The 57,671-nt window shown below is 34.1% G+C and carries 54 protein-coding genes (1 of these 54 running past the window's edge); 30 read left to right on the plus strand and 24 right to left on the minus strand.

The annotated features are described in order from the left end of the window. The first annotated feature begins 42 nt into the window (after positions 1 to 42). The 9 genes from MK119_RS08485 (at position 43) to MK119_RS08525 (ending at position 9,200) form a co-directional block, all read left to right on the plus strand. On the plus strand, positions 43 to 612 hold the full coding sequence (locus tag MK119_RS08485; protein WP_290676963.1) for a 2OG-Fe(II) oxygenase: 570 nt from the start codon (positions 43 to 45) through the stop codon (positions 610 to 612). After that, positions 600 to 1,439, plus strand: coding sequence for a Sir2 family NAD-dependent protein deacetylase (locus MK119_RS08490; protein WP_290676966.1), 840 nt, complete (start codon positions 600 to 602; stop codon positions 1,437 to 1,439). The genes MK119_RS08485 and MK119_RS08490 overlap by 13 nt, the downstream gene beginning before the upstream one ends. Next, a complete protein-coding gene (locus MK119_RS08495; protein WP_290676969.1) occupies positions 1,436 to 2,341 on the plus strand; it encodes an ADP-ribosylglycohydrolase family protein in 906 nt (301 codons plus the stop codon). Before MK119_RS08490 ends, MK119_RS08495 begins: the two co-directional genes overlap by 4 nt. A 65-nt stretch (positions 2,342 to 2,406) precedes the next feature. Further along, a complete protein-coding gene (locus tag MK119_RS08500; RefSeq protein ID WP_290676972.1) occupies positions 2,407 to 3,006 on the plus strand; it encodes a macro domain-containing protein in 600 nt (199 codons plus the stop codon). A 5-nt stretch (positions 3,007 to 3,011) separates the two neighbouring features. After that, entirely contained in the window at positions 3,012 to 3,758 is a 747-nt protein-coding gene (locus MK119_RS08505) for a metallophosphoesterase (RefSeq protein WP_290676975.1), read from the plus strand. After that, positions 3,755 to 4,390, plus strand: coding sequence for a transglutaminase family protein (locus MK119_RS08510; RefSeq protein ID WP_290676978.1), 636 nt, complete (start codon positions 3,755 to 3,757; stop codon positions 4,388 to 4,390). The genes MK119_RS08505 and MK119_RS08510 overlap by 4 nt, the downstream gene beginning before the upstream one ends. A 676-nt stretch (positions 4,391 to 5,066) precedes the next feature. Beyond that, positions 5,067 to 6,560 (plus strand): nicotinate phosphoribosyltransferase, encoded by a 1,494-nt coding sequence (locus tag MK119_RS08515; RefSeq protein WP_290676981.1) that lies wholly within the window; start codon positions 5,067 to 5,069, stop codon positions 6,558 to 6,560. A 33-nt stretch (positions 6,561 to 6,593) separates the two neighbouring features. Further along, positions 6,594 to 7,583 (plus strand): acyl-ACP desaturase, encoded by a 990-nt coding sequence (locus MK119_RS08520; RefSeq protein WP_290676984.1) that lies wholly within the window; start codon positions 6,594 to 6,596, stop codon positions 7,581 to 7,583. 846 nt (positions 7,584 to 8,429) lie between these two features. After that, complete coding sequence (locus MK119_RS08525) at positions 8,430 to 9,200, plus strand: WG repeat-containing protein (RefSeq protein ID WP_290676987.1); 771 nt, start codon at positions 8,430 to 8,432, stop codon at positions 9,198 to 9,200. Between the two features lie 169 nt (positions 9,201 to 9,369). On the opposite strand, the gene MK119_RS08530 is transcribed toward MK119_RS08525, so the two are convergent. The 3 genes from MK119_RS08530 to MK119_RS08540 form a co-directional block, all read right to left on the minus strand. Beyond that, positions 9,370 to 10,923, minus strand: coding sequence for an aldehyde dehydrogenase family protein (locus tag MK119_RS08530; RefSeq protein ID WP_290676990.1), 1,554 nt, complete (start codon positions 10,921 to 10,923; stop codon positions 9,370 to 9,372). An 88-nt stretch (positions 10,924 to 11,011) separates the two neighbouring features. Continuing rightward, positions 11,012 to 11,713 carry a hypothetical protein gene (locus MK119_RS08535; protein ID WP_290676993.1) on the minus strand — a complete coding sequence of 234 codons (702 nt, stop codon included), beginning with the start codon at positions 11,711 to 11,713 and terminating at the stop codon, positions 11,012 to 11,014. Positions 11,714 to 11,729: 16 nt separating this feature from the next. After that, on the minus strand, positions 11,730 to 12,272 hold the full coding sequence (locus MK119_RS08540; RefSeq protein WP_290676996.1) for a 3-hydroxyanthranilate 3,4-dioxygenase: 543 nt from the start codon (positions 12,270 to 12,272) through the stop codon (positions 11,730 to 11,732). Between the two features lie 171 nt (positions 12,273 to 12,443). Here MK119_RS08540 and MK119_RS08545 point away from each other — a divergent pair, with 171 nt between their 5' ends. From MK119_RS08545 to pbpC, 9 genes are all read left to right on the plus strand, one after another. Beyond that, complete coding sequence (locus MK119_RS08545) at positions 12,444 to 12,698, plus strand: hypothetical protein (RefSeq protein WP_290676999.1); 255 nt, start codon at positions 12,444 to 12,446, stop codon at positions 12,696 to 12,698. Between the two features lie 18 nt (positions 12,699 to 12,716). Beyond that, complete coding sequence (locus tag MK119_RS08550; protein WP_290677002.1) at positions 12,717 to 13,004, plus strand: class I lanthipeptide; 288 nt, start codon at positions 12,717 to 12,719, stop codon at positions 13,002 to 13,004. Between the two features lie 18 nt (positions 13,005 to 13,022). After that, entirely contained in the window at positions 13,023 to 13,310 is a 288-nt protein-coding gene (locus tag MK119_RS08555) for a hypothetical protein (RefSeq protein ID WP_290677005.1), read from the plus strand. A 442-nt stretch (positions 13,311 to 13,752) separates the two neighbouring features. After that, complete coding sequence (locus tag MK119_RS08560; RefSeq protein WP_290677008.1) at positions 13,753 to 14,793, plus strand: isoaspartyl peptidase/L-asparaginase family protein; 1,041 nt, start codon at positions 13,753 to 13,755, stop codon at positions 14,791 to 14,793. A gap of 146 nt (positions 14,794 to 14,939) precedes the next feature. Further along, positions 14,940 to 16,508: an Ig-like domain-containing protein gene (locus MK119_RS08565; protein WP_290677011.1), complete on the plus strand. Its 1,569-nt coding sequence runs from the start codon at positions 14,940 to 14,942 to the stop codon at positions 16,506 to 16,508. A 32-nt stretch (positions 16,509 to 16,540) separates the two neighbouring features. Continuing rightward, positions 16,541 to 20,512 (plus strand): MG2 domain-containing protein, encoded by a 3,972-nt coding sequence (locus tag MK119_RS08570; protein ID WP_290677288.1) that lies wholly within the window; start codon positions 16,541 to 16,543, stop codon positions 20,510 to 20,512. Positions 20,513 to 20,629: 117 nt separating this feature from the next. Beyond that, entirely contained in the window at positions 20,630 to 23,914 is a 3,285-nt protein-coding gene (locus tag MK119_RS08575; RefSeq protein ID WP_290677014.1) for a T9SS type B sorting domain-containing protein, read from the plus strand. Between the two features lies 1 nt (position 23,915). Beyond that, entirely contained in the window at positions 23,916 to 24,233 is a 318-nt protein-coding gene (locus MK119_RS08580) for an antibiotic biosynthesis monooxygenase (protein ID WP_290677017.1), read from the plus strand. Between the two features lie 222 nt (positions 24,234 to 24,455). Further along, complete coding sequence (pbpC, locus tag MK119_RS08585) at positions 24,456 to 26,753, plus strand: penicillin-binding protein 1C (protein WP_290677020.1); 2,298 nt, start codon at positions 24,456 to 24,458, stop codon at positions 26,751 to 26,753. Between the two features lie 1,111 nt (positions 26,754 to 27,864). Here pbpC and MK119_RS08590 read toward each other — a convergent pair. The 6 genes from MK119_RS08590 to MK119_RS08615 all read right to left on the minus strand — a co-directional run bounded on the left by MK119_RS08590 (position 27,865) and on the right by MK119_RS08615 (position 33,494). Next, a complete protein-coding gene (locus MK119_RS08590; protein ID WP_290677023.1) occupies positions 27,865 to 28,818 on the minus strand; it encodes a C45 family autoproteolytic acyltransferase/hydolase in 954 nt (317 codons plus the stop codon). 4 nt (positions 28,819 to 28,822) lie between these two features. Continuing rightward, the gene (locus tag MK119_RS08595; RefSeq protein ID WP_290677026.1) at positions 28,823 to 29,371 is read right to left on the minus strand and encodes a hypothetical protein; all 549 of its coding nucleotides are present in this window, start codon (positions 29,369 to 29,371) and stop codon (positions 28,823 to 28,825) included. A gap of 8 nt (positions 29,372 to 29,379) precedes the next feature. Beyond that, the gene (gene prfH / locus MK119_RS08600) at positions 29,380 to 29,976 is read right to left on the minus strand and encodes a peptide chain release factor H (RefSeq protein ID WP_290677028.1); all 597 of its coding nucleotides are present in this window, start codon (positions 29,974 to 29,976) and stop codon (positions 29,380 to 29,382) included. A 13-nt stretch (positions 29,977 to 29,989) separates the two neighbouring features. Next, positions 29,990 to 30,547, minus strand: coding sequence for a hypothetical protein (locus tag MK119_RS08605; RefSeq protein WP_290677031.1), 558 nt, complete (start codon positions 30,545 to 30,547; stop codon positions 29,990 to 29,992). Between the two features lie 231 nt (positions 30,548 to 30,778). Continuing rightward, the gene (locus MK119_RS08610; protein ID WP_290677034.1) at positions 30,779 to 32,176 is read right to left on the minus strand and encodes an RtcB family protein; all 1,398 of its coding nucleotides are present in this window, start codon (positions 32,174 to 32,176) and stop codon (positions 30,779 to 30,781) included. Between the two features lie 10 nt (positions 32,177 to 32,186). Then, positions 32,187 to 33,494 (minus strand): PcfJ domain-containing protein, encoded by a 1,308-nt coding sequence (locus tag MK119_RS08615; protein WP_290677037.1) that lies wholly within the window; start codon positions 33,492 to 33,494, stop codon positions 32,187 to 32,189. 1,402 nt (positions 33,495 to 34,896) lie between these two features. On the opposite strand from MK119_RS08615, the gene MK119_RS08620 reads away from it, so the two are divergent. The 4 genes from MK119_RS08620 to MK119_RS08635 all read left to right on the plus strand — a co-directional run bounded on the left by MK119_RS08620 (position 34,897) and on the right by MK119_RS08635 (position 36,774). After that, positions 34,897 to 35,508, plus strand: a complete 612-nt coding sequence (locus MK119_RS08620) for a hypothetical protein (RefSeq protein WP_290677040.1) — start codon at positions 34,897 to 34,899, stop codon at positions 35,506 to 35,508. A gap of 101 nt (positions 35,509 to 35,609) precedes the next feature. Beyond that, positions 35,610 to 36,056: a histidine kinase dimerization/phospho-acceptor domain-containing protein gene (locus tag MK119_RS08625; protein WP_290677043.1), complete on the plus strand. Its 447-nt coding sequence runs from the start codon at positions 35,610 to 35,612 to the stop codon at positions 36,054 to 36,056. Then, a complete protein-coding gene (locus MK119_RS08630; RefSeq protein ID WP_290677046.1) occupies positions 36,037 to 36,204 on the plus strand; it encodes a hypothetical protein in 168 nt (55 codons plus the stop codon). The genes MK119_RS08625 and MK119_RS08630 overlap by 20 nt, the downstream gene beginning before the upstream one ends. A gap of 141 nt (positions 36,205 to 36,345) precedes the next feature. Next, entirely contained in the window at positions 36,346 to 36,774 is a 429-nt protein-coding gene (locus tag MK119_RS08635; protein WP_290677049.1) for a response regulator, read from the plus strand. Between the two features lie 13 nt (positions 36,775 to 36,787). Here the strand turns inward: MK119_RS08635 and MK119_RS08640 are convergent, their stop codons facing one another. The 5 genes from MK119_RS08640 to MK119_RS08660 form a co-directional block, all read right to left on the minus strand. Then, entirely contained in the window at positions 36,788 to 37,654 is an 867-nt protein-coding gene (locus MK119_RS08640) for an endonuclease/exonuclease/phosphatase family protein (RefSeq protein ID WP_290677051.1), read from the minus strand. A gap of 2 nt (positions 37,655 to 37,656) precedes the next feature. Then, positions 37,657 to 38,346 carry a hypothetical protein gene (locus MK119_RS08645; RefSeq protein WP_290677053.1) on the minus strand — a complete coding sequence of 230 codons (690 nt, stop codon included), beginning with the start codon at positions 38,344 to 38,346 and terminating at the stop codon, positions 37,657 to 37,659. A 219-nt stretch (positions 38,347 to 38,565) separates the two neighbouring features. Beyond that, positions 38,566 to 39,063, minus strand: a complete 498-nt coding sequence (locus tag MK119_RS08650) for a hypothetical protein (RefSeq protein WP_290677055.1) — start codon at positions 39,061 to 39,063, stop codon at positions 38,566 to 38,568. Further along, positions 39,056 to 39,532, minus strand: a complete 477-nt coding sequence (locus MK119_RS08655; protein ID WP_290677058.1) for a CYTH domain-containing protein — start codon at positions 39,530 to 39,532, stop codon at positions 39,056 to 39,058. Before MK119_RS08655 ends, MK119_RS08650 begins: the two co-directional genes overlap by 8 nt. Further along, positions 39,501 to 40,679: a TlpA disulfide reductase family protein gene (locus MK119_RS08660; RefSeq protein WP_290677061.1), complete on the minus strand. Its 1,179-nt coding sequence runs from the start codon at positions 40,677 to 40,679 to the stop codon at positions 39,501 to 39,503. Before MK119_RS08660 ends, MK119_RS08655 begins: the two co-directional genes overlap by 32 nt. Positions 40,680 to 40,734: 55 nt before the next feature. Between MK119_RS08660 and dinB the strand changes: the two genes are divergently transcribed. Beyond that, a complete protein-coding gene (dinB, locus tag MK119_RS08665) occupies positions 40,735 to 41,847 on the plus strand; it encodes a DNA polymerase IV (RefSeq protein ID WP_290677064.1) in 1,113 nt (370 codons plus the stop codon). Between the two features lie 209 nt (positions 41,848 to 42,056). Here dinB and MK119_RS08670 read toward each other — a convergent pair whose 3' ends face one another. The 8 genes from MK119_RS08670 to MK119_RS08705 all read right to left on the minus strand — a co-directional run bounded on the left by MK119_RS08670 (position 42,057) and on the right by MK119_RS08705 (position 47,842). Next, positions 42,057 to 42,680, minus strand: coding sequence for a hypothetical protein (locus MK119_RS08670; protein WP_290677067.1), 624 nt, complete (start codon positions 42,678 to 42,680; stop codon positions 42,057 to 42,059). A gap of 23 nt (positions 42,681 to 42,703) precedes the next feature. Continuing rightward, complete coding sequence (locus tag MK119_RS08675; RefSeq protein WP_290677069.1) at positions 42,704 to 42,940, minus strand: hypothetical protein; 237 nt, start codon at positions 42,938 to 42,940, stop codon at positions 42,704 to 42,706. Between the two features lie 35 nt (positions 42,941 to 42,975). Further along, positions 42,976 to 43,209 (minus strand): hypothetical protein, encoded by a 234-nt coding sequence (locus tag MK119_RS08680; RefSeq protein WP_290677072.1) that lies wholly within the window; start codon positions 43,207 to 43,209, stop codon positions 42,976 to 42,978. A 200-nt stretch (positions 43,210 to 43,409) separates the two neighbouring features. Further along, the gene (pyk, locus tag MK119_RS08685; RefSeq protein ID WP_290677075.1) at positions 43,410 to 44,840 is read right to left on the minus strand and encodes a pyruvate kinase; all 1,431 of its coding nucleotides are present in this window, start codon (positions 44,838 to 44,840) and stop codon (positions 43,410 to 43,412) included. After that, a complete protein-coding gene (locus MK119_RS08690; protein ID WP_290677078.1) occupies positions 44,840 to 45,325 on the minus strand; it encodes an IPExxxVDY family protein in 486 nt (161 codons plus the stop codon). The genes pyk and MK119_RS08690 overlap by 1 nt, the downstream gene beginning before the upstream one ends. 184 nt (positions 45,326 to 45,509) lie before the next feature. Then, the gene (gene rnc / locus MK119_RS08695) at positions 45,510 to 46,244 is read right to left on the minus strand and encodes a ribonuclease III (protein WP_290677081.1); all 735 of its coding nucleotides are present in this window, start codon (positions 46,242 to 46,244) and stop codon (positions 45,510 to 45,512) included. Positions 46,245 to 46,247: 3 nt separating this feature from the next. Continuing rightward, positions 46,248 to 47,498: a beta-ketoacyl-ACP synthase II gene (gene fabF / locus MK119_RS08700; protein WP_290677084.1), complete on the minus strand. Its 1,251-nt coding sequence runs from the start codon at positions 47,496 to 47,498 to the stop codon at positions 46,248 to 46,250. A gap of 107 nt (positions 47,499 to 47,605) precedes the next feature. Further along, positions 47,606 to 47,842 carry an acyl carrier protein gene (locus MK119_RS08705; protein WP_114901751.1) on the minus strand — a complete coding sequence of 79 codons (237 nt, stop codon included), beginning with the start codon at positions 47,840 to 47,842 and terminating at the stop codon, positions 47,606 to 47,608. 188 nt (positions 47,843 to 48,030) lie between these two features. On the opposite strand from MK119_RS08705, the gene purN reads away from it, so the two are divergent. From purN to MK119_RS08730, 5 genes are all read left to right on the plus strand, one after another. Then, positions 48,031 to 48,600 carry a phosphoribosylglycinamide formyltransferase gene (gene purN / locus MK119_RS08710; RefSeq protein WP_290677090.1) on the plus strand — a complete coding sequence of 190 codons (570 nt, stop codon included), beginning with the start codon at positions 48,031 to 48,033 and terminating at the stop codon, positions 48,598 to 48,600. Between the two features lie 2 nt (positions 48,601 to 48,602). Continuing rightward, on the plus strand, positions 48,603 to 49,079 hold the full coding sequence (rnhA, locus tag MK119_RS08715; protein ID WP_290677093.1) for a ribonuclease HI: 477 nt from the start codon (positions 48,603 to 48,605) through the stop codon (positions 49,077 to 49,079). Between the two features lie 58 nt (positions 49,080 to 49,137). Then, positions 49,138 to 49,731 carry an START domain-containing protein gene (locus MK119_RS08720; RefSeq protein WP_290677096.1) on the plus strand — a complete coding sequence of 198 codons (594 nt, stop codon included), beginning with the start codon at positions 49,138 to 49,140 and terminating at the stop codon, positions 49,729 to 49,731. Positions 49,732 to 49,841: 110 nt separating this feature from the next. Further along, positions 49,842 to 50,768, plus strand: coding sequence for a PfkB family carbohydrate kinase (locus MK119_RS08725; RefSeq protein WP_290677099.1), 927 nt, complete (start codon positions 49,842 to 49,844; stop codon positions 50,766 to 50,768). A 68-nt stretch (positions 50,769 to 50,836) separates the two neighbouring features. After that, positions 50,837 to 52,735: a class II glutamine amidotransferase gene (locus MK119_RS08730; protein WP_290677101.1), complete on the plus strand. Its 1,899-nt coding sequence runs from the start codon at positions 50,837 to 50,839 to the stop codon at positions 52,733 to 52,735. 302 nt (positions 52,736 to 53,037) lie between these two features. Here the strand turns inward: MK119_RS08730 and MK119_RS08735 are convergent, their stop codons facing one another. Next, positions 53,038 to 53,646 carry a superoxide dismutase gene (locus MK119_RS08735; RefSeq protein WP_290677103.1) on the minus strand — a complete coding sequence of 203 codons (609 nt, stop codon included), beginning with the start codon at positions 53,644 to 53,646 and terminating at the stop codon, positions 53,038 to 53,040. Between the two features lie 334 nt (positions 53,647 to 53,980). On the opposite strand from MK119_RS08735, the gene MK119_RS08740 reads away from it, so the two are divergent. Further along, a complete protein-coding gene (locus MK119_RS08740) occupies positions 53,981 to 54,310 on the plus strand; it encodes a hypothetical protein (protein ID WP_290677105.1) in 330 nt (109 codons plus the stop codon). Between the two features lie 280 nt (positions 54,311 to 54,590). On the opposite strand, the gene MK119_RS08745 is transcribed toward MK119_RS08740, so the two are convergent. Further along, positions 54,591 to 54,821, minus strand: a complete 231-nt coding sequence (locus MK119_RS08745) for a hypothetical protein (RefSeq protein ID WP_290677107.1) — start codon at positions 54,819 to 54,821, stop codon at positions 54,591 to 54,593. Between the two features lie 104 nt (positions 54,822 to 54,925). Between MK119_RS08745 and MK119_RS08750 the strand changes: the two genes are divergently transcribed. After that, positions 54,926 to 57,671 carry the 5' portion of a UvrD-helicase domain-containing protein gene (locus tag MK119_RS08750; protein WP_290677109.1) on the plus strand. It continues 401 nt past the right edge of the window, so 2,746 of the gene's 3,147 nt are visible here — the first part of the coding sequence; the start codon lies at positions 54,926 to 54,928; its stop codon lies beyond the right edge, outside the window.

A 57,671-nucleotide genomic window follows, 5' to 3' on the forward strand; every position in this document is an offset into this window, starting at 1 on the left:
TAGATAGTTCTGAGACAGGAATTTTTAGAAAGAAATAAAATCATGCAAAAACTAGAAGATCACATATACGCAATTGACAACTTTCTATCTCATGAGGAATGCGATAGAATGATTGCCAAAAGTGAGAAAAGAGGATATAAAGCAGCGAAAGTAAATCTGCATGGAAAACAAGTCTTGATGACCAATGTTCGAAACAATTTGCGTGTGATGTATAAAGATGAAGCCTATGCAGAAGTGTTGTGGGAAAAGATCAAAGCGTATGTTCCTGCACAAATTGGATATAGTCATGCCTTTGGTTTAAATGAAATGCTGCGCTTCTATAAATATGAAATAGGACATCGGTTCAAAATGCACAGAGATGGAAGCTATCGACGCAACGAAACAGAAGCAAGTCAATATAGCTTTCTCATATATTTGAACGATGATTTCACAGGTGGAGAAACCGTATTTCGATCTGGAACTACGATTCGCCCTAAAAAAGGAAGTGCGTTACTATTTCTTCACGGCTTACGTCATGAAGGAGCTTTGTTAAAAAGCGGAACAAAATACGTACATCGAACAGATATTATGTACAAATACATTCCTAAAATTGAGGAATCATGGAGAAATTAAGAGAAATATTAAAAGAGAATTTTCAAAAAGATAAAAGAAATAAAATCACATTTTTAACAGGAGCAGGATTGTCTGCTGCTAGCGGAATTCCAACCTACAGAAGTACGGACGGAATTTGGGTAAAAGGCACCAAATTTCATAGGCCTGAAGAGTTTGGAACGTTTAGATATTTTAGTAAAAATCAAGAAGAAGTTTGGCAATTCAACCTGTTTAGAAAAGGAATGTTTGAAAAAGCACAACCCAACAATTCACATAAATTATTGGTTGATATTGAGCAGTTAATTCCAGAAGACTTTTCTATCATCACGCAAAATATTGACGGATTGCATCATCGTGCAGGAAATTCAGGAACAAAAATCTTTGAAATTCATGGAAACATGCGATTGGTTCGCTGTTCCTTAGAATGTTCAAAAGCCGTGTATTTATATCCAAAAGATATTACCTTAGATCGCATTTATGAAGAAATTCCAGAGGAAACTTGGGAAAAATTAGAATGCCCAAAATGCGGTGGATTGTTACGTCCTAATATTTTATGGTTTGACGAATACTATAATGAGCGTTTGTACAAAGTAGACACAACAATGAAGATTGCCAAAAACACTGGAATTCTAATCGTAATTGGAACTTCAGGCGCCACAACATTACCATTGCGATTGATTGAGCAAACGCTTCAGTACGGCGGTTATATCTTAGATGTTAACTTGGAAGACAATAATATTACGCGTCTTACAAAAGATAAAAAACGAGCGCTCTCATACCGAATGACTAGTGATGAATTTTTGAGTGAGTTTCATAAAGCTCTAGAAGCATGTAATGTGAGTTTATGATTAAAAAAACTAGGATAAGTCGCTTTCAAGGAAGTATCATGTTAGGTGCCATTGGTGATGCTTGGGGAAGTGCGTATGAAAATCAACCACTTCCTGATGAAAAAGCTTTTTATCTTTTCAAAGAACCCGAGAAGCCTAAAATATGGCAATTTACTGATGATACACAACTGACTTTAGCAACCTGCGAAGCTTTAATTGAAGATGCAACAGCAGCTCCGGAAACAATGGTCAAATACGTTTTGAGATATTATAATGAAAAAGGTATTTACGGAATCGGAGCTGCTACTTTGAAAGCTTTACAAGAACTAAACTTAGGCATGCATTGGAGTCAAACAGGAAGAAAAGGAGAATTTGCCGCTGGAAATGGCAGTGCGATGCGAATAGCTCCATTGGCTTTTTTAAAAGATATTTCTAGAGATCGTATTCGAGAAATAAGCTATATCACACATCAAAATGAAGAAGCGTATGTAGGTGCTTTGGCTGTTGTTTTAAGCATTCGAGAAATTTTAAAAAACACTTGGAAAGGTAATTCTCTGTTAGATTGTATAATTCCACAATTACCAGACACTAATGTGAAAGATCGATTGATTGCCTTGTGTGAATTAGAACACAAATCAATCTCAGAAATTGGAAAACTAGGAAACAATGGCTATGTCGTAAATTCAGTTCCGTTAGCAATTTTTGCTGCTCAAAAAATAAAGTCACAATCCATAACTAGTATTTTTGAGGAACTCATTGCTGTTGGTGGCGATACCGATACCAATTGTTCCATTGCTGGACAAATCATGGGAGTTTATGTCGGTATTGAAAATATTCCAGTCATATTAGAAGACAAAATAAAACCACTTAATGGCTATAAAAATTTAAAAGAGGTTATCAATAAGTTATCAAACACAAATTGAAGCATTTTAGTAATTTTTTACAGTATTTTAGATAAAAATTAAACACAAATAGCAAATTTTCAAAAATGAAAATAAAGCTCGTTTATATAGAGGAAGAATTAGAGAAAGCTTGGGAACATCATTTTTCAAACCATACAAATGTGGAATTGATCAAAGGTGATATTACTCAAATTTCTTCTGATGCCATTGTAAGTCCTGCAAATTCGTTTGGATTTATGGATGGCGGATTGGACTATGCTTTATCGGAACGATTTGGTTGGCATTTGCAAGATATTTTACAAAAGCAAATTTACAATTCCCCAGAAGGAGAATTGCTAATAGGTAAATCAATTACGCTAGAAACTGGAGATGAAAAAATTCCTTTCTTAATTGTAGCTCCAACAATGAGAGTTCCTATGAGTTTTAATATTGATACTTCTGTCAATGCCTATTTAGCCATGAAAGCCATTATGATTGCTTGCAAAAATAACGCCCAAATACAATCTGTAAGCATTCCGGGTTTGTGTACAGGCTGCGGAAAAATGCCTTTTGATATTGCCGCTAAACAAATGTATTTAGCTTATGAGGAAATCATTCTAAATAAAAAGAGAAAATTTAAAAACTTCGGAGAAGCACAAAAATTTCAAAACACATTAAATAAAAAAGGTCTCATTTGGGACTATTAAAAAATATGAGAACACTCGCAATAGGAGATATACACGGAGGATTTAGAGCGTTAACGCAGGTATTAGAACGCGCTAAAGTGACCACTGATGATACCCTAATTTTTTTAGGTGATTATGTAGATGGATGGAGTGAAACTGCTGAATTAGTAGAGTTTTTAATCGAACTTAATACAAAACAGGAATGTATTTTCATTCGTGGAAATCACGATGTTTGGTGTCATGAATGGTTGCTTGAAGATCGTATTAGTGATATTTGGTATATGCAAGGCGGAAAAGAAACAATGGAGAGTTATGAACGTGTTGACTGTATTAAAGAAGAGCACCTTTCTTTTTACACCAACTTACAGAATTATTATGTAGATGAAAAAAACCGACTCTTTATTCATGCAGGTTTTTCATCCATGCATGGTCCAGAAAGAGAAGTCTATCAAACCAATTATTCTTGGGACAGAACCTTGTGGGAAATGGCATTGGTCATGGATAAACGAATTCAAAAACATTCGTATTTATATCCAAATCGTTTAAAATTGTTTCATGAAATCTATATTGGACATACGCCAACGCTTCGCTATGAAAAGGATATTCCTATGAATGGAATTAATGTTTGGAATGTTGACACAGGAGCAGCTTTTACAGGAAAACTTTCTATCTTAGACATTGATACCAAAGAATTTTGGCAAAGTGATCCGCTTCCAGATTTGTATCCTGACGAAAAAGGAAGAAATAAAATGCGTGTAATTCGTAGAAAATGAACTATCTAACACCAACATACTATTTTGATTTTGAAGATGAAATTATTCAAACACAAATAGCATCTTACAAAAATAATAACATCTCAGATAAGGAAAAAGCAATTGGATTGTATAACAAAGTACGTGACGATTGGAAATACGATCCGTACAGCATTAGCTTTTCCAAAGAAAACTATCGTGCAAGTACTATTGATCAAAAACCTAGTCGAAATTGTGTAGAAAAATCTATCATATTGATTGCTTGTTTACGAGCCGTTGGAATTCCTGCTAGATTGCATTTAGGAAAGGTCAAAAATCATATCGCTACAGAACGATTGACGGAAAAATTTGGTTCCAACGAACTCACACCACACGGAATGGTCAATGCATATTTGAATGATACATGGTTAAAAATGTCGCCAGCATTCAATGCTTCTTTATGTGAACGATTTCAAGTAGCTCCTTTAGAATTTGATGGCGAAAACAATTCCTTCTTACAACAATACAACAACGAAGGCAGTTTATTTATGCAATATACAGATGATTACGGTCATTTTGAAGATGTTCCATTAGATTTCATGCGAAAAAATATCAAAGAACATTATCCACATATCTTTGACACCGATGAAAACATTACGGAGTTTAAGCTTTAATAATTTCAATGTGAAAAAAAGGCAACTAGATATCTTCCTACTCCTCATTTTTATAGTAGTATTATTTTTCCCCTTATGGGAGATGAGTTATAGATATCTTTGGGATTTGAATTTTGGAAATAAAGTTCATGGCAGCATAGAAGACTCAGGAATATTTAAAAATGCCTGGCCAGAACTGACCAATGATTATGACTATCTTCAAGTGTTCGGTTATACGATCAAATTTCCCGTTATTTATGCTGCTATTCTAACTCAATTAATACTTACATTCAAAAGAAAATGGATCAATAAAGCCGTCTGGTTATACATTATAAATGCAATCTTTTATGGAGTTTGTATGTATCTTTTCTTGGAAAGTTTTAAAAGGCATAAAACTGATTTGAATATGTAATTTGGAAGCTTTCTATATTTTGGAGCTTTGGTTTTTGGCATATTGAAAGAAGAGCGAATCTCAAAATAAGCTCCTTGTTAACATGTCGTTGATGTCATTCCTGCGTAGGCAGGAATCCATGATTTATAATAGTAAAATCAGCAACTAGTCCAGAATAAAAAAATCAATTTCAAGTTTATTTTAAACATTCATTTACTGTAATTTCATCAAATAAATCACCAAATTATTTTGCAATTTCAAAAAATGTTTTAAATTTGCGTATATATAACGCAAAATAATATTCCTATGAATCCTTTATTGCTTACAGACGGTTACAAACTCGGACACAAAGAACAATATCCACAAGGAACTACGAAAGTATATTCAAATTGGACACCGCGTAAAAGTAGAATTGAAGGCATTGACAGCGTTGTCTTTTTTGGACTACAATACTTCATAAAAGAATACCTTATCAAACAATTCAATACTGAATTTTTCAACCAACCAAAAGAACAGGTGATTACTGAATACAAAAAATATGTCGATCATTATTTAGGTGTCGATTACGATATTTCACACATAGAAGCATTACACGATTTAGGTTATTTGCCTATTGAAATTAAAGCCCTACCTGAAGGAACCGAAGTTCCAATTCGTGTACCCATGTTCACCGTAGTGAATACACTTCCTGAATTTTTCTGGATCACTAATTATCTAGAAACACTCCTTTCCAACATTATTTGGCAGCCATGTACTTCGGCTACCATTGCAAAACAATACAAAATAATTTTAACGAAATATGCTCAAGAAACTGATGAAGAAAATATAGACTTCATCAACTGGCAAGGACACGATTTTTCGATGCGTGGAATGTCAGGAATTGAATCTTCTATTTTGAGCGGAATGGGACATGCCTTATCGTTTACAGGAAGTGATACGCTGCCTGTAACTATGAATTTAGAAAAATATTACAATACCGACGTCACTAAAGAACTAGTGATTGGAAGCGTGAATGCTACCGAACACAGCGTAATGTGTGCTGGAAGTAAAGACGACGAAATTCAAACGTTTAGACGGTTACTGCACACCTATCCAACAGGAATTCTTTCAGTAGTTTCAGATACTTGGGATTTATGGAAAGTATTAACTGAATATTTACCAGAACTCAAAGAGGAAATTTTAGAACGCGACGGCAAATTGGTGATTCGTCCCGATTCTGGAAATCCAGTAGATATTATTTGTGGATGTACTCATGAAAATCCAGTCATTCAAAAAGGTGTTATTGAGTTGTTATGGGATGAGTTTGGCGGAACAATCAATTCACAAGGATACAAAGTATTAAACCCTAAAATTGGTGCTATATATGGTGATAGTATTACCATGAAAAGAGCTACACAAATTTGTGAACGCTTAAAAGAAAAAGGATTTGCTTCTACCAATGTGGTTTTGGGAATTGGAAGTTTTACCTATCAATACAATACACGTGATACCTTTGGATTTGCAATGAAAGCTACTTATGTAGAAATTAATGGTGAAGGTCGTGCTATTTTTAAAGATCCAATTACGGATGATGGTACAAAAAAATCAGCAAAAGGTTTGATTCAATTGTATACTGAAAATGAGAATTTAAGCTATAAAGATGAATGTTCTATTGAAGAAGAAAAAGAAGGTTTGTTAACCACAGTTTTCAAAAATGGGGAATTACTTAAACAACAATCTTTACGAGAAATTAGGAGAGTTATTTCAAAATCAATGCAAAATGTTAATTATGTAAATACTGATACTTTTTTAGATATTTAGTAGTAAATTCGTTGTCCACTCAAACTACCATCAATGTCTATAAAAAATATCCGCTTAGAAGTCTTGCAAACTATTGAAAAAGAAATCGATAGTTTCATGGAAAAATACTTAATGCCTGTAGAAAAAATTTGGCAACCCACAGATTTTTTGCCAAACTCTCAAGAAGATACATTCTTTGAAGAGGTCTATCAAATTCGAGAAGAAGCCAAAGAATTAGGTTACGATTTTTGGGTAGTTTTAGTGGGAGATACTATTACTGAAGAAGCCCTACCAACTTATGAATCTTGGTTAATGGACATGCAAGGTGTAAATCAACATGGAAAAGATGGCTGGTCGCGCTGGATTCGTCATTGGACAGGAGAAGAAAACCGTCACGGAGATGTGTTAAACAAATACTTATACTTATCGGGTCGTGTAGACATGAGAGAAGTAGAAATGACAACGCAACATATGATCAACGACGGATTTGATATTGGCACGGCAAACGATCCGTACCGAAATTTTATATATACGAGTTTTCAAGAATTAGCAACAAATATATCTCACAAACGCGTAGGACAATTAGCAAAGAAAAAAGGAAATACACTTTTAGGAAAAATGTGTAATATGATTGCAGGAGATGAAATGCGACACCATTTAGCCTACAGAGAATTTGTAAAAACAATCCTCAAATATGATCCAAGCGAAATGATGCTTGCCTTTGAAGATATGATGCGTAAAAAAATTGTCATGCCAGCTCAATTTGTACGCGAATCAGGAGAAGCTATAGGCTCTGCTTTTGAAAACTTCTCAAATGCTGCTCAACGTTTAGGTGTATATACAACTCATGATTATATTAATATTATGCGAAAATTAATTTCATATTGGGAGATTGATCAACTAAACGGATTGAATACTGCGGCAGAAAAAGCGCGCGACTATATCATGAAGTTACCTGATCGTATGACACGTATTGCAGAACGCGTAGCCATTCCACAAGATATTACAAAATTCAAATGGGTAGAAGCTAATGGAATGCTTTAATCCATGAATGAAAATTTTAAGTACTTTGTTTTTTTAAAATAACGCACCAAAATATTAAAAATCCTATCAAAAAAGCCCTAAAAGTTTTTTTGGCCTTACTTTATTATTTTACAAGCGTTTGTTTTGTCAACTATCAAAGGGATATACTTTTATAGATTACCCTTATTCGTGAATGATTATCACTATAATAGCGTAGGTAAACTGAAAATGATAGAACATGAATATATATTCAAATAGAGGGAAACACTTGACCATCACTAACTTCATGATTTTTTCAAACAACTTTAACTTGGAACACATATCATAAAGTTTTTGACAAAAATAATGCGTATTTTACCCTAATGATGTTACTTTCTTTAGTAGATTAAAATACTTTAGTACACAGGAATTGCATAAATCCAAGAGATAGAACAAAATAAGTGATCACAAAAAAGAAGGCGATTAAAACTGAAATTATGAAAAAAATGATCGGTTTGTAACTGTTGTATTAAATACTAATAAAGCTTCTCATATATTCCTGTATAAAAGATTTCTGAAAAAGAGATTCATGGTCAAAACCTTAGTATGAATAAAAAGGGATTTTCAAAACATGATAAAGGTTGATACGACTATTTATAGGGTATTAGAGTTGCATTCATATTTGAATTGCAAAATACAAGAATCAACAAAAAAAGGCAGTATCCGAGCAAAAATTATAACGAACTGATTTATTTAAAATTAATAAATACTCTAGCTTCATGTAATGTAAGTAAATATATCTAAAACCGTTTTAAGTATGCATTTCATCGACATATAATGCATTTAATGGATTTTTTTATTAGATTTGAGAAACCAAATCACAAAATTATGACAAGAAATTTACTTATGTTATTAGCCGCATTTTTAATGATAAATACACTATCGAGCCAAGAGATGTTTATTGTTCAAAGCAACAATTTATATGGACTTATAAATAAGGACGGAATAGAAATTGTAAAACCTAAATATCATTTTATTGATGATTTTGACTATACCAGAGACGGTTGGGCAAAAGTCGGATATGATGGAAAGTTTGGATTTATTGATAAGACAGGAAAAGAAGTTGTAGAACTAAAATTCGAAAGTATTGGCTCTTATGATGAATATTATAAGGATTGGGCATTAGTAAGACACAAAGGAAAGTATGGTTTTATCAATAAAGATGGCTACAGTATTGTTGAGCCATCGTATGATGAGATTCAGAAATTCGGAACGATCCACTCTGACTGGGCATTGGTCAATAAAAATTCATATTATGGATTTATAAATAGAACAGGGAAACTAGTTGTAGACTGTAAATACGATGAAATAAAACCATTCAATTTGATTCGTAAAGGATGGTCTATAATTGTATCAAACGGTAATTATGGTATTATTGATAATTCTGGAAAAATTGTTTTAGAACCATTATATTCGGAAATTGGTGATTTTGATATCTATAAAAGAGGTTGGGCAAAAATCAGTCTCAATAACGAGAAATTTGGGTTTATAAATAAGAAAGGTGAAATCGTAGTCGCTCCAATTTATGACAATGTAGAGCCATTTCGAAAAGGCAAGAAAAAAGTTAAGCAAGATCGTACTAGTTTAGCCACAAATTAATTAATAAACCACCGTTTTCATTAACTATTACAATATAAAATAGCTAATGTGGTAAAGGATAAATTTGAGGTTAATATGTATTAATTAATTTGATCCTACTAATTTTAAAAAACAACAAAAAAACCGCTTCTTAAGAAGCGGTTTTTATATGGTATAAACTGAATAATGATTACAGATCGAATTTGATTCCTTGTGCTAAAGGCAACTCTGTAGTGTAATTAATAGTATTTGTTTGTCTGCGCATATATACTTTCCAAGCATCTGATCCAGACTCACGTCCGCCACCAGTTTCTTTTTCTCCACCGAAAGCACCACCAATCTCAGCTCCTGACGTTCCTATATTTACATTTGCAATTCCACAGTCAGAACCTCCGTGACTTAAGAAACGTTCTGCTTCACGTAAGTTGTTTGTCATAATTGCTGATGACAATCCTTGTGCAACTCCATTTTGTACTTCAATTGCATTGGTTACATCACCACTGTATTTTAATAAGTATAGTACTGGTGCAAATGTTTCGTGTTGTACAATTTCAAAAGAATTGTCAGCTTCTGCAATTGCAGGTTTTACATAGCATCCACTTTCATATCCTTCTCCTTCTAAAACAGCACCTTCAACTACAATATTTCCTCCTTCTGCTACTACTTTTTCCAAAGCAACTTCATACATTTTTACAGCATCCTTATCGATTAGCGGTCCAACGTGATTGTTTTCATCCAGTGGATTTCCAATTCGTAATTGCTTGTAAGCATCTGCAACTGCATCTTTTACTTTATCATAAATAGAATCGTGGATAATTAATCTACGAGTAGAAGTACAACGTTGTCCTGCTGTTCCAACTGCTCCAAATACAGCTCCAATTACGGTCATCTTAATATCAGCATCAGGTGTAACAATGATTGCATTGTTTCCTCCTAATTCTAATAAAGACTTTCCTAAACGTCCTGCAACTTCCTTCGCTACAATTTTACCCATACGAGTTGATCCTGTGGCAGATACTAATGGAATGCGTGTGTCTTTAGAAATGTACTCTCCAACTTTATAATCTCCATTTACCAAGCAAGAAATTCCTTCTGGCAAGTTATTTTCAGCAAAAACCTCAGCGGCAATATTTTGACAGGCTACCCCACACATTGGTGTTTTTTCAGATGGTTTCCACACACATACATCACCACAAATCCATGCCAACGCTGTATTCCAAGACCAAACGGCTACTGGGAAGTTAAATGCAGAAATAATTCCTACAACTCCAAGTGGATGGTATTGTTCGTACATTCTATGCCCAGGACGCTCAGAGTGCATTGTTAATCCGTGTAACTGACGTGATAATCCAACTGCAAAATCACAGATGTCAATCATTTCCTGAACTTCTCCTAAACCTTCTTGGTATGATTTCCCCATTTCATACGAAACCAATTTTCCAAGTGCTTCTTTTTTCTCTCTTAATTTTTCTCCAAACTGACGCACAATTTCTCCACGTTGTGGTGCTGGCATCGTTCTCCAAGTTTTAAAAGCTGAAGTGGCAGCTTCCATCACTTTTTCATAATCTTCTTTTGTTGAAGATTTTACTTTTCCAATCAATTCTCCGTCTACTGGAGAATACGATGCAATCAATTCTCCATTTGAGAAATTGTTTGAACCTGTTGAAGTTCCTTCATTGATATCTTTTAAGCCCAGCGTTGCTAAAGCTTCTTTGATTCCAAAATCAGTAGTTACTGCTCCCATTTATTTATAACTTTTTTTAGTTCTTTTGTTAAATTTCTGCGAAGATAGCATAATTATACCAATCTTTTAGTCCACAATGTGCGGTTTATTATTTCAATTCTAAGATCTTGTAATGATATGTCGCACGAAGGTATTTATGGTCTTTGCCTGTATCTATTTTGAAGCTTTTTCGATCTTGATGCAATCGTAAGCCTGTAGTTTCTTCTTGTTGTATGTTTACAATTTGACTATAGGTTGTTTTACTGTGTTGAATTAAATTTTCTTTTAGAATAAATGTATTGAGATCAAAATAATACCACCAAATTGTATCACTATAAGGATACGTAACTTTAATCATGTATGCATCTGTTTTATCTTCTAGTCGAACAATGCCCTCATTTTCTAAAGTAGCTTCATCCGTAAATAATTTGTATGGTTGCCATAATATATACTGCGCTCCCATGATTTCTTTGTGCGCGGCTTTTACTACTGAATCGTCTGTTATTTGATATCCATCCGTAAATACAAATGTGTCTTTTCCATCAAAGACTATTCGTTTTTCAACATCTTCTTCCATCCATTTTACCTTTGAGGTAAACGTGGGCTGTAAAGTATTGTGAAATGTTTGTTTCTTAACACTTTCAAACTTGTTTAAACTATCATAGAACGTAGTGGTTTTTTCATAAATCAAAACTTTTGGGGTTTCCCATAAAGCTTTTCCTCCATGAGCATCTAAAGATTTCTGAAGCACCTCTTCAGCTGTCAATTCAGGTCTACATGAACATACTACTACTAATAGTATGAAGCTCATGCTTACAAAAAAGAATTTAGTCTTCATCAGCTGTAAATCGTTCATCAACTGGCATTACTGTTCCGCAATTATCACATGTACGTAATATTTTTGAAGCATAAAATGTTTTAAAATGACTTAAAAAATCTTTTTCTACATCCACTAATGGAAACTTCACTTCATGTAATTTATGATTGCAATTGTCACAGTACCATTGCAAACCATCCATTAAATTAGTTCCTTTTCGTTTGCGCTCTACTACCAATCCAATAGAGTTGTCATGACGCACAGGTGAATGTGGTACACCTGCAGGATGCAAATACATATCACCAGGACCTAATTTCATCGTTTTCTTTTCACCATCTTCCTGAATGTGTACTTCTATATTTCCTTCCAATTGGTAAAATAGTTCTTCAGTTTCGTTATAGTGGTAATCTTTTCGTGCGTTTGGTCCACCAACAATCATCACAATATAATCACCAGCCTCTTTATATAAATTTTTATTGGCAACAGGCGGTTTTAATAACTCTCTATTTTCTTCAACCCACTGATTAAGGTTAAACGGTTTTTGTATAGCCATTTTCATTAGAATTTTAGAGTTTAAAATTACGCATTTTTTATCATCTCTAAATCATCTACATTACGATAAGCCAATAACTTACTGACATACAAGTGTTAAGTAAGGGAAAACCGTACTTTGTTGAGTGTATTATTCTATATCTTTTTTTTTTAACCAAAAACAAAACCAATTATGAAAAAAAAGAAGTTAAAAGCGTTATCGCTTAAAAAAGCCTCCATTTCAAAGCTAAATGGTGGCGGACCTTCTCCAATTCCTTTAACAAGGATCATTAGAGAATGTGCATTCACAATCGATTTGGTGAATTGTACAACTACTACTTGGATTAGTGAATTATACTCTGCATGTTGCCCTCCTTCTGAAGGAATTGGCTGTGAGTCATTTAATTTTCCATGTGAAAAATCTGTAAATATTCCTTGCGAACCTTAATCTAAAAAACTTAAAATCATGAAAAAAAAGAATTTCAACAAAAAACTAGACTTAGGAAAAAAAAGAATCTCTAAACTTGATGACGTACAAGGTGGAGCAGCTGCTTCACATATTTCGTGTACTGTAGGTGGAGGAAATTGTACCAGTCAATTAATCAAAACCTGTACATGGCATAGTGAATTATACACAGCATGTACCTGTCCTCCTTCTTGGCAAGGAAACTGTGAGAGATCTGTTAATATTCCATGCCGATATACAGAGCAACCAGGATGTTCTCCAAATACAAACATAGTTTGTGATGCGTAACCCTAATAATTTGAAATCATGAAAAAAAAGAATTTTAATAAAAAGCTTTCTCTAGGGAAAAAACAAATTTCAAAACTTGGAGATATAAAAGGTGGAGCTCCAGCTTCACACTTAACATGTACAATTGATCCAGGAGGTTGTGGAGCAACACAAGATTTATTCACCTGTACTTGGGTAAGTGAATTATACACTGCATGCTACTGTGAGCCTTCATGGCACACTAACTGTCCAACAATCAATATTCCATGTCCTGGAACAATGGATTTAGCTTGCGGTTTGGAATCTGTAAGAATCTGTGAAGCATAATCTTTGAATGAAAATCATCAAAAAAAGAAAGATTCAATAGAAATTAAGAATTCATAAATCAAAAATTGCTTCATTCAATCAAATAAGCAATGTTTACGGTGGTCTTCGATCGAATCCATGCGATTCTATTGAAACCATGCAATGCACTAACAATTGTCCAACCAATGCCTGTCCGTCAGGTACCAATGGTTGTAATACGTCAAATTGTCCACCTGAAACAGTAAATTGTCCATCGGGAAATACAGTCTGTCTCTGTGATTCAATTAAAACAATGCCAGGTATTAAAGGTTGTTAGTTTTTAAAACTTACATAATTCAAAGCTCCAGAAGTACATTTTGGAGCTTTTTTTGGTTCAATTTGTGAATAAATATCTGAAAAACAACCGATTTTCCTTCTTGAAATTGTGTACATTTAAGAACACTAATCAATCATCTTGATACTCATGAAAAAATCTGCACTTATACTGCTATTTTCCTTTTTTTTAATCGCTAGTTGTACAACTACATCTTCGGAAGAAAAAACTCCAAAAGTTGATACAAAACCTCTAAATACTATCGGATTGGTAATTCACGGTGGTGCTGGAACCATATTGAAAAAAAATATGACACCAGAATTGGAAGCAGAATACGAAGCAACATTAAAAAAAGCCGCCAAAAAAGGGTATGAAATTTTACAAAAAGGCGGCTCTAGTTTAGATGCTGTAGAACAAACCATTCATATTTTAGAAAACTCTCCCTTATTCAATGCAGGAAAAGGTGCTGTTTTTACCAATAATGGACACAATGAATTGGATGCTTCTATCATGGAAGGAAAAACATTAAATGCTGGTGCTGTTGCTGGTGTAACGAATTTGAAAAACCCTATTTCTGCAGCTAGAAAAGTAATGGAAAACTCAGATCATGTATTACTGGCTAGAAAAGGTGCGGAAGAATTTGCTGCTGCACAAGGACTAGAAGTAGTAGATACAGGTTATTTTTTCACAGAAAAACGTTTCAAATCATTACAAAGAGCAAAACAAGGTGAAAAAGACAAAGCAGCATACATTGATCCGTACATCAAAGATTATAAATATGGAACTGTAGGCTGTGTAGCTCTAGACAAAAACGGAAACCTAGCAGCTGGAACTTCTACAGGAGGAATGACCAATAAGAAGTGGAATCGTATTGGAGATTCTCCAATTATTGGCGCTGGAACCTATGCAAATAACAAAACATGTGCGGTTTCCAGTACTGGTCATGGAGAATATTTTATCAGAGCTATGGTTGCTCATGATATCTCTGCCATGATGGAATACAAAAACTTGTCTTTGCAAGAAGCTGCCAAAGAAGTAGTACAAAACAAACTAAAAAACATGGGCGGCGATGGCGGAATTATTGCCATAGATGCCAAAGGAAATTTAGTAGCAGAATTTAACACACCTGGCATGTACCGTGCAAAAGTTGATGAAAAAGGAACAATTACTGTTGGAATTTATAAAGAATAATTAACACAAGTTCAACATACAAACAAGAATGATTTTATTCTTTTGTTTACATCAAATTGAAGCGAATGTTAGTTAACAACGTTCGCTAGAAAAGAGTACACGAATGCTAGATATATCCTAACGAATACTCAAAGAACACCAATATTATGAGAAAGTCTGTCTATTTTACAACAAAAACCATCATGCGCAACACTACCGTTTTTATTCTATTTTGTGTATTTCTTAGCTTTTTTTCCTGCAATACAGGAAATCCTGAAGCAGATAATATTTTTGAATTCAAAGACTATATTTATCAAACAACAGCAGGAACAGTTTCAGTAAAAGAACCAATTATCATTGGCTTGCAAAAACAACTTCCCAACGTAGGTGATTCAGGAGAAATATCAGCAGATCTCATCAGTATTAGTCCAAAAGTAGCTGGAAAATTGCTTGTACAAAATAACAAAACCTTGCGCTTTGAACCAGATGCGCCATTACAACCAGACACAGAGTATTCAGTAACAGTGAATCTTAAAGATATTTATGAAGATGTAAAGAAAGAATTTAGTACCTATACGTTTGTATTTAAAACGGTCACACCTAATTTTTCTGTCACTACAAACGACTTACAATCCTATTCAAAAGATTGGCAATATTTAAATGGAACGTTGCGCGCTGCAGATTTTATTCCAGCAGAAAAATTATCAGAATTAATATCTGCTACACAAAATGGAAAAACACTCAACATCAAATGGGAACCTTCTGTACTGAACAATACAACCTATGAGTTCACCATAGACAGTATCAACCGATTAGACAATAATTCTGAAGTCAAAATTTCATGGACAGGAACTCCAATTCTTTCTAAAGCAAAAGGCGGAACATATTATACCATTCCTGGAAAAAACAACTTTTCTATCATTGATGTAAAAGTTTCGCAAAGTCCAGAGCAAAAAGTAAGTATTAACTTTACAGATCCATTAGTAAAGAATCAAAACTTTGCTGGCTTGGTTACCATTAAAGATCAAAAAAACATCACATACGCCGTTGATGGAAATATCCTAAATGTTTATCCTAAAAATAGAATCAAAGGAATTACAATGATAGAAGTATTTCCTGGTATCAAGAGTAAAGACGATTACAAACTCAAAATCAACTACAGAAAAAGAATTTCTTTTGAACAACAAAAACCACAGCTCCAAGAAGTTAGTAAAGGTATCATTTTACCAAACTCAAAAAACCTAACGTACAACTTACAAGCAATGAACTTAAAGGCGGTTGACGTTCGTATTATCAAAATATATCAAGACAATGTATTGCAATTTTTACAAGAAAATAGTCTTAACGAAATTGACAGGTACAACATTAAAAGAGTAGGACGACGTATTGCTAAAAAAACGATCAATCTAATTGAAAATGATGGTGAAAATGACGGACAATGGAAAACATACGGGATTGATTTATCAACATTATTTTCAGCAGAACCTGGCGCTATTTATCAAGTAGAAATTGGATTCAAAAGAGCATATTCACTCTATACATGTGAAGAAGGCGATACAAAAACAAATCATAGACCAAGTTCGCGTGGTGGCTATTATCAAAATCGTGAAGATGAAGACGAAAACGAGAAGAATACTGGGACAACAAAATTTATGGCTTTAGAAACTATCGTTACAATTGGGATGATCGTGAAAATCCATGTACAGAATCGTATTATTTACAAGATCGTTTCCTAACTGCAAACATTCTAGCATCTGATTTAGGTGTTATTGTAAAAAGTGGCGGCAACAAATCGTATTATTTTGCGGTAAGCGATATTATTACGACTGATCCTGTGAGTAATGCCAAAGTAACGCTATACAACTATCAACAACAAGAAATTGCTTCAAAACAGACAGATTCAGAAGGTTTAACTACTATTGATGGCGATAAAAACGCTTATTTCGCAACCGTAACCAAAGGCAATCAAATCACTTATGTAAAACTGAACGATGGTGGTGCATTGTCCATGAGTAAGTTTGATGTGGCTGGAAAAAAGATTAAAAAAGGCATCAACGGTTATATTTACGGAGAACGTGGTGTTTGGAGACCTGGTGACAGCTTACACTTAGCTTTTGTATTAAATGATGCTGGAAATCACCTTCCAGAAAATCATCCAGTAAAAATGGAAGTGACGGATGCACGTGGAAAATTAATTTATAAAAACATTCAAACACAAAGTGTAAACGACTTCTATAAGTTTACCGTTGAAACAGATCGTGAAGCGCCAACTGGAAATTGGGAAGCCAATGTAAGTGTTGGAGGTGTCAATTTCTCCAAAACGCTCAAAATAGAAACGGTAAAACCAAATCGTTTAAAGATCAATATTGATTTTGATGATGAAATTTTAGCCAATTCCAGACCTATTGAAGGAACACTTAACGCTGCTTGGTTACACGGTGCACCAGCAAAAAACTTAAAAGCAGAAGTCAATGTAAGATTAACAAGTACAAAAACATCGTTCAAAAAGTTCCCAAAATATGAATTCAACGATCCTACGCGAAGTTTCAATACGGAAGAATTTGTCATGTTCAAAGGACAACTCAACGAGGAAGGAGACGTTGATATTTCCAAAAAAATAAACGTAGAAAAAAATGCCCCGGGCATGTTGCGAGCTTCGTTTTTAACACGTGTGTATGAAAATGGTGGCGATTTCTCTATTGATGCTTTCTCCAAAGATTTTGCACCATACACTTCGTTTATTGGTCTAAAATCACCTGAACCAAAACAATACGGTTCTTTCTATACAGATGAAGACAATACCTTTGAAATTGTAACTGTTGACGATCGTGGAAATCCAATAAAACGCAATGGATTAAAGGTGAAAATTTATGAAATCAACTGGCGTTGGTGGTGGAGTTCTTCGTATGAAGATTTATCATCGTATGCAGGAAGTAACTATCACGAACGCTATCGAACATTTACGGTCAATACAGACTCCAATGGAAAAGGAAGTTTTAAGTTAAATATTCCAGATATAGATCGTGGGCGTTACTTAATTCACATTTCTGATCCAAAAAGTGGACACGCTACAGGAAGAACCGCTTATTTCTACAAAAACTGGTGGCGCAAAAGCTATGATGGTAATTCAGAATCTGCCAAAATGTTGATTTTTTCAGCAGATAAAGACAAATACAACGCTGGTGAAACAGCAACCATTACATTCCCGTCAGGAAAAGGTGGACGCGCATTGATCAGTGTAGAAAATGGTACCGAAGTACTCAGTACTAAATGGGTAAAGACTACCAAAGAACAAACGACAACTACTATTCCAATTATGGACGATATGGCGCCGAATGTCTTTGTAAGCATTTCCTTAGTACAAAAACACAATAATATTTCCAACGATCTACCAATTCGTTTATATGGTGTCATTCCGATTATGGTTGAAAATCCAGCAACGATTCTCAAACCTAAAATTTCAATGCCAGAAACTTTACGTCCAGAACAATCGTTTACGGTAAAAGTCAGTGAAGAAAACAAAAAAGCAATGACCTATACCATTGCCGTTGTAGACGAAGGCTTGTTAGATTTAACACGATTTAAAACACCAAATGCTTGGGATGTATTCTATCAGCGACAAGCGCTTGGCGTACGTACTTGGGATATTTACGATGACATCATTGGCGCATTTAGCGGAGATATTGATCAAGTATTTGCGATTGGTGGTGGCGATGGTGGAAATGGTGCTAAAAACAAAAAAGCCAATCGTTTCAAACCTGTGGTAAAATATTTAGGACCATTCAAACTAAAAGCAGGACAAACACAATCACACGATATAGAAATGCCAAATTATATTGGCGCAGTCCGTACCATGGTAGTTGCAGGTGATACAAAAACACAAGCGTATGGAAATGCTGAAAAATCATCACAAGTAAAAAAACCATTGATGGTCTTAGCAACTGCACCAAGAAAATTAAGTCCAGGCGAGAAAGTTACCTTACCAGTCACTGTTTTTGCCATGGAAAATAAGGTAAAAAATGTATCGCTAGAGCTGAAATTACAAAACGGAATTTCAGTGATTGGAAGTAAAACCAAATCCATCAGCTTCAGCAAACCTGATGAAAAAATGGTGTATTTTGACTTGGATGTGAGCGAAATTAAAGGCATTCAAACTATAGAAGTATTGGCTTCTGGAAATGGTGAAAAAGCTTCTTATAAAGTGGAACTGGATGTAGAAAATCCAAATCCAATCACCAAGAAAGTACATGAATTGACATTACAAGGAAACGAATCACAAACACTTTCATTCGATACTTTTGGTGTGGCTGGAAGCAATGCAGCTACCGTAGAATTTTCAACCTTGCCACCAATGGACTTTACGGCTCGTATGGAATATTTAATTCGTTATCCACACGGTTGTGTTGAGCAAACGACTTCGAGCGTATTTCCACAATTGTATTTAGCAGATATTTTTGATTTGACAACTCAGAAAAGAGGAGAAATCAATCAAAACATAGAAAAAGGAATCAAGCGTTTGGCACATTTCCAACGTCCAAACGGTGGTATGAGCTATTGGATTGGGGAAGGTTCTGTAAACGATTGGGGAACAAATTACGCAGGTCATTTTATGATTGAAGCTGAAAAGAAAGGGTATACATTGCCATTGACATTTATGAATCAGTGGATCAACTATCAGCAAAATGCAGCGCGTTCATGGCGAAACAACAATCGTTATTACAATGATGATTTAACACAAGCCTATCGATTGTATACCTTGGCTTTAGCAGGTCATCCAGATTTAGCGTCTATGAACCGATTGCGTGAAACCAATAATTTATCAAACGATGCCAAATGGCGATTGGCAGCAGCCTATGCATTGGCTTCACAAAAAGAAGCTGCTGAAAAAATTGCAAAATCAGCAAATATTAATTTTACGCCTTCTAACAATCGTTATGATTATACCTATGGTTCTGTAGATAGAAATCGCGCCATGGCAATGGAAACAATGGTAATTTTAAAAAATCAAAAAATGATTGATCTTGCCAAAACAATTGCCAAAGAACTGTCTTCAAACCGTTGGATGAGTACACAAACTACCGCGTATAGTTTATTAGCAATGGGTAAAATGGTAACGCAAAACGGTGGAAAAAATATCAAAATGCAATATGCACTTAATGGGAAAACTCCACAAACCATTCAAACCACAAAAGCCATTGCACAACGCGATTTAGCCATTCAAAAAGGAAGCAATACTGTTCAAATAGAAAACAAGGAAAATAATGTATTGTTTATAAGTGTGTTGAGCACCGGTAAATTGCCATTGGGCGATGAATTAGCCGAAAAACGCAACTTGGATATTCGTGTCACCTATAAAGACAAAGCAGGAAACACGATTGATGTTTCTAAGTTAACACAAGGAACCGATTTTATGGCAACCGTAACGGTTTCAAACAATAAACCAGAATTTGTAGGAGACATTGCATTAACAGAAATATTCCCATCAGGTTGGGAAATTGTGAATACACGTTTTACTGACTATGGAAACACGCCTTCAAGCGAAGCTAGACATACAGATATTAGAGACGATCGTGTGAATTTCTATTTCGATTTGCCACGCGGAAAAGCAAAGACTTTTAATGTACTGCTCAATGCTTCCTATTTAGGAAAATACTATTTACCGGGCGTGCAGGCAGAAGCAATGTATGATAATGATTTCTTTGTACGTACGAAAGGACAATGGATTGAAGTTGTAAGATAATTTATAAACGCCAAAAAAAATTACTAAAGTTTAAGTATCTTCGTTAACAGCCGAAATTCCTAGATTTTATAGAATATTTTCCCCGCAAACGAAAAAAAGAAATATTACGAAAAGTTTATGTCAAAATTTAAAATAGGATGTATGATTGTGTTGGGAATTTTTTCCTTTTCAGGAAATCCTAACTACACAATTTCTAGGTCAACATCTGAAATGATGAATCCTATAGATATTGTGATTTGCGATGATGATGGTTTTGTAGAAGTAGATATTTTAAGCGTTCAAAATGAAGTATTACAGGGTTTTGGTGGCGGCGCTATTGAAGAAGCTATTGTAATTTCTACATCCACAGGATATATTATTCAAATAAATGATCTTCTTGGCGCTCAAACCACACAAGTTATATGTGACCTTTCAGTCCCGCTATCAGATGTTGCCGTAGATGAAAATGAAGTCATTTATGCAACTAATTTTACCAATATATTTTCTATAGACAATACCACATGTGTAACCAACGGACTTCCAAATGTGGGAATCACTCCAGGCACCAACTCTTTATCATTTGATACTCAAGGGAATTTATATTATGGTGGTGAAAATAGTAGTAGCGTATACCGATACGATAGCGACGAAATGAGTCCTCCGTATATATGGCATAATTTCGGTAGTGGTTCACCGAGTGGCGATTTTGTAATATTAGGTGATAAAATGTATATATCGTGGTCTATCAGTGGAGGTGTGCGATTGTATGAAGTAACCATTGATGCTGCTTTTAATTATATTTCTCATATAGATTTAGGACCAATCCTTGGAGCTACTTTTGGACTGGCTAGTGAACTCGGACAACTCTATGGCGTAACAACTTCCGAACTATATCGAATAGATTTAGATTCATTCACATTGACAACCATCGCTACAAATGATTTTACTTATGGTTCCTGGTTTGGTGCAGCAGGATTACACGAAGCTTTTAATTTTGAAGCTACTACTCATGTGAGCTTGTCAGATGCTAACAATAATGTAAATCCGCTTCCTGACACCTGGACAAATACACAACAAGGTATGCAAACAGTCTATGTAAGAGTCATAAATACTGTTACAGGAGTCTTTGAAGTGGTTGAAGTCAATATTACAATTACAGATACAGTTCCTAATTTAACAACTTCTTCAGGAATTGCTTTTTGTGATGGTGGAAGTAGGACTTTTATGTTTGATTTAACAGATGTTGAAGCAACATTATTACAAAATGTAACAAATCCAGTAACGGTTAGCTATTACAATTCAGAAGCAGATGTAATTGCTGATACCAATGCTATTAACTCTAATTATACAACAACACAAAATCTGGAAACAATTTATGTAAGAGTGCAAAATATAAACGATGATTGTTTTGCGACGAGTCAGTTTCCGATTATGGTAAATGCAGCTCCTATTATTGTAACACCAGATGATGTCATAGAATGTGGAGTCCAAAATAACGGCATTGTTGATTTGACTCAGGTTGAAACCGAACTGCTTCAGAATAACACCATTACAGTGAGTACAACATACCACTTAACTGCTGGAAATGCGGCTACAGGCACAAATGCTATTAGCTCAGACTTTCAGGCAACGCTGGGACAACAAATCATTTATGTACGAGTGGCAAGCACAGCCAGTCCTGAATGTTTTGAAACCACACAATTTACCGTGACGCTCAGCGAAAATCCACAAATCACAATTCCGAGTGACATCAACCAATGTGAAGATGAAAATAATGGTTTCTTCGATTTGACACAAGTAGAAGCTGAGTTGCTTCAAAATAATACACTGCCTGTTACAATTTCGTATTACGCTAGTTTGGCAGATGCTTCTATTGCTGTAAATCCGATCAGTACAAATTATCAAATTGCCGTGGGGCAAGTTCCTATTTTTGTACGCGTACAAAGTACCATCAATACTGAATGTTTTGAAATTGCCTCATTCCAGATTATTCGCAATGGAAATTTACAATTAACAATGCCCAATAATCTTATTCAATGTGATAATGAAAACAATGGTGTTTTTGATCTCACAGAAGTAGAGAATCAATTATTGCAAAATGTGACTGATGCAGTAACAGTTACATATCATACAAGTCAGGCAAATGCCAGCGCAGGTATCGATGCAATTCCTACGAATTATCAAATTCCTTTAGGTCAGGAAACGATCTATGTTCGGGTAGAAAATACTACCAATACTAATTGTTTTGTGACCTCACAATTTGACATCATCCAAAGTGAAATTCCACAAGTAACCACACCGAGCGACCTTATTCAATGTCCAAATGAAAATAATGGTCTTTTTGATTTGACACAAGTAGAGAGTGAAGTATTGCAAAATGTGACGGCAACAGTAAACGTTAGTTACCATGCCACGGAAGCGGATGCAGATACCAATACAAATGCTATAAATACAAATTATGATGCACAGAGCAATCAAGATGTTATATATTTGCGTGTAGAAAATACGATCTCAATTTGTTTTGCTATAGTTCAGTTTCAAGTAATTACTCCAGAACATTTGGGGATTACAATGCCGAGCAATTTAACACGTTGTGAAAATGAAAATTCACTTGTATTCAATCTCACTGAAGTAGAAGCGGAACTATTGCAAGGCGTTACGCAGAATGTAGAGGTATCGTATCATGCTTCCGCAAATGATGCCAATACTAATACTGATGCACTAGCTACCGACTATATCTTGACTTCGCAACAAGCAACGATTCATGTACGTGTAGAAGATGTTGTTACCAATTGTTTTGAAACCACGCAGTTTACTATTGAAATTTTAACAAGTCCAACGACGGAACCTATTGTAAATTCACCAGGTGCACGTCTATTGACAGATTGTTATATTGACGCCAATAATGATGGATTTTTCAATTTAAATGATGGTTATCCACTAATTGTTACGACTGGCAATACAAATTACACAACAGAGTTTTTCCTATCGGAAGCAGATGCTCAGCAAGGCATTAATACCGTTGACCCAATCTTTTACGCCATCAATGACATACAGGAGGTTTTTGTTGCAGTTACCAACGAAAATGGCTGTACTAGTACTAGCAACTTTTTCATAGATCCTGGGTGTTATGATACGGTTGTAGATATTACAAATATTTCATTTCCTGAATTTTTCACGCCAAATGGCGATGCAGCAAATGACACCTGGAATGTACGAGGCATTTCTACAATAGTACAACAAACATCCACCATGTATATCTTTGACCGTTATGGAAAATTGCTCTATTATTTTAGACCAGGACAAATACCTGGTTGGGACGGTACTTATAGAGGACGATTGATGCCAAGTAGTGATTATTGGTATAAATTTGAAACCGCCGAAGGGCAATCCTACACTGGAAGTTTTTCTTTAATTCTATAACATGCAAACCAATTTCAAACCCTATTATGCGGTCATTTTCACCTCAACTCAAACCGAAAACTTAGAAGGTTATGCGGAAATGTCAGCACACGTGGAAAATCTAGCCAAACAACAACCCGGATTTATAGGCATTGATAGCGCTCGAAATGCAATTGGAATTACCATAAGTTATTGGGAAAGTTTAGAAGCGATTCAGCAATGGAAACAACATACCGATCATTTGGTAGCACAACGAAAAGGCATCAAAGATTGGTATGCGTATTATAATGTAAAAATCTGCAAAGTAGAACGCGAGTATAGTTTTAAAGAACGTTTTTAATTAAAAATTTCTAACGTCACTTCGAGTGTTTTTTTATTATGAAATGAAGAAAAAATGTATTGAGAAATACTGTGAAAATATAAAAGTAATACAAATACCAAAGTAGATTTCGATATAACGAATCACAGATTCAACGCTCGATCTGACGTACACAGATGAAACGAAATGCTAAAATACATCATTAACAAAATAAAGAACAACAGAATAAAAACAGCCATCATCATGATACTGTTGATTGCTTACTATTTCTGTTTGCCAGCAACTTTATTTGATGTACCAACCTCCACGGTTATTGAAAGCAAAGAAGGCATTTTATTAGGCGCAAAAATTGCGGATGATGGACAATGGCGATTTCCTCAGTTAAATACTGTTCCAGAGAAATTTAAAACCTGCATCATACAGTTTGAAGATGCCTATTTCTACAGTCATCCTGGTTTTAATCCAGTTTCCATGTCAAAAGCATTGTGGCAAAACATCACTTCAGGAGAAGTACAACGTGGTGGAAGTACTTTGACACAACAGGTCATTCGCTTAGCTCGAAAAGGAAAAAAACGTACGTATATAGAGAAAGTCAAAGAAATCATTTTGGCGACACGCTTGGAGTTTTGCTATTCCAAAGATGAAATATTAAAGCTTTATGCTTCACACGCGCCTTTTGGTGGAAATGTCGTTGGATTGGATGCTGCAGCTTGGCGGTATTTTGGAAGAAGGCCACAAGAATTGTCTTGGGCAGAAAATGCAACCTTAGCTGTGTTACCCAATGCTCCAAGTTTGATTTATCCTGGAAAGAATCAAATACGATTAAAAAACAAGCGCAATCGCTTACTCAAAAAACTATTCGATCAACAAATTATTGACAAACTCACGTATGATTTGGCAATTAAAGAATCTTTGCCTCAAAAGCCTTATGCTTTACCACAAACTGCAAAACACTTGCTCGATAAAGTTGCAGAAACACACAAAGGAAAACGTATACGGACTTCTGTAAAAAGCTATTTACAAGAAGAAACCAATGCGATTGTTGCCAAACATTATAAGGAATTGCAACAGAACCAAATTTACAATGCTGCCGTTTTGGTATTGGATGTAAAAACTCGAAAAGTACTCGCATATGTAGGCAATACACCAACGGATAAAGCCCATCAAAAAGATGTCAATATCATTCACAAACCGCGAAGTACAGGAAGTATTATGAAACCGTTTTTGTATAGCGCAATTTTAGATGCAGGCGATTTACTTCCTAATACCTTAGTGGTAGATGTTCCAACACAAATTGGGAATTACAATCCAAAGAATTTTAAGGAAACCTATGATGGCGCTGTAACTGCCAAACGTGCATTGGCGCGTTCGTTGAATGTTCCTGCGGTGCGTATGTTGCAGCAATTTGGTTTGGATAAATTTTACTATTATTTGCAAAAATTACAATTAAAAGATATATCGTATAATGCCGATCATTATGGTTTATCGTTAATACTTGGAGGTGCTGAAAGTAATTTATGGGATTTGTGTAAAACGTATGCTGCCTTTTCATCAACCTTGACACATTTTGGAGAAAATTCGAGTCAATACTTTACAAATGAATTTTCTGAACCCACTTTTTTGATGGATGAAAACGTTGATTTTGGTTCGCTTGCTGCCGAAAAAACAATCTTTGATGCAGGATCGATATACTTAACTTATGAATCTTTGAAAGAAGTCAATCGTCCAGAAGGTGAAGAAAACTGGGAATTTTTTGATTCTAGCAAGCAAATTGCATGGAAAACAGGAACAAGTTTTGGTTTTCGAGACGCATGGGCCATTGGAACCACCAAAGATTATGTAGTTGGTGTTTGGGTTGGAAATGCAGATGGTGAAGGTCGTCCCGGATTGATTGGAACAGTTGCCGCTGCTCCTATTCTATTTGATGTATTTGATATTCTGCCTAAAAGCGAATGGTTTGACATTCCTTATGATGAATTGGTAGAAATTGAAACTTGTGCGCAAAGCGGTTACAGAGCTTCTGAGTTATGTGTGGAAAAACAACAACAATTTATTCCTACAAGCGGATTGAAAACAAAACCGTGTCCATATCATAAGTTAGTGCATTTAGATTTGGACGAGCGTTATCAAGTCAACTCTTCTTGTCAGCCATTGAGTCAAATGGTACACAAAAGTTGGTTTGTGCTGCCTCCTTTGATGGAATATTACTATCAAAACAAAAATCCACTATATCGAACCTTGCCTCCTTTTCGAAAAGATTGTACTGCGGAGTTTCAAAAAAGTATGGACTTTATTTACCCTGAAGAAGCCACAAAAGTATTTCTTCCAAAAGATTTTGATGGTAACAAAAATGGTGTCATTTTACGATTGGCGCATTCCATTCCAGACACAAAAGTATTTTGGTATATAGATGAAACCTTTTTAGGAACTACCGAAACCATTCATGAAATGGAAGTAAAACCTGAAACTGGCATTCACAAAATTACAGTGGTAGACGCATTGGGCAATGAAGCCAAACGGACTATTGAAATTCAAGAATAATTATTTTCTCTATATTTCAAAAACTCAGATAACGATTTATACTTCTTTTTGAGATTTTCGTAAAAAACAAGCACGGTAAGATCAAAAGAAATTACTGATTCCATAAAGATATTTTTTACTTCACTCACTGTTAAATTTGGATCATAAGATCGAACAATACAACAATTCAGGAAACTATTGGTATTTTACAGAAGTTCGCCTATCATAAAAAAGCTAAGTCGTCCTTTAAAATCTTTTTAATGTTCAGGTTTTTAATCCTTAACAGTGAAAATAGGATAGTTTTAAGTGTTAATAGTTGTATGGTATTGTTTATTTAAAATGAAGATATCTTACAATACATGGCAAAAATTTAATCGTCAAAATCAACGAGATTTGTTTAGACCACTTTAAAGGGAGCTTATTAACTTCATTGATGACTTTGTATTAGTAGTAGATAAAATAGATTGGTCTTACTTCAAGGATTCATTTTCCTAAATTTTATTCAAATACAGGCAAACCAACTATACTTATACTTTTTTATGGTTGATAGTTTACAATTAAAATGTATCTGTAATTTAGGCAATTAAATATTGTATAAAGTTATAAGACGAGATTTTATATGCAATCCTTTTTTGTATGGCTTATTTTGGGGATTGATCCAGTTACCTAGTAAACCATATAAAACGTATTGCTGCCTTTGGATGATAGAAGATATTTACATTTTCAGTAAAGATAGGTGATAAATCGGCTCAAAAAAATTAATACTTTCAACTAAAAACAGTACAAGCTTTTCTAGCTGAAATGTAATGGAATACAAAGAAAATGATGAAAAAACTAAAACAGCCAACTAACCTAACTAGTTTTCAATTTCTTAAAATGACATTAAAATACGTATTGTTGAAAATTGAACCTAATTAGAAAGGAGCAACTGATTAAAATTACCTGTAACTAATTTAGACAACTATGTTTCAAACCAACATTAGTAACTTGGCATATATTTGGAAGATGATTTTTTCATACGTCATAGTGAATAAAATGAAGCTATCTACAACTATAGCAACAGATTATCTCGTCATAAATTCCTCGTAAAGACATTTCATATAATATCAAAAAACTCACCTTCCAAATACTATTAGGTGCATACTAATTCAACAGCTCCTGCAGTTACATTAAATACCATTTGCTGTACCGTAATTCCCATCATTACATTTTCATTTTGCAATACTAACAAACACTGCTTTTCATGTACTGTTTTTTGTGTTTTTAATAATTTTGAAGCAGCATCAAAACGTCCACAGGAAGTGGCTTGCAAAATATTACCTGCCGATGCTCCATTTTGAAGCTTTTTGTAATCGTTGGTAACGACAATAAAATTTTCTTCTGAAATTCGTGTTGCTGTTCGTTTTGGCGTACGTTCAATCACTACTTTTTCATTTGATTCTATTCCCGAAAGCAACAATAAACAATCACAAATAATTGGCGTATTTTCAAGTGTTACTTTTGCTTCTTCAAACGAATTGCAAGTTTCCAACACATCACGCAATAGAAAGGAAATTGGCAGTGCTAATTCTGATTGATCTTCGCTTAAAACAGCATTTAAGGTAATTGCAAATTTTTGTGGTTTTATGCCTGAAAGAGCTCCAACAAATCCTGGCCAACCAATGGTTTTAAAAACTGTTTTTCCATTTTTTTGATAGTCAAAAATCATAGAATGTGTGCTTAATATGTTATCATCTGTATGCCAATCTAAGTTACGGGCATGCAACATTTCATTGCCATTCCAAGTTACGAAAGCAGTACATCCAAAGTATAGTTTTAATATGTCGTAATACAAGTTTGCTACTAAGATTTCATTCACTGAAAAATCTGAAATTGCGGCAATACTTTCTATTTCCTGAACGTATGATTCGCTCACAAACTGTTTTTTGTATACTTCAACGCCTTCAAAAATAAATTCTGCTCCTGTAAAGTCGTTCAAATAGCATTCTATCAATTCGTCTACTTCTTTTGTATATGCTTTTAGAAATGACCAACGTTGGTTTGGTGGCAAATCTAAGTTTACAATATGTGTTTTTATTTCTTCCATTTTTTTATTCTTTAGGAATTGTAACTAATTCTATACGATCAAGTGGATCTATATTTTTATCCAACAATCGTAGCGAAGCTTGTACTGCCCAACATTTATCACTTGAATGAATATTGCTATATAAACTCAATAAAAATGATGGTTCTACGACATTCCATTCTTTTACAAATCGTGATGGAACGGCAGACTTCACAAAGAAATCAATCGTAATTCTGATCGATTTTCCTGTGTCAGTTTCCACTGTTTTTTCGTAGCGTCTAAAATTTTCTTCACTTGGTAAATGATCGTATCGCGTCCATACTTTTTTAAAATCGCGTTGGTGTAGTACATACATGACTTCCGCAACATTTTTGGGATCTACAAAGACGTCAATATCTTTATGATCGTGTGCATGCTTGTATTCTGTATGTCCTTCTGGCGATAAAAAATGCCATGCCCAACCACCGGATAGAATCACAAATTCTCTTAGAAATTGTAATTCAAGTAAAGACAGTGAAATACGGTCTTGTGACCATACTTCACCATATCTTTTTTTGTTGTGTGGCGCTCCCATAAGTTGTTCTATTTTTTAAAAACTTGTACTGGATTCCCAAGTTGCAACTGTTTGTGCTGCATCCACTTTTGTTTTTCCATGGTGTTTTGTCGTTGTTGATTTTGCGCATTTATCGCCATATCCAACCTTACAAAAGCTAGTTTTTTGTTTAAAAATTGCGAGCGTTCTTCGCTTGCTTGTACTGTAATTCCTGTAGGAATATGTGTCATACTTACTGCCGTTTCTACTTTGTTTACATGTTGTCCACCAGCTCCAGAACTTCGCGCAGTTTTTACTTGCACTTCTTTTGGAGACCATAAAATTTGTGTTGGCATTACGTATACTTTCACATTTACAAACCAGTTTTTACGCTGATGATGTGGACGATACGGACTTCTAAAAATAAACTGAACAGTTCCTTGCCAATGGTTTTTAAAATCAACTGTATCTCCTGTAGCACGTAACCAAACAGATTTATAGTTTTGGTATTTTGTAGCAACCCACTCAATGACGTTGAATGTAAAATTTGGTAATCTAGTTAGCTTTTCTGTTAAGTATTTTACGGCGAGGCAGCATTCTTCAGGTCCTGAACCTGAGGAAATTTGCACCCAAAATTGATTGTCCATAATTTCTATTTTTTTAATCTAACATGGAATTGAATTTCACATTAGTTGTTTTGTTTTTACGTTTTGATTTTTTCTTTTTTGACTTCTTTCCAACTTTTGTTTTTTCATATACACGTTGTAATTGACCGTCAATAAAGTATCTGAAATTGTTATTCATTGCGCACTTTTTAGCTGCTTTCAAATTTGCTTTTGCTTCTTTGAATTCCTCCAATTTCTCATGAATCATCGCTTTTGCATGATATAATCGCGCTTTGTCTGTTTGTGGTAATGAGAAACCAACTTCTAATACATGTTCCGCTTCGTTATAATCGCAGATGTCGATTAACAAGTATGGATAAAAATAATAGGTTTCTACATATTCATGATCTATACACAAAGCACGATGGTAATATTCACGAGCCTTTTCATAATCGTGTGCGTGTTCGTGATATATTTTACCCATCAAATAATTAGCGCCTGCATGATCGTTTCCGCCCAATATGTATTGTAATTTTTGCACACATTGCTCTAAATCATACGAGTAGCTATCTAATGCTTGAATGAATACGATATCATTTGTATATGTTGACATTTTTTTCGTTTCTGTCATTACGAGTGAAATGAAGTAATCTGTTCCTGAGAAACAGATTGCCACGAATTTTTCAAATTCTCGCAATGACGTTGTTTGTTATTAGATTTATTTAATCTTCAGTTAGAATACTAGAGAAACCTTGAGAACCTTAGTTTCTCTAGTATATTGTGAAGACGCAACTCTACTTCGTTTCCGCTCAGCGCAACCTACACTTAGCGAAGTTGAAGTATACTATCGATCCATGCGAACGATTTTTGGCGTGAATGTTCCTACTACTTCCACCAATTCTGTTTGATTGCACATGACTTGGTGAATATTTTTGTATGCCATTGGCGCTTCGTCAATTCCGCCGCCAATTAAAGTCACACCATGATCTTTTAATTGCTTCTTAATATCACTTTGTGTGATGGTTTGCTTAGCTTTTCGTCTAGATAATTGTCGTCCTGCTCCGTGAGAAGCGGATTGTAACGAATGTTTGTTTCCTGTTCCTCTAACAATAAATCCTGGCGCTGTCATCGATCCTGGAATGATCCCCAAAACTCCTTTTTGTGCTGGTGTTGCTCCTTTTCGATGTACAACGAGTTCTTCGCCATTAACGACTTCTTTCCAAGCGAAGTTGTGATGATTTTCCACCATCGCCAAAGGTCTTGCTCCTAAAGCTTTTGCTAAACGCTTGTGAATATCGTGATGACATGCCGATGCATAGTCACCTGCTAAATTCATTGCCAACCAGTATTCTTGTCCATCGTGCGTATTTAGATCGAGCCATGCTAAGTTTTTCGCTTCTCCTGGTAAAGGTGTTTGCTTAATTGCTAATTTTGTGTAATGTTTAGCAATATTTGCACCTAAACCACGCGATCCGCTATGTGACAGAATTCCTAAATACTTCCCGATAGGAACATTAAATTCGTTATTTTCATCCGAAACGTCTACAATTCCAAATTCTACAAAGTGATTTCCACCACCTGACGAACCTAATTGTTTATATGCTTTATTGAGCAGTTTTTTTACCGTTGGAATGTATTTGAATTCTGCACGTTCAAAGATTTCATGATCATTGATACGCTTGTGAGTTTCATAACTTCCAAATTTGGTATGCTCTTGCAACATATTCACATATTTGTCACGATGTCCATCGATGTATGAAGCTGGAATATCGTATAATGACAAACACATTCTACATCCAATATCGACACCAACTCCATAAGGAATTACTGCATCTTTAGCCGCTAATACGCCACCAATTGGCAAACCATATCCTGAATGTCCATCCGGCATGAGTGCTCCTGCTTTTGCAATTGGTAATTTTAGCGCTGTATATAACTGATGTTTTGCTTCTTCGGCAATTCCGTTTTCACCAAATATGGTAAAAGGCGCACGTTTCGTTTCTAATTGTTTTGCTTCTACTTGTACAGGAGTTGTCAATTCTTCAGCAATTCTTCCAACCATTCCATCTCCTATATATTTTTCAGGATTTTTAAGTATCGTTTTTAAACGTTGTAATACTTTATCTTTACGTTCACGTTTAAAATTTCGTAGCATTACATCGATAGCAATACTGATTACTTTTCCTTTTTGTGGATATCCTATGTCTATGAGGTCTTTGCCTCGTAATTTTAATTTTGCCATAACTTACATTTTAAAGCCATTTTCCGATTTTTAAATCGTGTTGCACTGCCCAATCGTTCATAATTTTTTTGGCAATTGGTGCTATTGGCTTGTTAAATCGTGCTTTTGCTTGAACGATTGTTTGTGATTTTATATCTAATTCAATCGTTGCTAAGATTTCGTGTCCTTTAGAAAAACTGATGCATCTCAATGAAAAGATACCAGTTACTTTTACACAGCATGAACGTGCGTATGATGCTACACAATGATTCATTTTTCGACCTTCTACAATCAATTCTTTGGAAGAGCATAACTCAAATAAGCGATACTTTTTTAGTTCTTTTGCTTCCTTTTTTTCAAATAGATAGGAACTGTTTAAGGTTGGTTTCCATGTAAACATTTCTACCTGAAATGCATTGTTAACAGCTTGTTCTACGTGCCAAGCATCTGATTGTCTAGTCAACGATGCAATGGTTCTTCCTTTGATAGAATATTCAGGATTATTACGAATACGATCGCTCAAATAATCGATGATTTCTTCCATTTTATTGAAATCTAACATCGTTTGTTTCATGAAGAATTGAATCACCGTTTCCCAAAAAGCTTCATGCTGAAAATTGTTTCGACTCAATGCTGTACATGCAATACGTCCTGCCAATAATTCATCGGTTCCAAACGCTAATGCTTGTGCTCTACGCAGTGCCATTTCAATGGTATATTCTGCTGGTGCTTGTAAAAATTGATGCGCTCCTTTTTTAGTTAAACGCACTGGCATTTTTGATAAGCTTTTTACACTTTTTCCGCTTCCTAAGTCAATAAACCAAGCAATATGTTTTGAGTTATGATCTGTCCATGCTTCATACATAAAATCTGGAACTTGATATGTAACAAAACAGTGTTTTAAAATGCTCTTTAATTGCTTCTCAGCATTATGGCTGTTTCGCTTCCATTCTATAATATCTCTAACATATGCTGGACTGAACCAAGCTATTAGGTAAATTGTTCTCAAAAATTCTTCATTTCTTAAAAGCTTAGTACAACGCTTTTTGTAAAGATGTAATAAGATATCTTTAAACGCTTTACGTCTGCTTGGATGCTTCTTTTTGCTTATAGCATTGAAGTGATTTTGTAATATGCTCGCTAGCGAATTGTATTCGTAGTTACTTATTTCTTTTCCTTCGTAAATTTTTTCGACCATTGCTGGAAACAGTACTTTTTTAGCTTTGTTATGTTTTTGTAAGCTTTCTTGTAATGCTGCTTCTCTAGCTTTTGCGGCAAGCTTTTCCTTTAATCTTCTGGACTTCGAAATATGCTTTCGATGTATATTTTTTGTTTCCATGACTGTCTCTTTTGAGTGTTGTTTTCAGTAAAAAATTTTAATTCGTGTGTTTGTTGTCTTTGTTCTCGCATCTTTGCTTTTTTATGGATTAAAAATTCTTTTTTGTTGGTACTGAAAACACACTCCCGAGTCTACAGTCTTTCCATTTGTTTGATTAAATTCATCTTTCGTTGTTTTGTATCGCTACACGATTTCTAGGTTTTTGTTGTGTTGTTGTAATTAACTAATTCAAATAAAAAAGCCCGATTCTGCAATAGAACCGAGCTTTGATACTGATGGGTATTTTATCCTTTACATGAAAGAATAATTTGGTTCTAAAATGAACAATTGCTGCATGATTGCAGTGTTTGTTACGATATGTCTTATTGCTGGTTTTAGCATATATTTCAAAAATGAGCATTAAAAAAACCCGAGCCTTTTGTGGACTCGGGTTTTTAATGATGAGTTATATTTCTATCGAAAGATACAACTGGTAAAACCCAAGTCGCGCATCGGAATGTTTCCAACACTGTTGTGATATGTAAGTTTTACTTTTTGCACGTTTTCGTTTTTTGTTACTAATTAATTTTTGTTGCGTTTCAACGGTTGCAAATATAGAAGATCATTTTTTAAAATTCCAAATTTATTTTTTCAAAGACCACTTGTAAAGAGCATTTTACTCATCCAAATCATCTTATTTTTTAGGTTCATTTTAAGACTATTTTTAGTCGTTTTTAATTCAACTTGAAGCTAGATATTTCCTGCAATTTTCTTTGAGAAAACCAACCAATTTTCATCTGTGAAAAAACACTGTATATTTTCGAATAAAAATTTATTTTATTTTTTTCAAAAAAATAGTTTTTTCACTCCAAAAAGCTATCAATTTTTCTACTTTTTCATCTCGATTTAATTCTTCAAACGATATTTTTATCTGTTTTTCCTTGTTTGAATTACAACTATTCTCACTTTTTAATAAGCATTTTTTTGTTTGATATTTTTTATTTATAACAAAAGTTCTTCTTAAGAATTGCAATCTAAATTTCTTAATTTATTATATTTAAATAACTATTTAAGCTAGGAGATGTATTATAGAGGTTCTTTTTTCTTTGGGTTCAAAAATTTGAACATGGTTTTTTTTGGAGTCTTTTTTCCATTATCACAAGCACTGCTCAAGAAATTCATAATAAAAAACTAGATTCGTTGTATCAGTTGGTACTGGCACAAATGCAATCTGATAATTACTACGAATCTTTAAAAATAATTTATCAAATACAAGAAGTTTCTGCCGGAAAAAAATCTCAGTAATTACAAAGCAGATGCCGATAATTTATTTGGTTTGTCTTATGTCCAACACTATGCGTACGATAAAGCAGAAAGCCATTTTGATAAAGCGATTGATTCTAATACAAAACGAAATGATTCCGTGAGTCTTGCAATTAATTATGCCAATTTGCTACACTTATATGTTCTTGCAAAAAACTACGATAAATACGATTCGCATATAGCACAAGCAAGAATGGCAGACGCTAAAGTACATAACCGAAATCGCTTTTATTATTACGAAACTGAAGTCATACGATTGTATGATTTAAAAAAGTTTGATTCATTAATTTATGTTTCAAAAAAAGCACTGCATGATATAAAAAATGGCTTTTATTTTTCTGTGTACTCTAATGAGAAGCAAAAGACATCTGTTAAGAATCGTTCAGAAATTACTTTTGAGTTGTTTTTAGCGTACGCTTTAATGGAGAAAAACCTTGAAAGCAGCAACTCTTATAAACTTTTAAACAAGTTAGAAAAGATTCATCTTGAAGAAGTTTTATGGTTCAGTCCAAGAGTTTTTGAACATATTTCCAGAGTTCGATCTTATAAAGAGTTGTATCATATTAGACAGCAATATACAGATAAAGATTCTATACTTTATTATAAAAATGAAGCGGCAAAATATGCTGAAAATGCAAATGATCTTTTAACGAAAAAGTCTGCTGAAAAAACCAGTATGTTATCAATTCAATTAACAAAGAAGAAGAGTTAAAAAGAAGTCAGATTATCAACGAAAATCAAGCTAGCGAGAATACTTTAATCAAAAAAATCAACTACTTATTTATTACCCTTTCTATTATTAGTTTTTCCCTTTTGATTTATTGTTATACCTCTTCAAAAAAACTTCGCAAAACCAATACTGATTTACAAAAATTACAAGCAGATAGAAATACGTTTTTAGGAGTCGTAAGTCATGAAATTAGAACGCCTCTTTACGCTTTACAAGAACTGGTTGCCAAATTAGTGAGTGAACAAAAAGGGCAAAATAAAGAAGAAATTGCACATATCAACAACTCCATTATTAATCTAAGACATGCTATTGATAATTCTTTGCAATTCTCTCGTTTCAACTATTTTTGCATCAATATTCATTCTCACTATCGCGAAGTAAATCTGATAGAGTTTACAAAAGAAATACAGCAATATTTCAGCGCTATTTTACAAATACATACTTGTGATATAGAGATTCGTCACAATCTTAAAAATCAACTATTTGTTTTAGATGAAGCCAAACTAACTATTGTATTTCGGAATATTTAAAAATGCCGAAGAAGCTTCTGATGTGACTAAAATTACCTTTGAAATCAAAGAACATATTGTTTCAGACACAACTTCTGAGATTCTGTTTCGTATTGAAGATAATGGAAAAGGGATTCCTGAAAAAACAATAGAAGATATACAGCAATAACGTATTTTACTTCCTAATGAAAATGAACATAAAGGCATTCGTTTAGGACTTATTTTATGTAATCAAATTTTATCCTTGTATGATATCAATTATCATTTAATAATAAGGTGTAATTTACACCAAGTAGCATTTCCTATAGTATTGAAAAGAGCTAGTGCAACTCTTCAAAAAAGTCAATCCAAACCTTCTCAAAAAAGGAATTCGAGCCATATTTTATTTGTTGATGACAATAAAATCAACTTATTAATTACTAAAAAAAATATTGAAAGTTTGTCTTTGGCATGTGATACTGTAGATAATGGTCATGATGCAATTCAAAAAATCACAACCAAAAAATATAGTCTTATTTTGATGGATTTAAACATGCCTGATATTGACGGTTTTGAAACAACACAGGAGATAAAGAAACTACAACCTTCTATTCCAATAGTGGCACATACAGTATTGAGTAATGATGAAGTTGCCACCAAATGTAGCGAAGCAGGCATGTATGACATTCTTACAAAGCCGATGCAAAAAGTGAAGTTAAAGCGAATTTTAAAAATGCTTTTAATTCTTGAGTCTAATTAAAAACTTATATCATTTATTTTTTTAGATACATTTTGAGCATAGAATGATCTGATTTCCATGTGACCAGCTTTTCTGTTTTTAGAATTTCCAAATCTTTTGAAACCCAGATATGATCTAGAGAAAGCAGCGGAATATTCCAAAACCAAGTTTCACGAAACCCATTTCCTTTTTCTGTAAAAGCGTGTTGATACTCTTTTTTAAATGTTTCAAAGAATAACGATTCAAAAGGCGTATTAAAATCACCCAGTATGATGTTTTTTTCGTCTGTTTTGACTTCAGAAAGAATACTTTCTAGCATCGGTTCTCGAAAATGTCGTAAATCTGAAGAGACATCAATCGCATAAAAATTTGTGTTTTTTGTGCTAAAATGAACCACAACAACATGATCTTTTGTTTTTACTTTTGAATGAACTTTTATGGGCATTTTTGAAAAAATTCCAACGGATTTTTCTGTGAGTTCAAAATGATAGTTTTTGTATTTTTCTTTGATTTTTTGATAGTCGTATTCATCACATTCAATCAAAATCATCACATCCGGAGTTGATTTATTCACGGAAAATGCATCCTCAAAGTTTCGGACTCTGTACGCATTCCACAAAACAACTTCTATCGCATTTGTAGTGTCCACATTAGGTGAAGTTGTGTAACTTCGGTTGAACCAAATAACTGCAATAACAAGTGCTACTATTATATAGTATTTTCTGGCGGAAGCCTCTGTAAACAGGAGTAAAAACAATAACCCGAGCACAATCATCGGAAGCGGTGTTCCATAAAAAAGTAACGCCGAAAGATAAAACATATCTTTGATCGTAAAGTGTACAATGATTGCGAAAATCAGGAAGATTTGCAGTGCTTTTTTGAAATACTTTCGAATATTCATGTTTATCTTGAGACTGCCATAAATTTCATATTCTTCCAATACGTTTTCGTCCGCAATAAATACAGCGCTCTTAACAAGTCTAAGTAATTTTGATGAATGGTATTTGTTGTAATTTTATCCGAATTTATATTGTTTAAGCCAACTATTGTATAGTGATTATCAATCTTTTTAAGATTTACGAATATCTCTTCCTTGTAAAATTTACTTTTTACGCTTTCTCCTTCAAATAAAGGATCCATTGCCAGAGCTTTTGGGAATTTAATTTCTTCTTTTAATTCTTCTAATCTGTTTATTTTTTTTGTGTAGTAATAGAGCGATTTTACAGCCTTAAAAGTAGCTGAATTACAGGTTTCAGACAAGATGTTTATGTCATCTGTTAAAAAATAGGTTTTTACAGCTTTGTGAAACGAGTTGACAACTTTTAACACCGAATCAATTACTGATTTCTTTACTAAATATTCTTTCTGTTTTTGGATTTCATTTTTAGTCAGATGGATTTGAGCGGCACTAGGATACTTATTATTTTCTCCTTGAACCTTCCATTTTCCATTATCATCTTTACATAGATTTATAAAGTAATATTCATTTCGATTGGTATTGCAAACTGCGCAATCATCCTCAAGATTAACATTTGTTATTTTAATCCTTTTAATGTCTTCATTTATTCCTTGAGCTCCGCCAGCACGAAGCACTTTTGCATGTTCTTTATTAAGTTCAATGACTAAGAAAAGCGTATCTGAGGTGGCTTCTTTTTACATTGTCTCATCTCCTTGATTATAAGCGATTCGACCTTTTAAAAAGTTTTCACATACATTTTTAACCGTGCTTTCTTCTCTCATTTTTTCACAACTACAGAGTAAAAAAAATATACAAAGCCAAATAAAATTCCTCATAAAGATTGGTATTAGATTTTAGCGTAATGGCAGTCCTTTTCCTGCCCACCAAGGATGCATTTCAATTTCCAAACGTCCTGCTTTTACCATAGGATCAGCATTTGCCAAACTGTCTGCCATTTCAATGGTTGGAACACTGTAGATTGTGATACCACGAATATCTCCTAAATCGCCAAAAGGCCCTGAAATATCAGCATATCCTAAATCATACATTCTTTTTAAATGCGCTAAATGCAAACGCTGTAAACTATCTGCTCCTTGTTTGCTTTGCGAGCGATTTTGACCTTTTTTGAGGAATGCCATGAAGTATTGCTGCATCATAATGGTATCTTTTGTTTTTGGATCTATGAATTCCAAAATTTTGTAACCTTCCTCCGTTAATTTTTTAATTTCTTCTTTGGAAAATTTTTTGATTCCATCTTGTTCACGTACGGCGATTTCTTTTTTGTTTTCTGTAGAATTATTACATGCAACACTAAAAATTGCGATCAGAATGAGGCAGACATATTTATTCATGATGCCAAGTTTTATATGGTTTTTTACTGAGTTGTGAATTGTAATATTTGGTTTGACCTGTGACTTCTTCACCAAGCCAAGATGGTGTATTAAATGGTTCATCTTCGTGCTGTAATTCAACTTCTGCTACAATTAAGCCTTCGTTTTGTCCAAAAAATTCATCTACTTCAAATGTATGATTTCCAGACGGAATGTTGTACCGTATTTTTTCAATGATTCCTTCTTCACAAATCGCTAATAATTGCTTTGCTTCCGCAACTGAAATTGCAGTTTCCCATTCAAAACGACTTGTACCAGTTTCGTTTGATTTTCCTTTGACTGTTAGAAACCCTTCCTTTCCTTTGATACGAACACGTACTGTACGTTCAACATCTGTATTCAGAAAACCTTGCGCTATTTCGAAAGAACTTGCGGCTTCATCTTTAAATTTTAGACTGTTAACGAGAAATTTTCGTTCTATTTCTTGCATTATTTTTTTTTAAAAGCTTTAGCAAGTCATGTGCACTTTTGAATGTAAATGCTACTAGTTGCTGGTGTTTATCAAATATATAAGAAGTTGGATAAAAGGTAATGTTGTAATCAGGAATTATTGGTGAATCTGCTCCTGCATATAAATTTATCCATGCAATATCATCTTTTTTTGAAGCTTTTTTCCATGCTGAAGTAGTTTTATCAGTATTGATAGAAATAATTTCAATACCTGCTTCTTGGAGTTGTTGATAATAAGCTTTGCCTTCTTTGTTAAATTTTCGACAAGGAATACACCCTGCATTCCAAAACTCTAATAAAGTATACTGCTTCTTGGAGATGATTTCTGCTAAACTTTTTTCTTCACCTTTGATGTCTACTAAAGTATAGGCTATAAACTTCTGATTTGTATTATAAATATCAAGTTTTTCTATATAACTGTGAACTATTTTATAGTCAGCAGTAGCCTGCAAAGAGCTGTCTATCTGTTGCAAATATGTATGGAACTTTGCTTTTTCTTCGACGGTCAAATCTTTTTTATCATACACCACATTGTCTTCCAACATACTTCGTAAATAATGAAGCCCTATGATTGAATAGTCTTTGTGTAACATACTAGTTTCATACAGCGAGAAAGATTGCTTTCGAATATTCGGATATATAGTTCTCCGCATACTATCATTTTTGAGACTGTCGCGAAAAATCCATGTGCTATTAGCTTTTGAAAATTTCTCATCAAATTGTCTGGCATATTGATTGAAAGCTCCTCTGACTATAGTATCTGCTATAAAAGTAGTTTCGCCAAATTTTTCACCAACTTCTATGTCTAATTGCAGCGTATCCTTTGTGATATACACAGTCAGTGGCGAAAAATTTTCCATTTTTCCATGAATTGAAATTTCTCCTTTGTCAAAGGATGATACCTTAGCCTTAAAACTATAATAACCATCTTGTACAGTAGTTTCTATAGTATTGTTTGGATATAAACTTGGAATGTTTAATTGCAGTTTTTCATTAGCTCCATTCTTCACTTTTCCATGAATAAAGAAATCAAAATCTTGTTCTTTATTGGGATGGTTTTTATTGGAACAAGCATAAAAAAACAACAGTATACATGATAAAAAGAATACAATTTTCATGTTTTTCATACAGCTAATTTGGTTTGAAATTTAAATTACTGCTAAAGATATTATAATTTTGAATATGGCTTTCGATTTCCCATTACGAAAAATTATTCATGTTGATATGGATGCGTTTTATGCATCTGTAGAGCAAATGGATAATCCTGAACTCAAAGGAAAACCGTTGGCTGTTGGTGGCGGAGCAAAGCGTGGTGTGGTAAGTGCTGCAAGTTATGAAGCTCGAAAGTTTGGTGTACGCAGTGCCATGAGTGGATTTTTGGCGAAAAAACGTTGTCCAGAGCTGATTTTTGTCCATCCACGATTTGATCGTTATAAAGAGATTTCTACTCAAATTAGAGCCATATTTTATGAATATACCGATTTGGTAGAGCCTTTGTCTTTGGATGAAGCCTATTTGGATGTCACACAAAATAAGAAAGGAAATCCGAGTGCTTCTTTGATTGCCGAAGAAATCCGTGCTAAAATTTTAAAAGATGTAGGTTTGACCGCTTCCGCAGGAATTTCCATTAATAAGTTTATTGCCAAAGTTGCTAGCGATTACAATAAACCTAATGGACAAAAAACCGTTCCTCCTGAAGAAGTCTTGGAGTTTTTAGAACAGCTAGATATCCGAAAGTTTTACGGTGTTGGAAAGGTGACTGCCGAACGTATGTACCAACTGGGAATTTTTACTGGAAAAGATTTAAAAGCAAGAGATGTTGACTATTTGACGGAACATTTCGGAAAATCAGGAAAGTTCTATTATAATGTTGTAAGAGGCATTCACTTAAGTGCGGTGAAACCTAATAGAATTGCAAAATCAGTTGGAGCAGAACGTACGTTTTCTGACAATTTGACCAGTGAAATTTTTATGCTAGAAAAGCTAGAAAATATTGCTAAAGAGTTGGAAAGACGTTTAAAAAAGTATTCCATTTCTGGAAAAACGATCACCTTAAAAATAAAATATAGCGATTTTACTGCACAAACACGAAGCAAAACTATTCGTTATTATATTTCAGATAAAAGCTTGATTCTAGAAACCGTGAAAGAGTTATTGTACCAAGAAAAGTTGAAAAACTCAGTACGTTTATTAGGGATTTCTTTAAGTAATTTGAATACCGATAAAAAAGAAAAAGCCACAAAAAAAACTGAACCAAAAAAAAGTATTTCAGTTCAGTTGAAGTTTGATTTTTAATATCCTAGCCTTGTTAGACTAGCTTAGATTATTGGGCATATTTTAAACGCTAGTTCGAGTGGTTTTTCATGTCATTGAGTTTGTTAAAATGAACAAAAATAGTATCGAGAAACGCTATGAAAAGAACTGTTTCTAAGCAGATCTCGATACAATAAATCACTGATTTTCCACTCAATCTGACGTTTAGAGTATTTTATAAATCTTTAAGACTATTTCACCGAAACTTTTGACATCACATACAACATTTCAGTTCCGATTTGTTCGGTACGTTCGTCATATTTTTCAGCTTCTTGTGGTGTTCCATCAAAAGCTTTAGGATCATCAAAAGGCAAGGCAATTCTAAAATCAGTTCCTGGAACAAATGGACAACCTTCGTCTGCTTCAGAACATACCATAATCGCAGAGAATTCCTGTGTTGGATTCGGAGCTTCTTCAAAACGCTTTGAAAACGCTTGGTACGCTTCCTGATCTTCTTTCCACTGAATTTTATAAATAGGATTTTCTGCCTCTACCAATTTTGAGACCTGAAAACCAATTCGTTTTACGGCAGCAATGGCATTTGGGTTGAAAGCAGTCGCTTCTGTCCCGCCTGAATACGTTTCTAATGCTGACAATTGGTAATAATCTGCTGCTGCTGCTAGCCATAGTTGTCCTAAATGACTTCTTCTAGAATTGTGTGTGCAAATCACAATCAATTTTGGCGTTTTTTGTTCGTCAAATTTCTTTTGAACGTAGGCAGATAGTGTTTCTAATTGTACTTTTCTTTCTTCAGCAATTGTATCGAAATTCTGTGTTAGTTTTTCGATGTTTTGTAGTAATTCGTTTAAAATCATATTGTATAAATTGGTATAACAAACTATTCTTCAGTGGCTTTTTCACCGTAAAAATCCAGCAATTGTTTATCTACACTATAACCGTCATATCCTAATGGAGAATGTGCATCGTATGTTTTATTTTCTGAGCGAATTGCGATATAGTATTCGTCAATTCCTGTTTCATCTTCTACATACGAATAGCAACTTAAAAGTGCATCAATAAATACATCTGTGGTGGAAGATTCTAAGGTTTCTAGCTGTGAAATTTGTAAAACCACCAGCAACTTCTCATCATTCCGCTTGGTAAAGTATTTTATAGCTTTTTTGTTGAGTCTTTTTTTGTTTTCTTGGTTTTTTGTGAGAATTTTTTCTCTTGCTGTTCAATGTAAATACCAGATTCCACACACTCTTTGGCGATTAACGTAAATGGATCGTCCTCAGAAACTGCATTTTTCACTTTTTTCATGTCCGCATATAAGTATTGATATCGAACATCCTTACTTTCTTCGGCTTCTATGTTTCTATCGACACAATACCCAATGATCATAAAAAATATGAAGATAATTAAGCAGCCATATCCTCCTTTTTTTAGTTTCTTTTTTATTTTTCATTGTATTCTTCGTCACTTACTGGTTGGTTTGCGTCGTTTTCTGCCATCATTTATGCAATACTGAGAGTTATGAAAAAGTATGCTTCAACACTAAAAAATGTCAAAGCATACGGTAATTTATATTTTTTGAGAAATCATTATTCAATTAAAGAAACACGTAGGGTGTTTACCATTCCTTTGTCGGTAATTGGCATAGCAGCCAAATTGATCAACATATCATCCTTTTTGACAAATCCTTTTTCTTTTGCGATTAGATTCACATCTTCAACAGTATCATCAGTACTTACAAATTTGTCGTAATAGAATGCTTTTACGCCCCAAAGTAGGTTTAATTGTGAAAGAATTCTTTTGTTAGAGGTAAATACTAAAATATGTGATGCTGGTCTCCAAGCAGAAATTTGAAATGCTGTATATCCACTGTTTGTCAATGTACAAATAGCTTTCGCTTTAATTTCATTTGCCATGTGTGATGCATGGTAACAAACTGATTTTGTAATGTATCTTTTTGTACGTATATGTGGTGGCGAATGTTGTACACTAATCAATGGAGAATCTTCAACACTTTTGATAATTCTTGTCATTTGCTGAATAACTTGTACTGGATATTTTCCTACAGAAGTTTCTCCAGATAACATTACCGCATCCGCTCCATCCATTACAGAGTTTGCAACGTCATTTACCTCAGCTCTTGTTGGTGTTAAACTCGTAATCATTGTTTCCATCATTTGTGTAGCAATGATTACAGGAATTCTTGCCTTTTTAGCGCGCAATACCAATTGCTTTTGAATCAGTGGCACTTCTTGTGCTGGTACTTCTACACCTAAATCGCCACGAGCTACCATTAAACCATCACAATACGCCACAATTTTATCAATATTTTCTACTGCTTCTGGTTTTTCTATTTTGGCAACAATTGGAATTTTATGATCCGAATGTTCATTGATAATGGCTTGTAAATCCATTAAATCTTGACTGTGACGAACAAATGAAAGTGCTATCCAATCTACTTCCTGACTAATCGCAAAGATGGCATCTTTCACATCTTTTTCAGTCAATGCAGGCAATGAAATGTTCGTATTTGGAAGATTTACTCCTTTTTTAGACTTCAATGGACCACCTTGAATTACTTTTGCCGTTACTTCCTTTTCTCCGTCTGAATCAACTACTTCAAAAATAAGTTTTCCATCATCTAACAAAATACGTTCTCCAGCTTTTACGTCTCTTGGGAAGTTTTGATAATTCATGTACACTCTCTCAGAAGTACCTTTGAACTCTTCTCCTGTACAGAATTTTATATGGTCCCCTGGTTCTACAATCACATCTTCTGACATGATCCCGACTCTCAATTTTGGCCCTTGTAAATCAGCTAATATAGAAGTGTTAAATCCGTGTTTTTCACTTAATTCTCTAATGATTGCAATACGCTCTTTTACATCTTCATAATTAGCATGCGAAAAGTTGATGCGAAATACATCTACTCCTTGCTCTATCATTTCTTTCATGACTTCTCTTGATCCTGATGCTGGTCCAAGTGTAGCTACTATTTTCGTCTTTTTTCCTTTTGGCATTACTCAAAAATTAAATTGTTCTTAGATTTTAGTTGGTTAGCTTCTAAAATGTATGCTGTAATTACTTCTGCGATAGCATTTATTTTAGAGAGTATAATTTTAGGGGATTTTATATAGCTTTCGCTAGATATTTTAACAAAATAATCAACCTTTTTACGTTCAGGAATTAAGTATTTTGAAACTGTTCTTTTTCCTTGTTGTTCAGAAAATAATGATCCTGCACTCGCAACTCGTTCTACTTCTTTTCTACTAATATTTGCAACCAAATTCCAAGTCACAAAGTTTTTTTCATCATCCCATTCATAAATAGAGAAAGAAGCTTCCATATAATTATAGTCTAAATCTTCCTGTTTCCTTGCTAATTTTAGATCTAAAGTCTTGTTTAATAAATACGCTAATCGATAATCTTCTGCTGAACAATGAATTGCTATCAACGTATAATTATCTTCTTCAAAATCATCCTCAAAGAGTTTATGAACTGCCATAAATCTTACAATTAACAATTGTAAATATATAATTTAATGACTACATAAAGGTTAATTTTTAGTAATGTTTGTAAAGATTTCGCAACGAAAACGTTATAGCTAATCAATTCTTTTTTTGAAATCGTAAAATCAGCTAGTTGTAATTCAGAAATTTGGAAAAAAGGGGAAGAATTGTTTGTGAAAATTAAACGTTAATTTGTTTTTGAAAGGCAAAATAAGCACGTTTTGATGCTTTTTCTTCTGCTTTCTTTTTGGAAGTAGCGCGTGCTTTTCCAACCACGCGATTGTCAATAAATAGTTTGACAGCAAAATGTTTTAATTCGTCGTTTCCGGTGTCTTCATATACGTCGTATTTAAAGTTCTTTTTTTCTTTTTGACACCATTCAATGAGCAAACTTTTGTAACTGATTACTTTTCCTTCTAGACGTTCAATATCTACATAAGGAGAAATTACGCGTAATTGAATGAATTTTTCACAGTATTTATATCCTTTATCTAAAAAAATGGCGCCTATTAAAGCTTCAAATAAGTTTCCATGAATGTTTTCACCGAAATTATCTTTGGGAATGCGAGAACGTACCAACTCAATGAGTTTTAAATCGCGACCTAACTCGTTTAAGTGTTCGCGACTCACAATTTTGGAACGCATTTTTGTTAAGTATCCTTCATTTCCAGACGGAACTTCTACAAAAAGATACGAAGAGATCACGCTACTAAGCATGGCATCTCCTAAAAACTCTAGTCGTTCGTAGTTTACAGAATTCCCTTTCGAGTCTTTCTGATTCATCGAACGATGCGTAAAAGCTTTCTTATAAATTTTCTTTCTTTTGGTCTTAAATCCTAGAATATCTTCAAGTTCAACAAAAAAATCCCCATCTTCATCAGATCGGGAGTTTAATATTTTGCGAACAAAATTCATGTATTAGTCTAACTTTTTAAATAATATACAAGCATTATGACCTCCGAATCCAAAAGTGTTACTCATTGCCACTTTTATATCTCGTTTTTGAGCTGTATTCAGTGTTAAGTTAAGACTCGGATCAATATTTTCATCTACCGTAGAATGATTTATTGTTGGCGGCACAATTCCGTGCTCTAGCGCCAATATTGACGCAATAGCTTCAATGGCACCAGCTGCTCCCAATAAATGTCCTGTCATGGACTTGGTAGAGTTGATATTTATGTTCTTAGCATGATCACCAAATACTTCGGTAATAGCTTTTAGCTCTGCAACATCACCTAACGGTGTTGATGTTCCGTGGGTATTGATATGATCTACTTCTTCAGGTTGCATTCCTGCATTTTCAAGACAGTTACGCATTACTGCCATTACTCCAATTCCATCAGGATGTGGAGCAGTCATGTGATATGCATCTGATGACAATCCGCCACCAATTACTTCTGCATATATTTTAGCTCCTCTAGCTTTTGCATGCTCATATTCTTCAAGAATAATGGCACCTGCGCCTTCACCTAATACAAATCCATCACGATTTGCATCAAATGGTCTAGAAGCTGTTTGTGGATCATCGTTTCGTGTTGACATGGCATGCATGGCATTAAATCCTCCCATGCCTGCAATGGTAACAGCGGCTTCACTTCCACCAGTTACAATCACATCACAATGTCCTAATCTTATGTAGTTTAAGGCATCAATCATTGCGTTTGCTGATGATGCACATGCAGATACTGTAGTATAATTTGGCCCCATAAATCCATGTTTAATAGAAATATTTCCAGGCGCAATATCTGCAATCATTTTTGGAATAAAAAAAGGGTTGAATTTTGGAGTACCATCACCATTGGCATAATTGATCACTTCTTCTTGAAATGTTTCTAATCCACCAATTCCTGCGCCCCAAACAACACCAACTCGTAGCTTGTTTATGCTATCCATGTCAAGTTTTGCATCTGCAATAGCTTCATCAGAAGCAACTACCGCATACTGCGAAAACTTATCCATTCTTCTTGATTCTCTTCTATGGATAAAATCTCCAACATTGAAGTTTTTAATTTCACAGGCGAATTTTGTCTTAAATTTTTCAGGATCAAAATGTGTAACTGGCGCAGCTCCGCTCTTTCCAGCGACAAGTGCATCCCAATATTCCTCTACGGTATTTCCGATTGGAGTCAACGCTCCTAAACCTGTAACTACAACTCGCTTTAATTCCATCTTTGATAAGTTCGTTTAAAATTAAGAAGAAATTCCTTCTAACAAAACATTAGAATGCAGCACATGCATTCTAATGTCGTTTTTAATATAGAAAATTTATTCTTTTCTTACTTTTTTGCTTCTTCAATGTAAGAGATCGCTTGACCAACAGTCGCAATGTTTTCTGCTTGATCGTCTGGAATTTGGATATCGAATTCTTTTTCGAATTCCATAATCAATTCTACAGTGTCCAATGAATCTGCTCCTAAGTCGTTAGTAAAGCTTCCTTCTGGAACTACTTCGTTCTCATCTACACCTAATTTGTCTACGATAATCGCTTTTACTCTTGATGCAATGTCTGACATAATCTTATAGTTTTTAAAATTTAATTGTTGGCAAAAATAAAAAACTTTAAATTAAAACAACATTTTGTACAGAAAATGTGTTCTAATTTACTAAATTTTTGGAATAAGTAATTTGCTTTTGCCTTCATTTTGTTAATAATTATTCTTTTTTTTGTCGAAACAACAGTTACTAAAATCCCACTCTTTTTATGAAGCGTATCGCAATTTTTGCTTCAGGTTCCGGAACTAATGCTGAAAATATTATTCGATATTTTCATGAGCAAAATAATGCTTCCGTTGTTCAAATTCTGACTAACAATCAGCATGCTAAAGTTTTAAATCGTGCTAAAAAACACAATATCAGCGGTTTAAGCTTCAATCGAACTGCTTTATACCGCAGCGATGATGTGTTAAATTTACTCCAAAACGCACAAATTGACTTAATTGTTCTTGCAGGGTTTCTATGGAAATTTCCTGAACATATTCTTGCTGCATTCCCAAACAAGGTAATTAACATACATCCTGCTTTGCTTCCAAAATATGGAGGAAAAGGCATGTATGGAGCACATGTGCATACTGCTGTGGTTGCAAATAAAGAAAAAGAAAGCGGTATAACCATACATTTTGTCAATGAAAATTATGATGAAGGTGCTATTATTTTTCAAGCAAAAACTGTTGTAACCGAAAATGACACACCAGAAACGCTTGCACAAAAGATTCATCAACTTGAATATAAACACTTCCCTGAAGTGATAGCGCAAGTATTAGAAAACTCATAGTTATGACAGACGTACATATTTATACCGATGGTTCCTCTAGAGGAAATCCAGGACCTGGCGGATACGGAATTGTCATGGAATGGGTTGGAAAACCGTATCGAAAAGAATTCTCTGAAGGTTATCGAAAAACGACCAATAACCGTATGGAATTGTTGGCTGTGATTGTGGCTTTAGAAAAACTAAAGTTTATGCATACTGAGGTTACAGTGTATACAGATTCTAAGTATGTAGTAGATTCTGTAGAGAAAAAATGGGTCTTTGGTTGGGAAAAAAAAGGATTTTCAGGAAAGAAAAACACGGATTTGTGGATTCGCTTTTTAAAAATTTATCGTAGACATATTATCCGTTTTCAATGGATTAAAGGTCATAATAATCATCCTCAAAACGAACGTTGTGACTTTTTAGCGGTAGAAGCGTCTAAAAAAGAGAAGTTAAAAATTGATAATTTCTTTGAAAACGAGCGTAACAAACTACTCTAAATAGTATATTTGGTATCATATTTGTATTTTTGAAATTATAATTCCCTCAAAATCAAACATGAAAATCTACATTGCTATTTTAAGTTTATTATTATGCACGCCACTTTTTGCCCAAAAAGATTGGAAGCTCAAAAAAGATAAGAACAACATTAAGATTTATGTAAAATCTTCAAAATCTAGCAGTTTAAAGTTATTTAAGGCAGAAATGACTGTCGAAAGCTCCATAGACGAAGTATTAAATGTCATTCTGGATGGAGACAAACTAAAAGATTGGAATTATAAAGCTTTGGATAGCAAGTTACTCAGTAAAACTTCAGACAGTGATTATTTAATTTGGCTTGCGATTGATCTTCCTTGGCCAGTTCGCAATAGAGATGTAGTGATTGCGCTCAAAATTCGTCGCATTGCACAAGATGTAGTAAAAATTGATATTACAGCAGCTTCAGAACGCTATGCTGAACAAGATGATTATTTACGAATTACCTATTTTGAAGGGTATTGGTTATTAGAACAAATAGGTAATACTGTAAAGATAACACATCAAATGCATGGTGATCCAGGCGGAAGCATCCCAAATTGGTTTGTAAATAGTACGATTACCAAAGCACCTTTTTACAACTTTAAAGCTCTAAAAGAACGTGTAGAACAGTAGATTTTCAGTACACTTTCTCTCAAAAAAATCACAAAAAAGATATCTAAATCCATAAGCTATTTTTCTTGGAAAAATTTTATGTAAGTTTGCAAAAAATTTTAATTCAAGAAATGAGCAAATTATTAATTGTAGGAACGGTTGCTTTTGATGCTATTGAAACACCATTTGGAAAAACAGATAAAATCTTAGGTGGCGCGGCTACATATATTGGTTTGTCTGCTGCAAACTTTAATGTAGATTCAGCAATTGTATCAGTTGTTGGAGAAGATTTCCCTCGGGAATACTTAGACATGTTAGCTGCTAGAAATATTGATATTTCAGGAATAGAAGTAGTTGAAGGTGGAAAAACATTTTTCTGGAGTGGAAAATATCACAATGATATGAACTCTAGAGATACATTGGTTACAGAACTAAATGTGCTAGCAGATTTTAATCCTGTAGTTCCTGAAAACTATAAAGATGCTGAAATTGTAATGTTAGGAAACTTACATCCTGGCGTACAAATGAGTGTGATTAATCAAATGACTGAGAAACCAAAATTAATTGTATTGGATACAATGAACTTTTGGATGGATTGTGCTTGGGACGATTTATTAGCTGTAATCAAAAAGGTTGATGTAATTACAATTAATGATGAAGAAGCGCGTCAATTATCTGGTGAGTATTCATTAGTAAAGGCTGCACAAAAGATTCATGAAATGGGTCCAAAATATGTAGTTATCAAAAAAGGAGAGCACGGAGCTTTGATTTTTAGTGACGGAAACATATTCTTTGCACCAGCATTGCCGTTAGAAGAAGTATTTGATCCAACAGGAGCCGGAGATACATTTGCAGGAGGATTTTCTGGATATCTAGCGAAGCATGAAGACATTTCATTCGAAAGCATGAAAAATGCCATCATTTATGGTTCTAACTTAGCTTCGTTTTGTGTAGAGAAGTTTGGAACCCAACGCATGGAATCGCTCACAAAAGAAGAAATCACAAATCGCCTGAAGCAGTTTAAACAACTGACTCAGTTTGAAATAGAAGTAAACTAAAAAAACGCGCTCAAAACTGAGCGCTTTTTTATTACAATACATACAACAACACAACACACACTACAACAATGAGTGACGCTTTGAAACACGAGTGCGGTATTGCACTTTTAAGGCTATTAAAACCATTAGAGTACTATAAAGAGAAATATGGTACTGCATTTTATGGCATCAATAAAATGTACTTGCTAATGGAAAAACAACACAATAGAGGACAAGATGGTGCCGGACTAGCAAGTATTAAGCTAGATATGAATCCAGGGGAACGCTATATCAGTAGAGTTCGTTCTAACCAACAACAGCCAATCCAAGATATTTTTGCGCAAGTAAATGAGCGTATCAATGCAATCATGGAAAAAACACCTGATATGAACGGTGATGTGGCTCGTCAGAAAAAAGAACTGCCTTATTTAGGTGAATTGTTTTTAGGACATGTACGCTATGGTACTTTTGGAAAAAATAGCATTGAAAGCGTGCATCCGTTTTTAAGACAAAACAACTGGATGCATCGTAACTTGATTGTTGCTGGAAACTTCAACATGACAAATGTAAATCAGCTTTTTGAGAAATTAATCTCCTTAGGGCAGCATCCCAAAGAAAAGGCAGATACCATTACAATTATGGAAAAAATTGGTCACTTTTTAGATGATGCTGTGGCCAAATTATACAAAAAGTTAAAGGCAGAAGGATACAATAAACAACAAGCTTCTCCACTAATTGCGGAGCGTTTGAATATTGCTAAAATCCTAAAAAAATCTGCTCGAGATTGGGATGGTGGCTACGCAATGGCAGGATTAATGGGTCATGGAGATTCTTTTGTACTGAGAGATCCAGCCGGAATTCGCCCTGCGTATTACTATCAAGATGACGAAATTGTAGTCGTTGCCTCTGAACGTCCAGTAATTCAAACTGTATTTAATGTAGATTTTGATGACGTGCAGGAAATTGATCCAGGAAATGCCTTAATCATCAAAAAAAATGGTACCGTTCAAACCAAACAGATATTAGAACCATTAGAGCGTAAAGCTTGTTCTTTTGAACGTATTTATTTTTCTCGCGGAAGCGATGCAGAAATTTATCAAGAACGTAAAAACCTTGGAAAATTATTACTTCCAAAAGTATTAAATGCCATCGATGATGATATAAAAAATACGGTATTCTCTTTTATTCCCAATACAGCAGAAACTTCCTTTTTTGGATTGACGGAAGCTGTAGAAGAATACTTAAACGAACGTAAAACTACTGAAATCTTAAACGGACAACGTTCATTGTCTGCTGAGAAAGTACGTGAAATTCTTTCCGAAAGACCACGGGTAGAAAAGATTGCAATCAAAGATGTGAAGCTTCGTACGTTTATTACAGAAGATAGTAGTCGTGATGATTTGGTTGCACACGTATATGATGTAACGTATGGCGTAATAAAACCAGAGGACAATCTGGTGATTATCGACGATAGTATTGTTCGTGGAACTACTTTGAAAAAGAGTATCATTAAAATGATGGATCGTTTGCATCCAAAGAAAATTGTCGTTGTTTCTTCTGCTCCACAAATTCGTTATCCAGATTGTTACGGTATCGATATGGCGCGTATGGAAGATTTAATTGCTTTCAGAGCTGCTTTAGAGCTATTAAAAGAGCGCAATCAATACGATTTGGTAGAAGAAGTATACCACAAATGTAAATCGCAAATAAATTTAAAAGACATAGATGTTCAAAATTTCGTAAAAGAGATTTACGATCCTTTTACTGATGAAGAAATATCTGAGAAAATAAGTGAACTTATCAAAACTGATAAAGTAAACGCAGAAGTGAATGTAATCTTCCAAAAAGTAGCCAACCTAAATAAAGCATGCCCAAGCAACTTAGGCGATTGGTATTTTACTGGAAATTACCCAACCAACGGAGGAAATCGTGTTGTTAACAGAGCGTTTATTAATTTTTATGAAGGTAATAAAGAGCGTGCATACTAAGTTTTTGAGACTCAATAAAAAAAGATTTTTTATTTGTAAGATTTTTTTGAATTTGAATATTGATTTCTTAAATAAAAGTTAAATCGTACACTTAGTCTAAAAAAAAGGTATTTGATCTGATTTATTAGTGCTTTTTTAACGAGTCTACTTACATTAGCATTGCCATAGCATAAGTAGGTTAAGTTCATGGTAAGATTTGGGGCAAAAAAAGGTGGCTTATCCCACCTTTTTTTATACACTAAAACGAAAAAAGACGAACATTCCTGCTCGTCTTCTTCTTATATATTTAAGAAAGTTATTTCTTATTTGTTTGCTGCATAGCGTCTTTCAACTTCATTCCAGTTAATTACATTAAAAAATGCTTTGATATAGTCTGGACGTCTGTTTTGATAGTTTAAGTAATACGCGTGTTCCCATACGTCTAATCCTAAAATTGGCGTTCCTCCACAAGTAACTCCTGACATTAATGGGTTATCTTGGTTTGGTGTAGAACATACTTCTACTTTTCCTCCTTTATGAACACAAAGCCAAGCCCAACCAGAACCAAATTGTGTAGCCGCTGCTTTGCTAAATGCTTCAATAAATGCATCTTTAGATCCAAATTCTGCTTCAATAGCATCTTTCAATTCTCCTGAAAGGTATCCTCTGTCTTCTGGATTCATTACTTCCCAAAAAAGGCTGTGGTTATAAAATCCTCCTCCATTGTTACGAACTCCTGCATTGCTCATATCTAAGTTCGTTAAAATATCTTCAATTGATTTTCCTTCTAAATCAGTTCCTTCAATTGCAGCGTTTAATTTGTTTGTATATCCGTTGTGATGTTTTGAATGGTGGATTTCCATCGTTCTTGCATCAATATTTGGTTCTAGAGCATCGTATGCATATGGTAATTTCGGTAATTCAAAAGCCATTATGTTTGTTTTTTTATTTAGTTAAACATTCGTTTTTATGTTAACAAAAATAATCATATATGTGGACATAATAAAACAAGGCAAAAAGATTCTATTAATGTTCACATAAAATTAATCTATTCTAAAAGAATATTTTCTACACAATACAGTACAATTTTTCTGAGCACAAACACGAATGACAACCGAACATTTTCAATATACTTACACATTAAATTAAAAAATACTACAAAATAATACATGCTTTTTTGAATTACTTTTCGTTTCTTTATCGTAGGGTAACAAATTAACCACTTGATACTCTATGTAATAAATGTTAACCATAAATTTTTAAATCATGAAAAAAAAGAATTTAATTAAGAAGTTACAATTAAAGAAATCACAAGTTTCCAATTTTAGTAAAGACGGAGTTGTTGGTGGATTTAGAAGTTTCAGAGTCAATTGCGGACCAATTGATCTTTCTGTTGTTGAAACTTGTTTAACAGATTGTGACCTCACAGTAACATGTACAAATTTCACAAACTGTAATGATGTGACATTTGCAAATTGTACTGTAAATAATTGTACAGGTGGAACTGGAGGTACAGGTGGAACTGGTGGAACTGGAGGTACAGGTGGAACTGGAGGAAACTCTGGTGGTATTTCTTGCCCAGGGTATCCATGCTAAGAAATAAAATTTAGTTGGTATACATCATAAAAATCCAGCTTTACGATAAAGCTGGATTTTTTTAATCTAACAAATGAATATGTTTTATAACCTAATAAAATATAAAATACCTTGTATTTAAGTACGCTTTTTCAAAATTCTTTTTATTACTATATTGTTAACTAACAAGTTAAACAATTGTTGGTTTTATTAATAAGTGTTAACAATAAATTTTTTAAAATCATGAAAAAAAGAATTTAATTAAAAAATTACAGTTAAAGAAAACGCAGGTTTCTAACTTTCAACAAGGCCAAATCGTTGGAGGATCTAGGTTTTTGTGTGGTCCAGTTGACTTATCATTATTAGAGACATGCAATCCGCAGTGTGATCTAAAAGTTACTTGTACACAGTTTAACACATGTAATGATGTGTCATTTTTAAACTTTACGGTATACAATTGTCCAACCAACAATTGTCCGCCAGCTACTAATGGCTGTCCATCTAACGGTTGCTCTCCAGGTGGATCTAACAAGCCATCTTGTCCAGACTTTAGCTGCTAAAAGCACTTGGGAAGTCAATCGATAGATTGGCTTTCTTTTTTTAAACTATCTTTGTTTTTAGTTTAAAAAATCTTCTGTGTCTACACCATTTATTATTTACAATGCCTCCGCTGGTTCAGGAAAAACGTATACACTCGTTAAAGACTATTTGCGCATTTTGCTTTCTTCCGTTCAAAAAGATATGTACAAGCAAATTTTAGCAGTTACCTTTACCAATAAGGCTGTAGCTGAAATGAAAGCACGTATTATTGAAAATCTCAATGCATTTTCTTTTGATGAAACCGCTAAAAATTCGTCCATGTTTATGGAATTGGCAGAAGATTTAAAACTACATCCTGCGAAATTTCAAAAAAAGTCAAAAGAAGTTCTCAAAAGTATTTTACACAATTATGCATTTTTTGAAGTCGTCACGATTGATAAATTCACGCATAGTGTCATAAGAACGTTTGCGTATGACTTGAAACTTCCACTAAATTTTGAAGTAGAACTCGACACAGATGCTTTATTGAATGAAGCCGTAGATCAATTGATTTCCAAAGCAGGAGAAGATAAACTCATATCAGATGTTTTAATAACATATGCACTAGAAAAAGCGGATGATGACAAAAGTTGGGATATTGCATTTGATTTGAATAAGATTGCCAAATTATTATTAAATGAGAATCAAAAGCCGCATCTACGAAAGCTAAAAGATAAAACACTTGAAGACTTTAATGAATTAAAAGAAGTTCTCAAAAAGAAAATCAATACGACTACTGAAGAACTTTCCAAAGCAGGAGAAACAGTGTTAGACTTGCTAGCGGATGCAGGATTAGAGTTCGATGATTTTCTGCGCAAAACCTTACCAAATCATTTCAAAAAAATTGCCAGCAAAGATTTTAATGAAAAAAGCCTATACGGTAATAAACTTGCAGATAATTTAGCGAACGGAAATGTGTACAAAAAAACCTTAGATCCAAGCAAAGCTGCTACAATTGATGGTTTATTGCCACAATTAACTGAACTCTATCATAGTTGCAAAGAAAACGTGTATGAATTGAGTTTTTTGAAGAATTTTTATAAAAATGCCACACCACTTTCTGTACTGAATGCCATTCAACAAGAGTTAGAAATCATCAAAGAAGAGCAAAATTTACTCTTAATTTCCGAGTTTAATACGCTAATAAGTGAGACTATTAAGGACGAACCTGCGCCATTTATCTATGAACGTTTGGGCGAAAAGTACAAGCATTACTTTATTGATGAGTTTCAAGATACGTCTGAAATGCAATGGCAAAATTTAATTCCGTTGATTTCAAACAAGCTTCAAACCGAAGCTCTAGCTGGACAAAGCGGTTCGTTAACTATTGTTGGTGATGCCAAACAATCTATTTATCGTTGGCGTGGTGGAAAAGCAGAACAATTTATTGGATTAAACAAAGAAGTAAATCCTTTTTTTGTTGAAAAAGCACCAAAAAATCTACCGAAAAACTATCGCAGTTATGATGAAATCATCAATTTCAACAATGAGTTCTTTCAACACATATCACAATTTTTTCATGATACAGCGTTTGAAGAAATATACAAGAATGGTAGTACACAAGAAACTAACGACAAAAAAGGTGGTTTGGTTTCCTTTGACTTTATAGAAGCGAAAACCGCAGAAGAAGAATTTGAAATTATTCCTGAAAAGGTAGTCGCTCAAATTGAAGAAACTCTCCAAAGAGGATTCGATTATAAAGATATTTGCGTGCTCACACGTAGAAAAAATGAGGGAATTGCCATTGCAGATGCACTTTCTTCCAAAAGTATCCCTATCATTTCCTCCGAAACTTTACTAATCAAACGTTCGCGAGCAGTACAATTCATTAATGATGTATTAAAATTAGTGATTCAGCCTAAAAATAATGAAGTCAAGCTGCATTTATTAAACTATCTGGCAACTGAAAAGCTACACATTTCAAAAACTCATGAGTTTTTAAAAGCACATGTACTTTTAGAACCTGAAGATTTGTTTGAAGCTTTGACTGATTTTGATTTCGACTTTACCTATTTCTTGCAATTATCGTTGTATGAAGCAGTAGAATATTGCGTACGCGCGTTTCAACTTACTGACGAATCTGACGCATACATTCAGTTTTTCTTAGATTTTGTATTGGAATATACACAAAAGAAACAATTGGGCTTTGCTGGTTTCCTTGAACACTGGGAAAAGAAAAAGAATCATCTCAGTATCATGGCTTCTGGTTCAGAAAACGCCGTGCAAATCATGACCATTCACAAATCCAAAGGTTTGGAATTTCCTGTGGTCATATTCCCGTTTGCCAATACCGATATTTATAAGGAACTGGAACCAAAACTCTGGTTTCCTATCAATAAGGATGATTTCAACGGATTTGAAGAAGCCTATTTAGACCTCAAAAGTACCGTAAAAGAATATGGCGAATTGGGAGAAACTTTATTTGAAGAACGACAATCGCAATTGGAATTGGACAATTTCAACATTCTATATGTAGCTTGTACACGACCTGTGCAACAATTGCATATTATCACCAAAAAAGATGTAGATCGTAACGGTAATGAACGCTTGCAAACATTTTCAGGCTTATTCATCAATTACTTAAAAGCAAAAGAACTTTGGAATAATGAACTAACTATATATAAATTTGGCGACTCAGCGGAAAATCTAGCAAAAGCAAATACATCGGACGACATTCACACCATTACACAAAAAAAATTCATCAGTACTGCCAAAGAAGATCACAACTTACACTTAATGACCAAACAAGGATTGCTATGGGATACTTCGCAAGAAGCAGCTATCGAAAAAGGAAATTTAATCC

This window comes from Kordia sp. (assembly GCF_022447245.1).
GTDB lineage: Bacteria > Bacteroidota > Bacteroidia > Flavobacteriales > Flavobacteriaceae > Kordia.

Bases quoted from the DNA above. Each gene is read 5' to 3' on its own strand.
- MK119_RS08485 (WP_290676963.1), top strand. From the start codon at position 43: ATGCAAAAACTAGAAGATCACATATACGCAATTGACAACTTTCTATCT.
- MK119_RS08490 (WP_290676966.1), top strand. From the start codon at position 600: ATGGAGAAATTAAGAGAAATATTAAAAGAGAATTTTCAAAAAGATAAA.
- MK119_RS08495 (WP_290676969.1), top strand. From the start codon at position 1,436: ATGATTAAAAAAACTAGGATAAGTCGCTTTCAAGGAAGTATCATGTTA.
- MK119_RS08500 (WP_290676972.1), top strand. From the start codon at position 2,407: ATGAAAATAAAGCTCGTTTATATAGAGGAAGAATTAGAGAAAGCTTGG.
- MK119_RS08505 (WP_290676975.1), top strand. From the start codon at position 3,012: ATGAGAACACTCGCAATAGGAGATATACACGGAGGATTTAGAGCGTTA.
- MK119_RS08510 (WP_290676978.1), top strand. From the start codon at position 3,755: ATGAACTATCTAACACCAACATACTATTTTGATTTTGAAGATGAAATT.
- MK119_RS08515 (WP_290676981.1), top strand. From the start codon at position 5,067: ATGAATCCTTTATTGCTTACAGACGGTTACAAACTCGGACACAAAGAA.
- MK119_RS08520 (WP_290676984.1), top strand. From the start codon at position 6,594: ATGTCTATAAAAAATATCCGCTTAGAAGTCTTGCAAACTATTGAAAAA.
- MK119_RS08525 (WP_290676987.1), top strand. From the start codon at position 8,430: ATGACAAGAAATTTACTTATGTTATTAGCCGCATTTTTAATGATAAAT.
- MK119_RS08530 (WP_290676990.1), bottom strand. From the start codon at position 10,923: ATGGGAGCAGTAACTACTGATTTTGGAATCAAAGAAGCTTTAGCAACG.
- MK119_RS08535 (WP_290676993.1), bottom strand. From the start codon at position 11,713: ATGAGCTTCATACTATTAGTAGTAGTATGTTCATGTAGACCTGAATTG.
- MK119_RS08540 (WP_290676996.1), bottom strand. From the start codon at position 12,272: ATGGCTATACAAAAACCGTTTAACCTTAATCAGTGGGTTGAAGAAAAT.
- MK119_RS08545 (WP_290676999.1), top strand. From the start codon at position 12,444: ATGAAAAAAAAGAAGTTAAAAGCGTTATCGCTTAAAAAAGCCTCCATT.
- MK119_RS08550 (WP_290677002.1), top strand. From the start codon at position 12,717: ATGAAAAAAAAGAATTTCAACAAAAAACTAGACTTAGGAAAAAAAAGA.
- MK119_RS08555 (WP_290677005.1), top strand. From the start codon at position 13,023: ATGAAAAAAAAGAATTTTAATAAAAAGCTTTCTCTAGGGAAAAAACAA.
- MK119_RS08560 (WP_290677008.1), top strand. From the start codon at position 13,753: ATGAAAAAATCTGCACTTATACTGCTATTTTCCTTTTTTTTAATCGCT.
- MK119_RS08565 (WP_290677011.1), top strand. From the start codon at position 14,940: ATGAGAAAGTCTGTCTATTTTACAACAAAAACCATCATGCGCAACACT.
- MK119_RS08575 (WP_290677014.1), top strand. From the start codon at position 20,630: ATGTCAAAATTTAAAATAGGATGTATGATTGTGTTGGGAATTTTTTCC.
- MK119_RS08580 (WP_290677017.1), top strand. From the start codon at position 23,916: ATGCAAACCAATTTCAAACCCTATTATGCGGTCATTTTCACCTCAACT.
- pbpC (WP_290677020.1), top strand. From the start codon at position 24,456: ATGATACTGTTGATTGCTTACTATTTCTGTTTGCCAGCAACTTTATTT.
- MK119_RS08590 (WP_290677023.1), bottom strand. From the start codon at position 28,818: ATGGAAGAAATAAAAACACATATTGTAAACTTAGATTTGCCACCAAAC.
- MK119_RS08595 (WP_290677026.1), bottom strand. From the start codon at position 29,371: ATGGGAGCGCCACACAACAAAAAAAGATATGGTGAAGTATGGTCACAA.
- prfH (WP_290677028.1), bottom strand. From the start codon at position 29,976: ATGGACAATCAATTTTGGGTGCAAATTTCCTCAGGTTCAGGACCTGAA.
- MK119_RS08605 (WP_290677031.1), bottom strand. From the start codon at position 30,547: ATGTCAACATATACAAATGATATCGTATTCATTCAAGCATTAGATAGC.
- MK119_RS08610 (WP_290677034.1), bottom strand. From the start codon at position 32,176: ATGGCAAAATTAAAATTACGAGGCAAAGACCTCATAGACATAGGATAT.
- MK119_RS08615 (WP_290677037.1), bottom strand. From the start codon at position 33,494: ATGGAAACAAAAAATATACATCGAAAGCATATTTCGAAGTCCAGAAGA.
- MK119_RS08640 (WP_290677051.1), bottom strand. From the start codon at position 37,654: ATGAATATTCGAAAGTATTTCAAAAAAGCACTGCAAATCTTCCTGATT.
- MK119_RS08650 (WP_290677055.1), bottom strand. From the start codon at position 39,063: ATGAATAAATATGTCTGCCTCATTCTGATCGCAATTTTTAGTGTTGCA.
- MK119_RS08655 (WP_290677058.1), bottom strand. From the start codon at position 39,532: ATGCAAGAAATAGAACGAAAATTTCTCGTTAACAGTCTAAAATTTAAA.
- MK119_RS08660 (WP_290677061.1), bottom strand. From the start codon at position 40,679: ATGAAAAACATGAAAATTGTATTCTTTTTATCATGTATACTGTTGTTT.
- dinB (WP_290677064.1), top strand. From the start codon at position 40,735: ATGGCTTTCGATTTCCCATTACGAAAAATTATTCATGTTGATATGGAT.
- MK119_RS08670 (WP_290677067.1), bottom strand. From the start codon at position 42,680: ATGATTTTAAACGAATTACTACAAAACATCGAAAAACTAACACAGAAT.
- MK119_RS08680 (WP_290677072.1), bottom strand. From the start codon at position 43,209: ATGATCATTGGGTATTGTGTCGATAGAAACATAGAAGCCGAAGAAAGT.
- pyk (WP_290677075.1), bottom strand. From the start codon at position 44,840: ATGCCAAAAGGAAAAAAGACGAAAATAGTAGCTACACTTGGACCAGCA.
- MK119_RS08690 (WP_290677078.1), bottom strand. From the start codon at position 45,325: ATGGCAGTTCATAAACTCTTTGAGGATGATTTTGAAGAAGATAATTAT.
- rnc (WP_290677081.1), bottom strand. From the start codon at position 46,244: ATGAATTTTGTTCGCAAAATATTAAACTCCCGATCTGATGAAGATGGG.
- fabF (WP_290677084.1), bottom strand. From the start codon at position 47,498: ATGGAATTAAAGCGAGTTGTAGTTACAGGTTTAGGAGCGTTGACTCCA.
- MK119_RS08705 (WP_114901751.1), bottom strand. From the start codon at position 47,842: ATGTCAGACATTGCATCAAGAGTAAAAGCGATTATCGTAGACAAATTA.
- purN (WP_290677090.1), top strand. From the start codon at position 48,031: ATGAAGCGTATCGCAATTTTTGCTTCAGGTTCCGGAACTAATGCTGAA.
- rnhA (WP_290677093.1), top strand. From the start codon at position 48,603: ATGACAGACGTACATATTTATACCGATGGTTCCTCTAGAGGAAATCCA.
- MK119_RS08720 (WP_290677096.1), top strand. From the start codon at position 49,138: ATGAAAATCTACATTGCTATTTTAAGTTTATTATTATGCACGCCACTT.
- MK119_RS08725 (WP_290677099.1), top strand. From the start codon at position 49,842: ATGAGCAAATTATTAATTGTAGGAACGGTTGCTTTTGATGCTATTGAA.
- MK119_RS08730 (WP_290677101.1), top strand. From the start codon at position 50,837: ATGAGTGACGCTTTGAAACACGAGTGCGGTATTGCACTTTTAAGGCTA.
- MK119_RS08735 (WP_290677103.1), bottom strand. From the start codon at position 53,646: ATGGCTTTTGAATTACCGAAATTACCATATGCATACGATGCTCTAGAA.
- MK119_RS08740 (WP_290677105.1), top strand. From the start codon at position 53,981: ATGAAAAAAAAGAATTTAATTAAGAAGTTACAATTAAAGAAATCACAA.